Annotated in this window: 43 protein-coding genes; 20 read left to right on the top strand and 23 right to left on the bottom strand. The window is 44.4% G+C overall.

Annotated elements, in window-relative coordinates; translation table 11 throughout:
* The first annotated feature begins 58 nt into the window (after positions 1-58).
* On the top strand, positions 59-586 hold the full coding sequence (locus AAFM34_RS10155) for a Kiwa anti-phage protein KwaB-like domain-containing protein (RefSeq protein WP_114786858.1): 528 nt from the start codon (positions 59-61) through the stop codon (positions 584-586).
* Positions 587-813: 227 nt separating this feature from the next.
* Here AAFM34_RS10155 and nth read toward each other — a convergent pair whose 3' ends face one another.
* The 11 genes from nth to flgA all read right to left on the bottom strand — a co-directional run bounded on the left by nth (position 814) and on the right by flgA (position 10,184).
* Positions 814-1,464, bottom strand: coding sequence for an endonuclease III (nth, locus tag AAFM34_RS10150; protein WP_341662447.1), 651 nt, complete (start codon positions 1,462-1,464; stop codon positions 814-816).
* 33 nt (positions 1,465-1,497) lie between these two features.
* Positions 1,498-2,190 carry an electron transport complex subunit E gene (locus AAFM34_RS10145; RefSeq protein ID WP_341662445.1) on the bottom strand — a complete coding sequence of 231 codons (693 nt, stop codon included), beginning with the start codon at positions 2,188-2,190 and terminating at the stop codon, positions 1,498-1,500.
* Between the two features lies 1 nt (position 2,191).
* Positions 2,192-2,818 (bottom strand): electron transport complex subunit RsxG, encoded by a 627-nt coding sequence (rsxG, locus tag AAFM34_RS10140; protein WP_341662444.1) that lies wholly within the window; start codon positions 2,816-2,818, stop codon positions 2,192-2,194.
* A gap of 8 nt (positions 2,819-2,826) precedes the next feature.
* Positions 2,827-3,873, bottom strand: a complete 1,047-nt coding sequence (rsxD, locus tag AAFM34_RS10135) for an electron transport complex subunit RsxD (protein ID WP_341662442.1) — start codon at positions 3,871-3,873, stop codon at positions 2,827-2,829.
* Positions 3,873-6,380: an electron transport complex subunit RsxC gene (gene rsxC, locus AAFM34_RS10130; RefSeq protein ID WP_341662440.1), complete on the bottom strand. Its 2,508-nt coding sequence runs from the start codon at positions 6,378-6,380 to the stop codon at positions 3,873-3,875. Before rsxC ends, rsxD begins: the two co-directional genes overlap by 1 nt.
* Positions 6,381-6,388: 8 nt before the next feature.
* The gene (gene rsxB / locus AAFM34_RS10125) at positions 6,389-6,973 is read right to left on the bottom strand and encodes an electron transport complex subunit RsxB (protein WP_341662438.1); all 585 of its coding nucleotides are present in this window, start codon (positions 6,971-6,973) and stop codon (positions 6,389-6,391) included.
* Positions 6,973-7,554: an electron transport complex subunit RsxA gene (gene rsxA / locus AAFM34_RS10120; protein ID WP_114786865.1), complete on the bottom strand. Its 582-nt coding sequence runs from the start codon at positions 7,552-7,554 to the stop codon at positions 6,973-6,975. Before rsxA ends, rsxB begins: the two co-directional genes overlap by 1 nt.
* A 254-nt stretch (positions 7,555-7,808) precedes the next feature.
* On the bottom strand, positions 7,809-8,489 hold the full coding sequence (locus AAFM34_RS10115; RefSeq protein WP_341662436.1) for a lytic transglycosylase domain-containing protein: 681 nt from the start codon (positions 8,487-8,489) through the stop codon (positions 7,809-7,811).
* A gap of 7 nt (positions 8,490-8,496) precedes the next feature.
* Positions 8,497-8,937, bottom strand: coding sequence for a flagellar protein FlgN (locus AAFM34_RS10110; RefSeq protein ID WP_341662433.1), 441 nt, complete (start codon positions 8,935-8,937; stop codon positions 8,497-8,499).
* Positions 8,938-8,957: 20 nt separating this feature from the next.
* Positions 8,958-9,239, bottom strand: a complete 282-nt coding sequence (flgM, locus tag AAFM34_RS10105) for a flagellar biosynthesis anti-sigma factor FlgM (protein WP_341662431.1) — start codon at positions 9,237-9,239, stop codon at positions 8,958-8,960.
* A gap of 147 nt (positions 9,240-9,386) precedes the next feature.
* Positions 9,387-10,184, bottom strand: a complete 798-nt coding sequence (gene flgA, locus AAFM34_RS10100; RefSeq protein WP_341662430.1) for a flagellar basal body P-ring formation chaperone FlgA — start codon at positions 10,182-10,184, stop codon at positions 9,387-9,389.
* Positions 10,185-10,263: 79 nt separating this feature from the next.
* Here flgA and flgB point away from each other — a divergent pair, with 79 nt between their 5' ends.
* The 12 genes from flgB to AAFM34_RS10040 are packed head-to-tail and all read left to right on the top strand — an operon-like array spanning position 10,264 to position 20,270.
* Complete coding sequence (gene flgB / locus AAFM34_RS10095; RefSeq protein WP_341662428.1) at positions 10,264-10,626, top strand: flagellar basal body rod protein FlgB; 363 nt, start codon at positions 10,264-10,266, stop codon at positions 10,624-10,626.
* A gap of 2 nt (positions 10,627-10,628) precedes the next feature.
* Complete coding sequence (gene flgC / locus AAFM34_RS10090) at positions 10,629-11,063, top strand: flagellar basal body rod protein FlgC (RefSeq protein ID WP_341662426.1); 435 nt, start codon at positions 10,629-10,631, stop codon at positions 11,061-11,063.
* The gene (gene flgD / locus AAFM34_RS10085; protein ID WP_341662424.1) at positions 11,063-11,743 is read left to right on the top strand and encodes a flagellar hook assembly protein FlgD; all 681 of its coding nucleotides are present in this window, start codon (positions 11,063-11,065) and stop codon (positions 11,741-11,743) included. The genes flgC and flgD overlap by 1 nt, the downstream gene beginning before the upstream one ends.
* Before the next feature lie 25 nt (positions 11,744-11,768).
* Entirely contained in the window at positions 11,769-12,965 is a 1,197-nt protein-coding gene (flgE, locus tag AAFM34_RS10080; RefSeq protein ID WP_341662421.1) for a flagellar hook protein FlgE, read from the top strand.
* Positions 12,966-12,976: 11 nt separating this feature from the next.
* The gene (gene flgF, locus AAFM34_RS10075; RefSeq protein WP_341662419.1) at positions 12,977-13,708 is read left to right on the top strand and encodes a flagellar basal-body rod protein FlgF; all 732 of its coding nucleotides are present in this window, start codon (positions 12,977-12,979) and stop codon (positions 13,706-13,708) included.
* 21 nt (positions 13,709-13,729) lie between these two features.
* On the top strand, positions 13,730-14,515 hold the full coding sequence (gene flgG / locus AAFM34_RS10070; RefSeq protein WP_341662417.1) for a flagellar basal-body rod protein FlgG: 786 nt from the start codon (positions 13,730-13,732) through the stop codon (positions 14,513-14,515).
* Positions 14,516-14,543: 28 nt separating this feature from the next.
* The gene (flgH, locus tag AAFM34_RS10065; protein WP_341662415.1) at positions 14,544-15,212 is read left to right on the top strand and encodes a flagellar basal body L-ring protein FlgH; all 669 of its coding nucleotides are present in this window, start codon (positions 14,544-14,546) and stop codon (positions 15,210-15,212) included.
* A 47-nt stretch (positions 15,213-15,259) separates the two neighbouring features.
* Positions 15,260-16,372: a flagellar basal body P-ring protein FlgI gene (locus AAFM34_RS10060; protein WP_371833268.1), complete on the top strand. Its 1,113-nt coding sequence runs from the start codon at positions 15,260-15,262 to the stop codon at positions 16,370-16,372.
* A 9-nt stretch (positions 16,373-16,381) separates the two neighbouring features.
* A complete protein-coding gene (locus tag AAFM34_RS10055) occupies positions 16,382-16,927 on the top strand; it encodes a rod-binding protein (protein WP_341662414.1) in 546 nt (181 codons plus the stop codon).
* Positions 16,928-18,301: a flagellar hook-associated protein FlgK gene (flgK, locus tag AAFM34_RS10050; RefSeq protein ID WP_341662412.1), complete on the top strand. Its 1,374-nt coding sequence runs from the start codon at positions 16,928-16,930 to the stop codon at positions 18,299-18,301.
* A 15-nt stretch (positions 18,302-18,316) separates the two neighbouring features.
* Positions 18,317-19,213, top strand: coding sequence for a flagellar hook-associated protein FlgL (gene flgL / locus AAFM34_RS10045; protein ID WP_341662410.1), 897 nt, complete (start codon positions 18,317-18,319; stop codon positions 19,211-19,213).
* A 13-nt stretch (positions 19,214-19,226) separates the two neighbouring features.
* A complete protein-coding gene (locus AAFM34_RS10040; protein WP_341662408.1) occupies positions 19,227-20,270 on the top strand; it encodes a flagellin in 1,044 nt (347 codons plus the stop codon).
* Here AAFM34_RS10040 and AAFM34_RS10035 read toward each other — a convergent pair.
* Positions 20,267-21,268, bottom strand: a complete 1,002-nt coding sequence (locus AAFM34_RS10035) for a metal-dependent hydrolase (RefSeq protein WP_341662407.1) — start codon at positions 21,266-21,268, stop codon at positions 20,267-20,269. The genes AAFM34_RS10040 and AAFM34_RS10035 overlap by 4 nt on opposite strands.
* A 201-nt stretch (positions 21,269-21,469) precedes the next feature.
* Here AAFM34_RS10035 and AAFM34_RS10030 point away from each other — a divergent pair, with 201 nt between their 5' ends.
* Entirely contained in the window at positions 21,470-22,240 is a 771-nt protein-coding gene (locus tag AAFM34_RS10030; RefSeq protein WP_341662406.1) for a transporter substrate-binding domain-containing protein, read from the top strand.
* A 147-nt stretch (positions 22,241-22,387) separates the two neighbouring features.
* Here AAFM34_RS10030 and AAFM34_RS10025 read toward each other — a convergent pair whose 3' ends face one another.
* A complete protein-coding gene (locus AAFM34_RS10025) occupies positions 22,388-22,921 on the bottom strand; it encodes an Ail/Lom family outer membrane beta-barrel protein (protein WP_341662404.1) in 534 nt (177 codons plus the stop codon).
* Positions 22,922-23,327: 406 nt separating this feature from the next.
* On the opposite strand from AAFM34_RS10025, the gene AAFM34_RS10020 reads away from it, so the two are divergent.
* Positions 23,328-26,927, top strand: a complete 3,600-nt coding sequence (locus AAFM34_RS10020) for a hypothetical protein (RefSeq protein ID WP_341662402.1) — start codon at positions 23,328-23,330, stop codon at positions 26,925-26,927.
* A gap of 87 nt (positions 26,928-27,014) precedes the next feature.
* Here the strand turns inward: AAFM34_RS10020 and AAFM34_RS10015 are convergent, their stop codons facing one another.
* The 10 genes from AAFM34_RS10015 to fliD all read right to left on the bottom strand — a co-directional run bounded on the left by AAFM34_RS10015 (position 27,015) and on the right by fliD (position 34,639).
* Positions 27,015-27,968 (bottom strand): catalase, encoded by a 954-nt coding sequence (locus AAFM34_RS10015; RefSeq protein ID WP_341662400.1) that lies wholly within the window; start codon positions 27,966-27,968, stop codon positions 27,015-27,017.
* 156 nt (positions 27,969-28,124) lie between these two features.
* On the bottom strand, positions 28,125-28,412 hold the full coding sequence (locus tag AAFM34_RS10010; protein WP_114786884.1) for a hypothetical protein: 288 nt from the start codon (positions 28,410-28,412) through the stop codon (positions 28,125-28,127).
* Between the two features lie 50 nt (positions 28,413-28,462).
* Positions 28,463-29,458, bottom strand: a complete 996-nt coding sequence (locus AAFM34_RS10005) for a flagellar motor protein MotB (protein ID WP_341662398.1) — start codon at positions 29,456-29,458, stop codon at positions 28,463-28,465.
* Positions 29,459-29,460: 2 nt separating this feature from the next.
* Positions 29,461-30,315, bottom strand: coding sequence for a flagellar motor stator protein MotA (motA, locus tag AAFM34_RS10000; protein WP_152429902.1), 855 nt, complete (start codon positions 30,313-30,315; stop codon positions 29,461-29,463).
* Positions 30,316-30,324: 9 nt separating this feature from the next.
* On the bottom strand, positions 30,325-31,053 hold the full coding sequence (locus tag AAFM34_RS09995; protein WP_160926391.1) for a FliA/WhiG family RNA polymerase sigma factor: 729 nt from the start codon (positions 31,051-31,053) through the stop codon (positions 30,325-30,327).
* Positions 31,054-31,064: 11 nt separating this feature from the next.
* Positions 31,065-31,562, bottom strand: a complete 498-nt coding sequence (gene fliL / locus AAFM34_RS09990) for a flagellar basal body-associated protein FliL (RefSeq protein WP_160927759.1) — start codon at positions 31,560-31,562, stop codon at positions 31,065-31,067.
* Positions 31,563-31,582: 20 nt separating this feature from the next.
* Positions 31,583-32,596: a flagellar hook-length control protein FliK gene (locus AAFM34_RS09985; RefSeq protein ID WP_341662395.1), complete on the bottom strand. Its 1,014-nt coding sequence runs from the start codon at positions 32,594-32,596 to the stop codon at positions 31,583-31,585.
* A 2-nt stretch (positions 32,597-32,598) separates the two neighbouring features.
* A complete protein-coding gene (locus tag AAFM34_RS09980; RefSeq protein ID WP_114786889.1) occupies positions 32,599-32,913 on the bottom strand; it encodes a LafD in 315 nt (104 codons plus the stop codon).
* Positions 32,897-33,283 (bottom strand): flagellar export chaperone FliS, encoded by a 387-nt coding sequence (fliS, locus tag AAFM34_RS09975; RefSeq protein ID WP_341662392.1) that lies wholly within the window; start codon positions 33,281-33,283, stop codon positions 32,897-32,899. Before fliS ends, AAFM34_RS09980 begins: the two co-directional genes overlap by 17 nt.
* Positions 33,284-33,292: 9 nt before the next feature.
* Complete coding sequence (gene fliD, locus AAFM34_RS09970; RefSeq protein ID WP_341662390.1) at positions 33,293-34,639, bottom strand: flagellar filament capping protein FliD; 1,347 nt, start codon at positions 34,637-34,639, stop codon at positions 33,293-33,295.
* 613 nt (positions 34,640-35,252) lie between these two features.
* Here fliD and AAFM34_RS09965 point away from each other — a divergent pair.
* From AAFM34_RS09965 to AAFM34_RS09945, 5 genes are all read left to right on the top strand, one after another.
* Positions 35,253-35,708 (top strand): hypothetical protein, encoded by a 456-nt coding sequence (locus AAFM34_RS09965; RefSeq protein WP_341662388.1) that lies wholly within the window; start codon positions 35,253-35,255, stop codon positions 35,706-35,708.
* Positions 35,709-35,764: 56 nt separating this feature from the next.
* Positions 35,765-36,502: a DUF4150 domain-containing protein gene (locus AAFM34_RS09960; protein ID WP_341662386.1), complete on the top strand. Its 738-nt coding sequence runs from the start codon at positions 35,765-35,767 to the stop codon at positions 36,500-36,502.
* A 164-nt stretch (positions 36,503-36,666) separates the two neighbouring features.
* On the top strand, positions 36,667-40,101 hold the full coding sequence (locus AAFM34_RS09955) for a toxin VasX (RefSeq protein ID WP_341662384.1): 3,435 nt from the start codon (positions 36,667-36,669) through the stop codon (positions 40,099-40,101).
* 12 nt (positions 40,102-40,113) lie between these two features.
* A complete protein-coding gene (locus tag AAFM34_RS09950) occupies positions 40,114-41,046 on the top strand; it encodes a hypothetical protein (RefSeq protein WP_341662382.1) in 933 nt (310 codons plus the stop codon).
* Positions 41,047-41,075: 29 nt separating this feature from the next.
* Positions 41,076-41,939 (top strand): hypothetical protein, encoded by an 864-nt coding sequence (locus AAFM34_RS09945; protein ID WP_341662380.1) that lies wholly within the window; start codon positions 41,076-41,078, stop codon positions 41,937-41,939.
* Positions 41,940-41,987 lie beyond the last annotated feature (48 nt).

Below are 41,987 nucleotides of genomic sequence, written 5' to 3'. Positions count from 1 at the left end.
TTGATTAACATTGATTGTCTCTCAATTAAGTGTCCTGTTTCATTAGACCAGTACATACATTGCCACTCCAGGAAAGACGATTTTCCTTACCACACATGAGTCAAGGGTTGTAAGGCTGACACATGACGTTCTTCGTTTAGGCAATAGGTTCGTTTTTGCCAAAATTGGAGATGATTACTTAATTGAAAATGTAAACGTATTAGAAAAAGAATTCGGTTTTGACAAGATTATTCACAGCAAAGCCGTGCAATATTGTGCAACTATTGAAGAAAAATCTATTGTTAATGATTTAACCAAGTTTAAATCTCAACTGAACAATGATACGTCATTTGCCAGAAAGCTTGTGAAAGTATGTAAGGGATCTGCTGTTATTGAAAAAGAGATTGCCAACGATACAATTATTAAATTTGCAATGAGCAAGGTGTATTACCAAGAAAAACTGAAATTAACGGAAGACGAAAGCCAGTTTGATTTAGGTAGTATCAATCGTTGTCGACATTTTCTCACTCTACTTGATGATGAGTTTGTTAAGTCGGAATTGACTCAACAAGAATACATATCTAAAGCAAAGGATAGAGCTTCTTAGGTTAATACGCCAATTTGTGAGATCATTTGAAACTGAATAGATATGTAAGTTGCTAAAGATTCAATACCATTAAAACCCAGTGTTATATCGATCGTATTAGATCTAGTTGAGCTACTAGAACAAAACTAATACTGTTAAGATGAGCTAACAAGTTGTGTGGATACAGCTTGCAGCTCAAATGATAACTTAACCAGATAGATAGCTGTTTATGATTCTTACATTGACAACTATTTACCTTTTTTGCGCTTATCTGGAAAATCTTTAAACTCACATAAGTCTTCTATAATACAGCTCCCACAGCGAGGCTTTCTTGCCACACATGTGTATCTGCCATGAAGAATTAACCAGTGGTGTACGTCGAGTTTAAATTCTTTGGGCACAACCTTAAGTAGCTTTTCTTCTACTTGGTCAACGTTTTTTCCCATGGCAAACTTGGTGCGGTTTGATACGCGAAAAATATGAGTATCGACAGCGATGGTTGGCCAACCAAAGGCTGTGTTCAATACAACATTAGCGGTCTTACGTCCGACACCGGGTAGAGCTTCAAGAGCAGCGCGGTCTTCGGGGACTTGTCCATCATGCTTATCAAGCAGGATACGACATGTCTTAATCACGTTTTCAGCTTTTGAATTAAACAAACCTATGGTTTTGATGTATTCCTTTACGCCGTCAACGCCCAAGTCAAAAAGACCTTGCGGAGTATTGGCGACTGGGTACAGTTTATCGGTTGCCTTATTGACACTCACATCCGTCGCTTGGGCTGAGAGAAGTACGGCGATGAGAAGCTCAAATGGTGTACTCCAATTTAATTCAGTCTGCGGATTAGGGTTGTTTTCCCGTAAGCGCTCCAGTATTTGTACTCGTTTTTCTTTGTTCATTTTTGTGCTGTTTTCCAGTGTCTCAACCAGATCTTACTGGTTGGTAACGCGAGCTCGTTCTATTGTTGGTTTTTGTTCTTTTGGTTGACGAGCTTTTTGTTGTGCATCGATGACGTTTTTTAACGCGATAAGTAATCCCACCCCAATAAAGGCGCCGGGTGGCAGTAGGGCAAGTAAGAAACTGCTCTCAAAGTGGAAAATTTCAATTCTTAATACGGTCGCCCAGCTGCCAAGTAGTAAGTCTGCGCCGTCGAATAATGTGCCATTGCCGATTATCTCGCGCATGGCTCCCAACACAACCAGAACGCTAGTCATGCCTAGTCCCATCCAAAAACCATCTTGGGCCGCAGGAAGGACATCATTTTTCGATGCAAAAGCTTCAGCACGGCCAATAATAATACAGTTGGTCACAATCAAAGGAATGAAAATGCCAAGAGATAGGTAGAGTCCATAAGCGTAGGCGTTCATCAGTAACTGCACGCAAGTCACTAGCGCGGCAATAATCATAACAAATATAGGAATACGGACTTCGCTTGGCACGTGAGAGCGCACTAAAGAGACAATCACATTTGAGCCGACTAACACCAGCAAGGTGGCAATACCAAGGCCAAGTGCATTAGTCACAGTCGACGATACAGCAAGTAGAGGACATAAACCAAGCAACTGAACCAATGCTGGGTTGTTATCCCACATACCATTTTTGATTAATGTTTTATGATCGCTCATTCTAGTCTCCACAATTTCGTGGCTGGTTTTCAATCTCATCACTATGGGCGTTGACAAACTGAACAGCTTTTTTCACCGCTTTGACTACAGCTCTTGGCGTTATAGTTGCGCCTGTGAATTGATCAAATTGCCCGCCATCTTTGCGCACTTTCCATTGGCCTTCATTGTCCTCGGTAACACTTTTATCGCTAAAGCTTAGGATCCAGTCTGTAATGCGTAAATCAATCTTGTCTCCAAGCCCCGGTGTTTCCTGATGGTTTAACACCCGAGTACCTAAAATAGTACCGTTTTGGTCAATACCAACGATAATTTTGATCGCGCCGCTGTAGCCGTCGGGTGCAATAGCTTCAATGGCAACAGCGGTAGGTTTTCCATCCTTAGTTGCTATATAGACAGGCATATCCGTATCAGTGCCAAGGTCTGGATGATTAACTAAGGTACAGGATTGATACAGGCTGTTATCGTGCATGTCCTCAGGGATGACTTGGTTGAGCACGGACAGAAGCTGAGCCTGTTCTTGCTGGCTTATCTGATCTTTAGTCAAATAGTGGGTGAGGGCGACAACCCCAGTTGAGGCACAAGCAAAAAGAGCGAGTACGAGTCCATTTTTACGAATAGCGTTTAACATCTTGCTCCTCAGTGTCCGTAGGTTCGTGGCTTAGTGTAGTAGTCGATAAGCGGGACACACATGTTGCCAAGCAATACCGCGAAGGCAACGCCGTCTGGAAAACCACCCCAAGTTCGTATGATAAAGACCATGGCACCGATAAAAGCGCCGAAAATAAGACGACCTTTGACTGTGGTTGAGGCAGAGACAGGATCAGTGGCGATAAAAAATGCGCCTAACATGGTTGCGCCAGACAATATATGAATGCTTGGCGATGCGGTTTCTCCCGGAGTAAATAAGCTGAATAAGGTACTAATAATCAATAAGCTGGTTATAAAGCTTACTGGTATGTGCCAATTAATGACTCTCAGCTTTATCAGCAATAAACCGCCTGCTAAATAGGCGAGGTTAACCCACTCCCAGCCCAAGCCAGCTAAGCCACTAAACTGTGGCTGAGATAGAGCTTCTGCAGCAGTATTGCCTGAATGTAGTGCGGTTTTAAACGCATCTAGCGGAGTAGCCATGGTTAGGCCATCTATACCTGTACGCACTTGCTGAAGGGAGAGTCCATCCAGATTGAAACCAGTAAAAATAAGCGATAAAGCATCACTAAACGGAATGGGTGAAGGTTGCAATTCTGTTGGCGCTATCCAACTGGTCATTTGTACTGGAAAGGAGATCAGCAAAACTACATAGGCAACCATTGCTGGGTTGAATAAGTTCTGCCCAATCCCTCCATAGAGGTGCTTAGCAACCACGATCGCGAAGACAAGACCTATGGCGACAACCCACCAAGGTGAGAGTGGTGGGATTGCAATAGCAAGTAACCACGCTGTGACAATCGCGCTGTTATCACGCAGCGCTGACATAGGTGGACGCTTACGCAGCTTCATCACACCAGCTTCAAGTGCCAAGCCTAGCAAGATAGCAAAAACGAGTTGAATTATGGTGCCCCAGCCAAAGAAGTAGGTTTGAGCAAACAAGCCGGGCAAGGCGCACAAGGCGACCCATTGCATAAGATCGGGTGTGCTCCTACGGCTATGAGCATGGGGTGAGCTGGCAATAAAAAAGGCCACTACTCGTCCTCCTCAAGTTTGTTGTTCTGTTGGTTTTGTGCTTTGCGCGCTTTGGCTCTGGCAATCGCGGCAGCGACAGCAGCTTTTTTGGGATCGTCTTCAGAAGGTTCAGGTTCTGATTCAGATGGCTCAGCGGCTTTCGCTTGCTCAGCTTTGCGCGCTTTTGCTCTGGCGATGGCGGCAGCGACCGCAGCTTTTTTCGGATCGTCTTCAGAAGGTGCAGGTTCTGATTTAGATGGCTCAGCGGCTTTTGTTTGCTCTTCTTTACGCGCTTTTGCTCTGGCAATGGCGGCAGCGACAGCAGCTTTTTTCGGATCGTCTGCAGAAGGTGCTGATTCTGACTCGGATGGCTCTGCGTCTTTTGCTTGCTCGGCTTTGCGCGCTTTGGCTCTGGCGATGGCGGCAGCGACCGCGGCTTTTTTCGGATCGTCTGCAGAAGGTGCTGATTCTGACTCGGATGGCTCTGCGTCTTTTGCTTGCTCGGCTTTGCGCGCTTTGGCTCTGGCGATGGCGGCAGCGACCGCGGCTTTTTTCGGATCGTCTGCAGAAGGTGCTGATTCTGACTCGGATGACTCTGCGGCTTTTACTTGCTCAGCTTTGCGCGCTTTAGCTCTGGCAATGGCGGCCGCGACCGCGGCTTTTTTCGGATCGTCTTCAGACGATGCAGTTTCTGATTCGGATGGCTCAGCGGCTTTTACTTGCTCAGCTTTGCGCGCTTTAGCTCTGGCGATGGCGGCAGCGACCGCAGCTTTTTTCGGATCACTCTCGTCAGATTCGGAATTAACTTCCGTTTCTGCTGCTTTATTGGCTTTATTTTCACGGGCCAAACGCTTGCGCTCTTCACGAAGTTTACTCATTTCAGAGTTATCAGGCTCAGCAAGTCCCGCTTCTTTTGCGGCTGCTTGTTTTGCTTTCGCTTTGGCAATCGCTGCTGCTACAGCGGGTTTAACTTTTGGCTCATCCGATGCTGAATCTGATTTCTTTGCTTTGACGCGAGCAATCGCAGCGGTAATCGCATCTTCACCGTCAGGAGTCTTAACCTCTTTACGCCTGTTCTCTGCGGCTTTCTTAAATCGGTTCTCTCGTTCAATCTTATCGCGCTCTAAACGGCTCTTTCTTTCTTCAAAGCGAACTTTCGCCCGTTCAGCGGCTTGGGCCTCTTCTTTACGAGTGCGGATTTCTGCTTTGGATTGTCGATAATATTGCACTAGTGGAATTTCACTTGGACAGACAAACGCACAAGCACCACATTCAATACAGTCTTTAAGGTTGAGGTCTTCACACTTTTCATACTCTTCGGCTTTAGAGTGCCAATAGAGCTGTTGAGGCAATAAGGAGGCAGGGCAAGCTTCGGCACATTGACCACATCGAATGCATGACATTTCGTGTTGGTTTGGAGAAATCTCTTTCACCGTAGGAGCCAAAATACAGTTTGCCGTTTTGGTTATCGGCACATTCGCGTGAGGCAGAGTAAAACCCATCATAGGACCGCCCATAATAAGGCGAGGTAATTTTTTGTCTGCTTTATATCCAAACTCATCTAGCAGAGCTTGGACAGGAGTACCGATAAGCGCCTTAACATTTCTTGGTTGTTTGAAAGTATTGCCAGTCAAGGTAACAATGCGTTCAACCAAGGGTTCACCGTCACAGACGGCTCGTTTAATGGCTTGAAGCGACCCAACATTTTGTACTAACAAGCCAATATCAGCAGGAATGCCATTAGCGGGGACTTCTTTATTGGTGAGTAGTTTTATCAGCTGCTTTTCACCACCAGAAGGGTATTTGGTTGGCACAACGCGTATAACGATGTCTTTATGCTGGGCGGCTTTTTCAAGGGCTTTAATCGCGGCTGGCTTATTATCCTCAATGCCGATGATAGTGAGTTTAGGTTTGAGAATATGCTCAACAATATCGATGCCCTTGATGACTTCATCAGCATGAGTTTGCATTAGCATGTCATCGGCTGTGATATAAGGCTCACATTCGGCGGCATTGACGATAAGTATCTCTGTTCGGGCAAGTCCGGACTGAATTTTTTTCGCGGTTGGAAAACCCGCGCCGCCCATGCCTGAAATACCCGCTTGGCGGATTACTTCGATCAGTTCATCGGGTGTGCAATCGGTAAAATCCTTGGTCTTTTGTCGTTCGATCCAGCGGTCTTCACCATCAGGCTCAATCACGATGCACATTTCAGACAAACCTGAGGGATGAGCAATAGTGCGTGGCTCTATTACCGAGATAACACCTGAGGTTGGCGCGTGAACTGGCAGCATAAAGCTGGTGTCATATTTGGTGAGAGCTTGCCCTTTGAGGACTTTGTCCCCTTGACTGACGATCAGGTGGCCAGGCTTACCAATGTGCTGTTTAATCGGTAAGATGATTTCCTTTGGAATACTTGCTGGTGCAATGGACTCTTTTATCGATTGGGCTTTGTTTTCTGGTGGATGTATCCCACCGGGGAAGTCCCATAATGCACCAGATTTAATTTGTTTGATTAGTGACAACATACCAGCCCTTAATTCACACTATTCTGCGTGTTAGCAGAATCGGTAATATCGACAACAGGAATGGCGTTGAGTTGCCATTTCCAATTCGCTGTAGTGGTCTCTACAGGAATCATTTCAATACAATCTGTTGGGCAGGGAGCTACACAAAGATCACAGCCTGTACATTCATCTTTAATGACAGTATGCAGGGCTTTAGTACCACCAACGATGGCGTCCACTGGGCAGGCTTGGATGCACTTGGTGCAGCCAATACACATGTCTTCGTGAATAAAGGCGACGGTTTTTACGTTGTCTTCCAAGTCATGGGCAGAATCTGTGGCTTCTACACCCATCAGATCCGCCAACTTTTCAATCGTTGCTTGTCCTCCCGGTGGGCATTTGTTGATCGCATCACCGCCTGCAATGGCTTCAGCGTATGGACGGCACCCTGGGTAGCCACATTGACCACATTGAGTTTGAGGGAGTATCTCATCGATCTGATCGACAATAGGATCGGCATCCACTTTAAAGCGGATCGAAGCAAAGCCTAATATAGCACCAAAAACAGCGGCGAGTGCTGCAAGTACTAACACAGCAATCATGATAGCACTCATTATAATTTCACCAATCCAGTGAAGCCCATAAAGGCAAGAGACATAAGGCCTGCGGTGATCATAGCAATGGACGCACCTTTAAATGGCACTGGAACGTCAGCTGCTGTAATACGTTCACGCATAGAGGCAAAAAGTATCAAGACTAATGAAAAGCCAACCGCAGCGCCAAACCCATAGATAATAGACTCAATGAAATTATGATTTTCGTTGATGTTGAGTAGAGCAACACCTAGTACAGCGCAGTTTGTGGTAATAAGCGGCAGGAAAATGCCAAGTAAGCGATAGAGAGTTGGACTGGTTTTATGCACCACCATTTCGGTAAATTGCACCACAACCGCGATAACTAAAATAAAGCTCATGGTACGAAGATATTCAATGCCCAAAGGCATGAGAATATAGCTTTCTACGAGATAAGAGCATACGGACGCTAAGGTTAGGACAAAAGTTGTCGCTAGCCCCATGCCTATTGCTGTTTCCAGTTTCTTTGAGACGCCCATAAAAGGACATAGCCCCAAAAACTTTACCAGTACAAAATTGTTAACCAGCACAGTGCCGACCAACAACAAAACATATTCGGTCATAATTATATTTTAAGAGATTCCGATCCCGATATTATCCTGCTTTGCTGAGTCAATAACAACCAAGGAAAGCTAGGGTTTTGTATTGTTGAATAAAAATTATACGGGATCTTACTGGTTTTGGTGGCAAATTCTAGGTCAATGGCTCCTTCTTACCCCAAATCTCTTTTTTGAAAGAACCAAAGGATCTCAAAACACTATTTTTATATCGGTAGAGAATATTAAGAATAACGTCAATGTAATCAGGGGAGTCAGGTCTAGAGTTTCACGAGTGGTGGGAGAGGGGTAAGATCAATCAAAGGCAGAGAGCTTTGGTGGCCAAACAAATAAAAGCGCTTAGAGTTTTGCAATAATTTTTCCGCCGATATGAGCTTTTGCAGTGCATAAAAGCGATGTACGTAGCGACGGGTTTCTTCGGGTAACCTAAGTTTGGAAAACTCTCTACTCTTAGCCTTGCTAATCGCTCTTGCGACACGTCCTTCTCCTGAATTATAGGCTGCCAGTGTAAGAGCTAAATCATTAAATTTAAGATAAAGAAATTGCAGGTAAGAAATCGCAGCGTTTGTACTCGCCTCGACATCAAATCTCTGATCGTTTGAATCGCTGACGTGAAGTCCAAAACGCTTTGCCGTATCAGGCATCAACTGCCACAGTCCAGCTGCTTTCGCATGAGAGACTGCGAAAGGATCATAAGAAGACTCTAGCATTGGAATAAGAATAAACTCTTTGGGGAGTGAGCTTTGTGCCAATTTGGTAGCAATGTTATGTATTAGGTCTTGATTGCTTTTTAGACGCTTTTCTATTTGAGTTTGATAGGGCAATAATACTTGTGACTGAGCCGCAATGCCTGATGCTAATGATGAGGCCTTGGTATAATTTGGAGTAAAGTAACTTGTCACCAGCAATATAGCGAGCAATTGAATGCTAGCTCTTCCCATGTATGAGTTATCCTAATGGTTGCTCGGTATAGGTATGTTGCTGAGGGTTTGTCAGTGACGCTACCAGCTCATGAAAACTGGCACTTGTTTGACCATTTTCTTGGTTGAGTACTTGGCAGCGTTTGATTAATGTTTCTAGCTCTAGCCATAGAGCTTGTAGTTTTTCTGCCGCAGTAGGAGGGAGAGCAGAGAAAAATCGTTCCACTCCTTGTTTGTCCGTCGGTAGCTGGAAAGTCGCCATTATTTGGCTGCGCTGATGGGCGTGCTGACGCAGCAGGGTAAGTAAAGGTTGCTGCTGAGCGGTATTACGTTCAAGTTTGTCAGCATCAAAATGAAGGTAAAGAGACTTTTGCTGTTTGAGCAGTGTTTCGAGTTTTTGGTACGACTTGATGTCTTGGACTAATGTATTGAAAAAGCTCTGGATCAAGTGTGAAGTTTTTGATGACATCGTCCTTTCCTCAATCGTGATTAATCGTGGCCAGTATGGAATTCAAGTACGGCTTTGGATAGCGCTTGAGTGTCGAGAGCCAATTCCCCTTTTGCTAACGCATCGCGTACTTTTTCGACTTTAGCCATATCTACGTCGGCTAGTAACTGCATCTCTGCCTGTGCTTGTTCAATTGCCGTTACATTAATGTCTAACTGAGGCTGAGAATTTGGTTTTGCCTTAGTTGACTCTAGCGCTTTTTTTGGGGCTTGATCTAAGCGGCTTTGGGTGACATGCCCCCCTGAAACTTTGTCAATTTTCATCAATTGAATCCTTATTTGTCATGGTTACAGATACACTGCGACCATAGCACGCTGACAATTAAGCCTGATTGGTACTTTTTTATAACTACCTAAATCAGGGCATTTGGCGATAGGCAAACTCAAAAAATGATAACCTCAGTCCAAAAATTAAAACTGAGTTTCTACTTGGTTAAGCCCAACTACCACCGCTTTAATTTCTTTACCTGAAGAGAGGTTCTTAACATCGATTTGTTGCCCTAAGGTGCCTTCCTCTTGCGCGACCCCTTTGGTTGTTGCCATAAAGCCGTCTTTGCTAGCTTTAATGATCACCTGATTGCCTTTTTCGACCAATGGTGGGGATTTTAATTGGCGAGCATCTAATACTTGACCAGAACGGATGCGCCTGAGTGTCATTTTTCCTACCGCTTGCCCAGTATGGGTTAAAAAGTCTTGCTCTTTGCTTAGTGTGCGCCATTCAAGTTTTACATTGTTTGCTGCTATGGTTTGCTGGCGACCAATGCCGGTATTGGTCACCACCACATTGAGACCTAACTTTGATTTGATGGTGACATTGATTCGCCAGTCAGAAGTAGTTGATTGGCAACTTACCGAGCGCTTTAGAGTACCAACTGGAAGCGTTTTGCTATCTGAACCCGTAACAGTGAGGGGGACAGGGCAACTTGGCAAATGCTCAGCCGAAGCGGGTATGCGAATCTGATAGTTAACAATGTGCTTACCCCAATGACGAGCTAGGGCTTGATTATTAACTTGTGTTTTGAACTCTGTTTCTATTGCTTGATAAATCGCTTGATAACTCGGGCTGTGTTCAGTTGCCCAAGCAGCATTAGATAGCAGGGATAAACCCAGCCAAATTATTGGTGATAGAGGGGAAAAAATCCTATTTCCTCCGCTTTTTAACCCTTCCGTAATCCGGAAGTGACACTTCCTTTTTGTATTGTAAGTCATTGTTATTGCTTGTTTATTTTTATGGCACGCATTTTGTTTTAGTTAAGCCTATCTGAGCCGACAGCATAAGGAAACAGACATGGCTATTTCATTTGATAATGCGTTAGGAGTCCACCCTGATGCTCTGAACTTTCGAGTTCAGCGTACCAAAGTACTGGCCAGCAACCTAGCAAATGTTGATACACCGGGATATTTGTCTCGAGATCTTAGCTTTACCACTGTGATGGACAGTATGTCATCAACTGGAGTAAGCCCTAAGAGCCCTAAGTTACTGGTGTCTTCCATGTACTCAATCCCTTACCAAAACAGCAAAAATGGCAACACGGTTGAGCTGGGAGTTGAGCAAGGGAAATTCGCCCAAAACAACATGGATTTTCAGACCAGTCTGACATTTCTCAATATGAAATTCTCAGGACTCGCCAAAGCGATAGAAGGACGTTAATTATGTCATTTACCGATATTTATTCGATTGCTGGTTCGGCGATGAATGCTCAAACCGTGAGGTTGAATACGGTCGCCAGCAACCTCGCCAATGCAGATGCAGCCTCAGCGAACGCTGCTGATGCTTACAAAGCACTCAAGCCGGTTTTTGCGACGGTTTATAACAAGACTCAACTCAGTGCCAGCAAGGATGTGTACCCTAATGCAGAAGTACGCATTGTTGATGTCATTCAGAGCTCAGGCCAAGCCGAACAGCGCTTTGAACCAACTAACCCATTAGCCAATGAGCAAGGTTATGTGTATTACCCAGATATTGATGTTGTCGCTGAGATGGCTGACATGATGTCAGCAACGCGCAGTTTTGAAACCAATGTTGAAGTTCTGACCAATGTAAAAAGCATGCAGCAAGGGCTGCTCAAATTAGGGCAGGGCCGCTGATGACAATTGCACCCAATAACGCTTTAGCTTTTGATACGCCAATAGGCACAGCATCTGGTTCCAATGGGATATCAGGCAACCCAAAGGACGCTAACAGCGCGGCATCACTGGAGAATGAGTTTATAAGCTTGATGGTGGCGCAAATCCAAAATCAGGATCCGCTCAACCCACTTGATGGCACAGAGTATGTCAGCCAATTAGCGCAATTTTCTCAAGTTCAAAGCACTGAGAATATGGCATCAATGATGAAAAACAACATGGTATTGCTCGATAACATGCAAGTTTTGTCTACCGCAGGTTTGGTCGGGCAAACCGTCTATGTTTCATCTAATGAGTTTGAGCTATCGGATGGTCAGCAGAGAGGGAAAATTGAACTGCAACACCCGTCAAGTCAGGTTAACTTGGTCATTACTGATGAATTTGGCCAAGTTACTCCTCTGCCATTAGGAGCACGCCCGGCTGGGGATGTCGATTTCTCTATTGATCCGGCCAAGCTCGGACTTAAACCCGGAAAATATACAGTCTCAGTCCAAGTCCAAGATGGCCAATCTAAACCGAATTTGTTGTTAGCTGGTGAGGTTGAACAAGTGAGGATCCCCAGCTCTGGCGGATCTGCACAGGTCAATGTTCACGGTGTTGGCAGTGTACCTTTCTATCAAATCACTCAATTTGGTGCCTAACCAATAAGGAAAACAGAGGTTAATTATGAGTTTTAATATTGCCCTAAGCGGTCTTGATGCGACAAACACAGAGCTAAATACTATCAGCCACAATATCGCTAACGCATCGACTTACGGATTCAAAGGAGCACGCACTGAGTTTGCTGCCGTATACAATGGCATGCAACCTGGCGGGGTTGAAGTTGCAGCCATTTCGCAAAATTTTGATAAAAATGGCTCAGTAACAGGTACTGGCCGAGCCATGGATTTAGCCATTAACGGTGGCGGTTTTTTTGTCACCAAAGATAGTGCAGGCCAGACCCTTTATACGCGTTCAGGCGTATTCAATACCGACAAAGATAATTATGTAATGAGTAATACTGGCGCTAAGCTGCAAGGTTATAGTGTTGATGGCAATAACAACTTGCTCACTGGTGTAACTGGTGACATCAAAATCTCAACGTCATCACTGGCGGCACAAGCGACAAACAAAATGGAGTTCGTGGCTAATTTTGATGCAACCAATGAGGCTATCGATCCTAGTGTTGTTGCTTTTGACTCCGAAAACACCAATTCTTTTCATTCCTCTTATACGACTAAAGTCTTTGATTCTCAGGGTAAGCCACATACGGTAACTCAATACTTTACCAAAACGGGTGATAACTCATGGGAAGTCAATACGCTAGCAGACGGTAACAAGACCCCTATATCATCGATTCCTATGACATTCAGCTCAGATGGCTCGCTAGTTTCACCGGTCAATTCTTACAATGTCTCTTTCCCTGCTGCGGGCGCCAATCCAATCAATATAGAGATTGATTTATCTGGCAGTACTCAATTTGGTACGGAATTTAGCGTTAGTACTAATAACCCTAATGGTTATACCTCAGGAGAGCTTGCTGGTGTACGCGTTGAAGATAATGGCATGGTTTACGCCACCTACACCAATGGTCAATCACAGCTTCAAGGGCAATTAGTATTGGCCGATTTTGCTAACCCGCAAGGATTGTCCAAACTCAGCGGTACTGCTTGGACTCAAAGTTTTAGCTCTGGCGCCCCTGTGATTGGGGTTCCCGGATCAGGTACATTGGGCGATTTGACGCCAGGTGCTCTTGAAGGTTCTAACGTTGATCTAACCAGTGAACTGGTGAATCTGATGACAGCGCAACGTAACTATCAAGCCAATGCAAAGACAATTTCGACTAATGACAAGCTAACCCAAGCTCTATTTAACGCAGTGTAACGGAGTTCAATATGGATAGTTTGTTATTTACCGCCACTTCGGGGGCGAGCCGTGTACTCAAAGCACAACATGTTCGTTCAAATAACTTATCAAACGCGGATACGGCTGGATTTCGTGCAGATATGGAGCGTGTAGCCAGTGTTCCGCTGCAAGGCTCAGGCTTCGATGGCCGCACATTAGCCGTGACTAACTCTGCATCGACTCGATTTGATTCAGGTGATGTGATCAAAACCGGACGAGCTTTGGATGTCGCTGTGATGGGAGAGGGTTATTTAGCGGTACAAACACTACAAGGGCAGGAGGCATACACTCGGGCCGGTAATATCAGAGTGGATCAGGATGGCTCGCTCACTATTAACGGCTTTCCTGTCATTGGCGATGGTGGACCATTGGTACTTCCAGACTATCAAAAAGTTGAGATTAGCGAGCGTGGGCGTATTTCAGTCATTCCACCCGGAGGAGGTGCTGAGCTTGAAGTTGGCACCTTGAAACTGGTTAATCCAGATACCGCCCTGCTTGAAAAGCGCAGTGATAGCCTGCTTCACAGCGTTGATGGTAATCCGTTTGCTCAAGCGGAGACAGTTCAAGTTGCCTCTGAGCATCTAGAAGGAAGTAACGTATCTGCGATTGATGAGCTGCTTAATGTGATGTCATTGACACGCAATTTTGAAATGCAGGTGCGCATGATGAAAACCGCCGAGACACTTGCTCAGGCTGGAAACAAATTAATGTCGTCACGTTAGTGGCGAGACAAGGAGTAGACAATGCATTCAGCGTTATGGGTTAGTAAAACAGGCATGGCAGCGCAAGATACCAAAATGACTGCCATTTCAAATAACTTAGCCAATGTGAACACGGTCGGCTTTAAGCGCGACCGTGTGGTATTTGAAGACTTATTCTATAGCATTCAACGTCAGCCAGGAGCCCTTGTTGACCAAGTTAATCAACTACCAACGGGTGTTCAATTGGGTAGTGGTGTTCGCGTAGTGGGAACACAAAAAGTCTTTACTCAAGGAAATACACAAAACACTAACCAAGAACTGGACTTAGCCGTTATGGGTCAAGGTTTCTTTCAGATTGAAAACACAGATGGCCAAATTATGTATTCACGTAATGGCCAGTTTCATGTCAATTCAGAGGGATTAATGGTCAATAGCCAAGGATTACCTCTTGAGCCTCAGATTCAGATCCCAGAGAACGCATTATCAGTTTCTGTAGGCGTCGATGGCACGGTATCGGCGACCACGACAGATGGCAATGCTCCTGAAAACCTAGGGCAAATTACCTTGGCAAAATTTATCAATCCTGCAGGTCTTGAAGCCATTGGAGGGAACTTGTTCCGTGAGACAGAAGCTAGTGGTCAAGCTGATGAACTGATTGCTGGTGAAGACGGGGTTGGTCATATAAAGCAAGGAGCATTAGAAGGCGCCAATGTGCAGGTGGTCGAAGAGATGGTGGATATGATCACCACTCAGCGCGCCTATGAAATGAATGCCAAAGTCGTTTCTGCTGCTGACGATATGCTCAAGTTCGTTGCTCAGTCTTTGTAATGATTCATTGAAGAAAAAGGAACAAGGAATGCAGGTATTTTTGAGACTCTTGCCGCTTGTCATCCTACTTGCCGGATGTGCTGGTCGTCAGGAATTCACCCCTCCTAAACCCGATGAAGAGAAATATGCTCCTCCAGAGCTGGATTACTCCTTACCTGCTGCAAGTAAGGGCAGTCTTTATCGTCATCAGTACACCATGACCTTGTTTCAAGACAGAAGGGCATATCGAGTTGGCGACATGCTCACTGTCTTACTGTTTGAAGAAACAGAATCAAGCAAGAAAGCGGATACTAAGTACGGCAAGAGTTCCAGTGTAGGTTTTGCAGCACCTACGTTTGGTACTAAAGCGATTGATGAGTTAGCGGCCAGTATAGATGCCGATCGCGGCTTTGATGGCAGTGCTTCAAGCTCTCAAGGCAACAAGCTTGAAGGTGCCATAACCGTAACAGTTCATGAAGTGTTGCCAAATGGTGTGCTGCGTATCAGTGGTGAGAAATGGATTCGTCTTAACCAAGGAGACGAATTTATCCGCCTGACAGGGATGGTGCGTGTCGACGACATTAGCCGAAACAATCAGGTGTCTTCTGCGAGGATTGGTGATGCTCGCATTACCTATTCAGGGCGGGGAGCCTTATCAGACAGCAATGCCCCCGGATGGCTTAGACAGTTCTTTAACAGTCCATGGATGCCGTTTTAATGAAACAAATTATGATTCTATGCATTAATCGCTTGAGTTTACTCAGAATGAGTATGACATTCTCAAGCACTCTAGTGGTTGCACTGTTGGGGGCGATGCTCCCTGCACATGCCGAAGTCAAGATCCCAGTGATGGATTTGGTCGACATTCAGGGTGTTCGTCAAAACCAGCTCGTTGGCTACGGTTTAGTGGTGGGGCTTGATGGTCAAGGCGATCGCAATCAAGTTAAATTCACCTCTCAATCAATAACCAACATGTTACGTCAATTTGGGGTCCAGATTGATGATAATACCAACCCAAAGCTGCGTAATGTCGCCTCTGTCAGTGTGACTGCCACCGTTGAGCCAATGGCTGGGGTTGGACAAGCACTCAATGTTGTCGTGTCGTCGATTGGTGATGCAAAAAGTTTACGTGGCGGAACTTTGCTATTAACTCCACTGCGTGGTATCGATGGTGAAGTTTACGCAGTCGCGCAAGGCAATCTTGTAGTCGGAGGCGTATCTGCAGAAGGTAACAGTGGTTCTAAAGTGGTGGTGAATACACCCACATCAGGCCGTATTCCTGGCGGGGCGATCCTTGAGCGTGAAGTGCCAAGCGATTTTTCCGATAGCGATAATGTGGTTCTTAACCTAAGAAAGCCAAGCTTTACTACCGCTAAGAACATTAGCCGAGAAATTAATAATATATTTGGCCCCAAAGTGGCGGTGGCTGAAAATAATGTTCGTGTAACAGTTAAAGCGCCAAAAGATAGCCAACAGCGCGTGGTTATGATGTCGATGTTGGAAGAGCTCAGTGTCGCTCAGGGGCGTAAGCCTGCTCGAGTGGTGTTTAATTCTCGTACTGGTACCGTCGTGATTGGCAAAAATGTCAAAGTTGGTGAAGCTGCGGTTAGTCATGGCAATTTGACTGTGACGGTTGCTGAGTCTCAACAGGTAAGCCAGCCCAATGCGTTTGCACAAGGCGAGACCCAAGTTGTGGATAATTCACAGTTGGATATCAAAGAAGAACGCGCGCAAATGGTGATTTGGCCCCCTGGCACAGAGCTAAATACCATAGTTAATGCCGTGAACAGCTTGGGCGCTACTCCGACCGACCTTATGTCAATTTTGCAGGCATTACATGAAGCAGGTGCGTTAAACGCTGAGTTAGTAGTGATTTAAGGGGCAGTGATGAAAATAGACGAATTAAACCAAAAATCATCAGTGAGCTCTGTGCTTTATCACGACAACAGTGCCCTTGATCAGATAAAGCAAAACCCCCACTCCCAGCAAGCGTTAGAAAAAGTGGCTGGCCAATTTGAAGCCATGTTTTTGCAAATGGTGCTTCGCCAGATGCGCTCGAGTAGTGATGTATTGGCCGATGAAGACAGTCCTTTTTCTAGCCAACAGCAAGGTGTGTTTCGTGATATGTACGATGGTCAGCTGGCGATAGAAATGGCAAAGAAACAAGGTTCTGGGATTGCAGATATGTTGGTAAAACAGCTGAGTCCTTCTATGTCGGAAGTCGAATTTAAACTTTCGGCAGTTCAAGCACCAGCAAATGACAAAGCGTTAGGGTTGGAAGATAGGTCACAGCATAGACATCAATCAGACCCCCAGCCATCACAATCATTTCACTCTATTGGAGAGTCGGTCGCCTCAGTAAGGCAAGTCTTGAGTGAAGCTAGTGTGACGACAGCATTTGCTCAGCCACTAAATCGTAAGGGAGAACTGTAAATGAACTTGGTCAATATTGCCATGTCTGGTCTGAATTCCAATCGAGTAGCATTGGATGTTACAGCACAAAATGTCTCTAATATAAATACTCCCGGATACAGTCGCCAGCAAGCGTTAATGGCATCAGTAGCTGGTGCAAAGCATGATAATTTTAGTGCGGGTCAAGGTGTCGAAGTGACCAGTATTCGCCGAGTAACCGATGATTTTCTAATCAAACAGACTTGGGCGACGCAAAGCCAGTCAGCTTATGCTTCCCGTTATAGCACTAACATGAGCCAGCTAGAAAATACTCTGGGCGCTGATGGCTTTAGTCTTTCGGCGGGATTAGATACCTTGTTTTCTGCCCTTAATGATGCCACGGTCAAACCTGAGTCTGTTCCTTATCGTCAGCAAATAATTAATGAAGCCGAAGCTCTAGCAAGACGTTTTAACACCCTAACCGAATCTTTGTCTCATCAGCATAAAGACATGAATGATCAGCGCAATGCGGGTATTGCTCATGCGAACAGCTTGATGAGCAATATTGCTGATATCAACAAACAGATTGTTGAAACCAAAGGGACGGGGGGAAATCCTGCCCAATTACTGGATACTCGCGATAACTTAATTGGTGAGCTGTCCAAAGTGGTCACCATAAAAACTACCAATCAAGCCGATGGTAGCCTTCAAGTGACTTTGTCCTCTGGTCAGCCTTTGGTTATGGGAGCGGATGCCGCACAGCTTAAAGCAATGCCTGATCCTAGCGACCCTTATCTAGCTACAGTTCAAGTCGAGTTTGGCGAGCAAAGCTTTGCCACCACAGGGGCGTTAGGTGGTCAAATCGGTGCGCTTTCTGATTATCAAACCGAAGTGCTTAAACCCTATCTTGGCGCGATTGATGATATGGCTAGGTCTTTGGCTGACGAATTTAACGATTTGCTTGTCACGGGCCAAGATCTTAACCGAGATAACGGAAAGCCTTTATTTACTTATGACTCAGCTAATCCAGCGGCAAGCTTAAATATTACTGAGCTTAAACCTGAACAACTTGCTTTATCTGCTGATGGAAATCCAGGCAATGCAGATGTACTCGATAGTCTTATTGCTGTGAGTAATAAAAATGTACCAATAAGTGGCTTTGGTTCAGTTAGCCTCAATGATGCATTTTCTGCCATCGTAGGCGAAACAGCCATTCAAGCTCGTCAGGCGAATGCAGATGATCAAGCCAAACTGGCGATGAAGCAACAAGCTGTTGCTGCACGGGATAATGTCAGTGCAGTAAACAGTGATGAAGAAGCGGCGAATTTGATGACCTTTTCTCATGCTCACCAAGCCAACATGAAAGTGATCAGTACAGCGAATCAGTTGTTTGAAGTAACCCTTAACTTATTTTAATTGCAGGGAATTAAGATGCGAATCAGTGATACTCAATTTAGCCAGATGATGCTGCAAAGTCTGCAACTTAATAATGCAGGTTTGGGCAAGGTAATGCAGCAAATGTCGACTGGCGACCGACTAACTAAGTTGTCCGATGACCCAATGGCCTCAGTTAAACTGCTGAATCTCGATCGTGAAGGTTCTGCGATTAATCAGTACAAAAGCAATATTGCCAATGTCAAAACCGCGCTGACCAGTCAGGAAGTACATTTAGAGTCAGTGAATGAGAGTTTAAAGAGAATGAACGAGCTTGTTCTATGGGGTGCGAATGGTACGCTAACGGACACCGAGCGCACGGGGATGATCACTGAACTAGAAAGTTTGCGCGCATCGGTTGTTTCTTCTTTCAATGCTCAAGATGAAGAGGGGCGTTATCTTTTTTCTGGAACTAAGACGGACATCCCTGCGCTGGCCAATGTTGGCGGAAGTTACTCCATAGAAGGCAACAGTGACAAGCGAGTAGTTACGGTTGCAAAAGGGGTGACGATGGAAGCGAATATGACAGCAGCAGAAATTCTCGATCTCGGCGGTAATCATGTTCTCAATGAGTTGGATGCAGTGATTGCAGAATTCAAGTCACCAAGTGCTGCATTTCGAAGCACGGTTGAGGACGCGTTAATCACGATTGAAAACACGTCAAGTCAGGTTTTAGCAGCGATCACCGAAATGGGTGGTCGTCATAATAATCTTGATCTTATGAATAGTGCGCATGGTGAAAACCAGCTGTTTGTTGATAAGGTAAAAGGGGATTTATCTATGCTCGATTACGGAGAAGCATCTGTGCGTTTGAGTCGTTACATGACGGCACTGCAAGCGACCCAAGCGAGCTATGTAAAAATCGATGGCTTGAACCTTTTTGATCGTATCTAGCGAGAATACCAATATGGCAATGAGTACAGTAGAGGTTCGCACTCACAATGTGGCCTTGGCCGCGCATGATAGGACCTCGATTTCTCCTCCGCGATCGTCACAGCCTCAAAGCGATTTGAATCGTCCTCAAGCGTTAGCCCATCAGTTTACACCCGCATCGTATTCTGTCTCAGGGATGATGCTGACTCAAGGGCAGCAAAACGCAACCTCGGTGCAAATCGCTACGCGTTCTTATCAGGTAATAGGTGTTGAGCTCAGCAAAATAAAGCAAGGGCTGACACGTGCCATGCAAATGGGGAATGCGCAATCATCATCTTTGCAGCAAGGCTTATCGGGAGCGAAGAAAACCATTGAACAAACCCTTGAGCTGGCTCGCTTTGATGGTCAAAAAGTGATTGATAACCAATTAGAGCTGAAATTGAATCGGGCAGATATACGCCGCTTTTCTATTCCGGGGCTTGATGTTAATCGTTTAAGCGGAAAGGCTGAGCAGATTCGATTGGATTTTCCTCATGGTCAATCGGTAATGGTCGATTTTGATGGCCAAGCCAATGGCGAACAAGTGGTGAAAATGCTCGATCGCAGTTTGATTCCACTGGGCTTACGCGCGTCTCTTTCTGAGCAAGGAAGCATTATTTTTGAAGCGCCTGAAAAAGCATACGGTCAGATGCAAAAACAGGTACGAGTCACTGGCCAAGGTCACCGCTTTCCTGCAGGACAATCGAATGTGATGACTTTGCAAGCAGAGCCGGAAGGCATTGCGGAGCTGAGTTTTGACCTTGGATCGCGTGAAGGCCTCAAACGCAGTATTGCAAAGGTGAATAAGCTCTTGTGGCAAACGCGCACTGGACTTGAGCAGGCAAATGCGATCAAGGCTGAGCTCAATGGTCAAATACAAACTTTGTACCAACAGGCCTCTGTAATTTCGCCAGATCAAGTCGAAGAAAAATTTAAAGCTCTTAATTTACAAAGTGGCAGTTTTTCTTCAGCCTTGATGGCGCTTGGTGCACAAGCCAATGTTAAGCGCCACTCTGTAGTGGCTCTGCTACGAAACTAGCTGCCCAATAACATCTTGATAAAGGTTTCCCTTGTCGCCGGATTATTGTCTCTATGAGTGTTGAACTTAACATGTTCATCGGCATTTGCAGATGGTGATAATGTTATACTCCACAGCGCTTTTAATTGGTTGGGCAGCATAGAATAGCGTACGTCAATGATCCGCAGTGGGTTGTTGGGATCTTGTGCAACAAACCCTTGTGAGAACCAACGGAAGCGCTCAATATCTTTAGCCTGTTGGGATTGGAGGCTAAGCCAAGGAAAGTCTCTTTCTATGTTGAGCTTGGGCGTTGATTCGCCGGGGTACACTTGCGTTGATGTGCCAACCCGAACCGCATCGACAAAATACTCTTCATTGGTTTCATAAACGATCTTCCACACGAGGATATTGGCAAAGCTGGGTTTTGCTTCCAATCTTAATGGCTCATGCCCTCTCTGCTTTGCGACTTGCCAGCCAACGTCTTCAGCCCTCTCTTTTTGTATTAAGCCAAATACTGGGTAAAGCAGAGCCCAAAACAACGCGAGTCTTGCAAACCACGAGCTTGTTTTGACTAGTGTGAGTATAAGCAAAGCAAGGATAGGTAATGTGAAAGCAGGATCTATTATAGAGATGGTATTCCAAGCATAACGTTCACTCGACAATGGCCAAAATAATTGGGTGCCATAAGACGTGCAAAAATCAAGTAAGCCATGTGTGCCGTAGCCAAGGGCGCAATACAGCCAAGTTTGTTGAAACGATAGTCCACGTTTTTTGGCGATTAGAGGGTGTAAAACCAGTGCACAAGTAAGGCTTCCTATGGGAATAAACAGCAATGAATGGGTAAATTGGCGATGAAATTCTAAATACAATAGGGCGTCTTGTGATGATCGAATAAGCGTATCGAGGTCGGGAGCCATGCCAGAGAGTAAGCCTAATAGCCCAGCAACAACTAAGTGCTGTTTTTTACCGACTGCTTGTGGCAATGACGCGCCAAGTAACCCCTGTGTTAACGGATCCATCTCTTCTCCCAATCATGAGTTATCGATACTGACATCATATCCTGCAGGTTATGACTAAAGTACCTGGTGTGCCAGTAAGAAATCCACAACTTCAAATGATTCATGATGTTAAAACCTTAAGCTTTCGCTGATCTCGTGCTCTGAATTTGATTTATAGACTAGACTTTACTGGAATACCTGATGAGACCATAGGGGAAGGCAGTGAAGCCAAGAGTCTTGAGTTTGATTTTATTTTTTGTCGTGATGATCGCACCTGTAAAAAGTAACGAAGTGATATTAAGTGCTGATTTGTGGTGTCCGTATACTTGCGAACCATCTGCATACGATAAAGGTATTTTGGTCGATGCGATTGAGAGTATTCTGCGACAGTCTGGCCATCAACTTGATTATCAGTTAGTCAACTGGGCCAGAGCGATTAAGATGACACGCAGTGGAAAGTATGACGGCATAGTTGGTGCATACATAAACGATGCGCCAGATTTTGTTTTTCATCAAGAGCCGATTCAAATATCTAAAATGTGCTTTTTCGTCAAAAAAGATGACCCGTGGAAATATTTTGGGAAGGATACCTTAAAAAAACGAAAAATATCCGTGGTTAATGCTTACTCATATGGTGAGTACTTTGATAATTATATAGTGAAAAATCATAAACAAGGGGACAAGTCGATTGTTGAAATATCAGGGATGGATATTACTAAAACACGAGTCGAGCAACTCAAGAGTAATCAAATTGATACTGTGTTAGAGGATTGGCGCGTATTTCCCTACAATGTAGCTAATTATAAAAAGAATAATGATCCCCAGTGGAAAGCTGAGTTTAGAAATGCAGGGTGCTTACCTGGTGAGGGGCTGTTTATTGCTTTATCTCCAAACAGAGATATGTCTAAAGATTATGCTGAGATTATCAATAAAGGCCTTAAGCAGTTGGTAGATTCCGGCAAGCTAGATGAGATCATCAGTCGTTACGAATGATGTGTTCCATTGTTAATTCCTGCATATCACCTCAAATAAGTGAAAATCCGATACCACAATATTGATATCGGATTTTTTATCGCTTACTAATCAAGATCATGCAGTTGATAATCCATTTAGCTTGGCTGCGAGAGTCATCTTAGATAATTAGAAACGGTAGCCAAGAGAGACAGAGTAAGTCAGTGCTCTAGAGTCACTAAGGTGCTCACTTAACTCAACGCCTGTGTTGATAGCAAAACTTCTAGAAAGGTTGAATTCAAAGCCACCACCGGCTGCAAAACTGTCATCTTCAAGTTTTGATGTTGTGCGACCTAATTGCTTATTTTCTACTTCAAAGCGAGCGTAACCAACGGTTGCATAAGCGCTAACTACTTCATTAATGCGGTATGTTGGGCCGATATGGAAGCTTCCATAGCTGCGTGTTGTTTCTGAAACAGTAGTAATAGTTGGTCCAGGATCAAGGCGAGACTGAGTGTCACTGTCAGCAGTTCCTGTAAGGCTTGCAATAAAGCCTACAGGGCCATTTGCTTCATAGCGATATTTTAGTGTTAGGCCATGCAGCGCTTCGTTAACATGTTTAATATCGGTTTGAGCATAACCAAGGCTAACTGTATGGTCTGCTGCTTGAGCATTGATAGCTGCAGCGCTAAGCAGTGCAGCAATAGTGATGGTCTTTTTCATATATTTCTCTTAAGTAATAGGCATCCGATCATTCGGACGAATAGTTAAATAACTACTGATAATCATATTAATATCGTGTATTGCCAATACCAATACCTAAGTGGTGGGAATATTGTAATAATTCTTTAATATATGTTTCATTTTTTACATTAAAACTTATAGTGAAATGTTATAACTTTGTTTTTTATTGATTTTTGTTTTATAGGTTAGGAAGGTATTATATATTATTTGATTATAATTAATATCGTATAAAATTAATATAATAAAGCTTGTTTTTCATATTATATTATTTCACCACATATTAAAGTTGTCCTTATAGTTATTAAGATTTTCTGTTTACTAAGTGAATAGTATTTTTATTGTTTTATTTTTTTGATGAAGTAAACCACATTTATAAGGAATTAATATGTCCACCACACCATTAATAATACCACAAAATAATTTGAATCCATTGACCCGTGCAATTAGAGGAAATACAGATAACTGGTCAACTATGGTTTCGCTTTTGGTTGGTGACAAAATGCGAGCGATGGACTCAGTGAGAAATATTTTCGAGTGTTTTAAGCTTAACAACTTTATGCCTCGGTTTTACCAGACTCTGTTTCAAAACCAAGATAATGTGGAGCTCCAAAAAAATGGGATTGGTCTTAGTTCAGGATTTGAGGCTACCCGTCACTATAGTGGGCCACAGATAGCAGCCAAATTACATGAAGAAGTGATGGCATTTGCTGGTTTACTGTGCGCTGAGGGTATTGAACACCAAAATGGTGAAATAATCAGTAATCGACGTATTGATTATAGAGACACTAACCTCATTTATTCCGATAACGAAAAGTTTAGGCCTCACGCTGGCAGTTTATATTTTACTAACCCAAATGGTGATGACTACCTATATTTTATGCACTTTTCGGAAATGGTTCGTCTTGTTGATGGTCGAGTTACAGATGAAGACCGTAAGCATGTTTTAGAAAGGTTAAGGTACTATTATTACTCATTTCATTGGCCCTATAAGCTGCGTGGTGATAGTCAGTCTAAATCTGAGCTAGATGATAGATTGAGTACTTGGAGCGTGCCTCTACGAGAGAAAGTTAAAATTCCAACCACTGATGTTTTAAAGCAAAGGTATGAAGGTGATGTAGTACCAAAGCCTAATAAAACTTTTCGCTTACTTGAGCAGGCGGATATGCCTTCTGTGCATTCCAATGCCTTAGATGAAATGGCGGATGCTTTGGGTGAAGAACTTAAGCTCGAATATCAACGTAAAGTCAACGCTCTCGTTCTTGCTCGACAAGAACACTGTAAAAAACAAATACCTGTAGGGGTTATGCCCCGAGGGCTGCAAAAGGAATTCGAGATATTGGCCGAGACCTTTTCTGGTCAAAAGGAGGCTTTTGTTATGTGGGATACTTGGGGGAAATGGGACTGGGATCTAATGGTCACAGATTGTTTCTATTTAGATTATTCCTACAAGCAGCATCCTGAATGGCTGGGTGTCTTGTTTGATGTAGTCACTGGCAAAACATTCGAAATCCCCAAAGATACTGGGCAATTCATTGAATTTATTTCCAGTAATGAAGATTACCAGAAAGTGATTCAGCGAGGGTTATCAGCTTCAGCCATACCAGATTTAAATAAACCAAAATCGGAGTTACCCATTAGTGCTGAAGGTAAGGAGCATTTTGCCAGCACGATCACTGTTAGACCTAGCCCTCCTAAGACCCGTTACCCAAATATTCACTGGGGCGTACAGACCACTCTGCTTTCTGTTTCTATGGGGTTACTGACCCTGACAGACGATGAAAAACGTTACTTACAATCTGTTATCGATTCACCTTTGATTAACCGATCAGATAATTTCTTTGAGCGTCTTGGCGGGACATTTCGCAGCTCAAATGAGCGCTTTATTGCTAATCTTGGCCTTGGCTTAAAAGATATGCTAATTAAGCGACTTGAGTTGGATATGGACTATCAAACGACTAGCAATAGTGAGAAAAAGGCTAATGCTGTACTCGATGTGATCATTGATATTGGTAAAGTTTTGGTTCCCCTCATTAGTATTATTGCGGGGATCATTTTCCCTGGATTTTGGATTGGAGCAATGATAGGTATGGTTGCGACGATTGCTTTGGCAGTTGTACCAAAAATCATCAAAGGTGCCACCGGTGATGACCCCAATAAAGTATCCAGTGCTATTACCGAATCTGTTATTGATATCGTTGTTGAAGCGGGTGGCAACCTTGTTGGCCCTGCACTTGAGAAACTGAAATCTCTGATGACAAAAGTCTTCACGAAAATAAGTCGTAAGTTAGTAAAAGCAGGAGTGATTAGTGATACTTTCTTTAGTCGCTTGCGGCCACCTACAGATTGGCAAACGCCGTACCTAAGAAAAATGAAATTGGCCTCTGAAAATAGTGCGGGACCTTATGAAGGTAGGATTGGCAGTCGTTTGGAAGATGACTTTGATTTTGCAGCTGATTTTGTATACGGATTAGGTCCTTCTCGAGCTAAATATATCAGAGAGATACAAAGGGTAAGGCCTCATGTGGCTAACTATAACCCCATAATAGATCACTTCAACAATCACTTTAATAAAGAGGTCGTTGATATTATGGGGGCAGCAGCATGGAATGATGCCATCATTGCAGCTCACAGTAGGAACCTACCTTTGTTTAAGAAGAACTTTTCCGATCTTTCATTTTTTAGAACTCATAGGTCTATTAAGCAGGTACTCAAAGAAAACATATTTGAAGACGCTAAAAAGGCGCTGATGTACAGTGCTGATCAGTCGATAAATCCTGCCGGAAGAAATAATGAGTTGCTGTGGCGCTCCTATTTTGAGTTGGGTGAGCGGGACGCTAGATTTAAGGTGATAAACATCTATAAAGAGGTGCTGGAAAGTAAACGATTTAACGCAGTGAATAAGGGCTATCACTCTGTTGCAAATAATGTTGAGCCCTTTGCACCAAACAAGTTGTTTTTACGAGGGTCGTTAAATGGCATCATAAATGCTGAAAAATCTGGCGCAAAAATTCGCTTTATCCTTGATGACATTGATATTGAAAAAGTATTGACCGGTGCTCGTGGTTCCAATGGTATGGCAGTCACTAATGAAGAGTTAATCACTTCATTTGCCTATCGTGGCTTCGATAATGTGAAGTTTTACCGCGATGGACGACTGGTTGCACCGCCATGGAAAGGAAATATAGCTAAATGGAATGAAGCTTTGACCAAATACACGCGTCGCGATGCGATAGAATCGCTTAATGTGTCTGAAGGAACGCTGGATGTTGCGACAAAACTTGGTGATTTTGTCGCAAGTCGTCCAACTCCGACACTCTGGTACTTTACCAAAAAAGGGGTAAACATTGCGGCCAAAGTGAATGTAAAGCCACCATTGAAACATATGCTGATTTACGATAATCCTACAGAGCCAATCCAACTAAGTAACATGATGTTTGACGAGCAAATCAAATCAGGTGATACGGTACGCAATCAGGTCTTGGTCAAAGCTCAGCGCTTTTTACACACTCATGCGGCGTTAAGCGACTTCCGAGAGAGGTTATTTGACAGACATACTGGTGTGATGAGTGAAAACTTAGTCTGCTTTTCAATGGATTACTTAGATGCTTATAACGACAGGAATAGTGCTTCGATTGTTTTGTCAGATGGAGAGCGCACTTACGCCGAACACTTGAAGGGGGGTGAAGAAACACAAGTACTTTCGCAACGCCCATCGACCCCCACTGAGACTATGTCGACCATACTGTCTTTGCTTGATGTTTTGCGTAATGAGTTAAGGAGTCGTTACCCTTTACCTCCAGAAAACTGGCAGTTTATACGTCGTTATCCCGTTGCCTTTGAATATGCTTTTTCAGCAGGAGGACAACGTGCGGATATCAATAGAATATTTGTCGATGTTCGTGGAAGGCGAGAGTTTGAAAAAGCAAAACGAACATTTTCTAATGTGTTGAGCTTTTTGGATAATATCAACACCCTTTATATATAGATGGATGGTTTATACCTAAATTCTGTGTACTTATTTTGAAGTGTTCATAGTGGTGGTAGTTATAGGGAGGGAAACCCCTCCCTTCTATTACTGCTCAGAAAGTCTTCTTCCAAGTCCAACAGCATAGACTGCTGAGCGCGCAGCCAGCATAGGATCTTCTGATGGAGCAAAGCCCTGACTGATCGCCATTGGATCAAAGTTCATATTGGCGCACGTTCCCTCACTTTCAGCAACCGCTTTATTTACCGTCAGTTTTGCAACTGTGATCTTCTCATTGTCATCACTCCATTTGATATGCGGGTTTAAGATATCGTCATCTTGATTGGCGAGAGTTAACACCATATCCCAAGATACGCCACCATTTTTGATATTGGCTTGCATATTCTCCAAGAAAAAATCAGTCTGTGGTGTTTTGACAATGCCATGTTCTCCGGAAGGGACAAATGACCAACGCACTGGGGTTTTCTTTCCTTGCTCGTTCACTAAGTAAAAAGTGTTAATACTATTGTAGGTTGCCCCTTCATAGGGATGCAGTTCACTACTCAGCGCTGAGTGGTATTTTTTATATTCTTGAATTTCTGGATGAGATTGTACGAAAGCTTTGGTTGCTTCTGGGCCCTCTGATTGGGCAGCGAGAAAGGCCATAAAGTCAGCCACGGTTGAGGTTGGAAAGAAATGTTCCGTATTCATACTCATCATATGGATCTGGTTATCAGCGGTGGTGATTTGAAATGCTAGACCGTAGTGACCGGGCTGATTATCAGCAGGGTTCGCTTTACCGCCTTTGTGAGAGACACGGCCATACACTTTGGAGGTGCCAGAAAAAATTGGGCTGTTGGATAACTGGCTCACAGCACTATCGGTTGGCATGAACTCACCTTCAAAGCAAAAACCTTTGGTGTGATTTCTGCGTTTTCCTTCGGTAACGCCAAACAGTTTTTCAAATGTATCCAGATTTTGCGCTGGGCTTCTCTGTTCTTGAGCTAAGTTCGGTGTGCTCAGAATCGCTAGGCTTGTGGCTAAGGCAACTTTATTCAACATAATTCCATTCCTATTTCGGGCAATTTAATTGTGTGCAATGTATTTTCTATCAGAAAAGAATCGTTATGTATAGAAAATAATGACAATTAAGTAACTAAATTTTACAGAGTGTGGGAAATCCTTAGCAGAAGGAAGCCCCAAGAATGGTTTTAAATATCAGACAAGAAAGAAAAAATACAGGAAACAGACAAAGGCTAATAAGGTAGCCGACAAGGTAGGATAAATAATATAGGCGTCACGTTGATCGGTGCGCTGAAAGCACAGAAAGCTCAGCAGCACATTGTAGATGACCAGTAAGGTACTGATGGCCGTGCCACCGTTAAGTGTCAGTTCGTACAACTGGAAGAGAAATAAAGACAACAATCCATAGTCAATAACGATAAGCCATAAAAAGGCTTTACGCAGTGGATCTTTTTTCACGGGCTGATGAACAAATTGAGGCATGTGGATAATTACACTTGAGTTATCAGGCGCCAGTAGGGCGCCTGTTGAGGTTAAAGTTGTTGAAGAGGCGGTGGTGTAGCTTTCGAAGGTGCTTGGCGAGCATCAATCACCTTTTGACGAACCACAGGTTGGTTCTCTTTAGCTTGTTGCTTTGCCTGTTCGATTGGATTATTCGGTCTATCAGAAAAAAGCGTTTCTAAGACTTTGGCGGCTGGTGTGGTTAGCACAAAGAGTTCAATGCGGCGATTCTCGCTCGATTCAGGGTCGGCTTCATTGAGCAAAGCTTTGTCCGACATTCCCGTCACTTGCAATACGCGCTCATCTGGCATGCCGCCGACGACCAAAGTATGTCTGGCAACATTGGCTCGTGAGGCTGATAAATCCCAGTTTGAACGGCGATCTAAGTGTCCAATGTAACGTGTTGAATCTGTGTGGCCACTGATAATAATAGGGTTTTCAACTCTTTTAAAAATAGGCGCTAAAGCCAACAACAGGTCTTCAAAAAACGGCGTCAGTTTTGATGCACCACGACGAAACATAAAATGCTGCTCATCATCTTGCAAAACAATTCTCAGGCCCTGGGGTGTCACCGATATATGAACATTGCCTTGGGCATTAATTTGCTTGACCACGTCTTCAATTACCTTAGCCAGTGCGGTCAATCGCTCTTGAGTGTCGAACTTGCCTGGAATGAGAGAATCGGTTTCCGGTCCATCGCCATCGCCTTGAAAAAAGGAGCTGACAACATGGTTTGAATCATGTCGACTCGGCACCGAAGAATCGGTCGCCAAATCAATCGGCGAAATACTTTTAAGAGTATCAAATGGATTGCCGCTGCTTTTATCAAACACACTTGCGCTTTGAAGGTGAGCCATAATTGCTCGGCGATCTTCCTTATCGACGATTTGCATCACCCATAGCACCAAAAATAAGGCCATTAGGGCGATCATAAAGTCTGCAAATGCGACCTTCCACGCTCCGCCGCGATAGTCATCGTGCTCGAGCACCTTGCTTCGCTTGAACACAACCTGTTGTTGTCTTTGCATGTTTACTCCTGCTCAGCGAGCCATTTCTCCATTTGGTTAAATGTTGGTTTGATGTCTAGCTGAATGTGTTTACGACCCGCATCGATGGCCAATAGCGTAGGCTTTTTCGCCGCATAAGCGACCAGAGTTGCTCTGACACACTCAAATGCTGTCATGTTACGTCTCACTCGCTGAGCCATAGCATTGCTCAGTGGATCAAGACAGCAATAACAACCAAAGATACCGATAAAGGTACCGACCAGCGCAGCGGCGACATGGTAGCCGACCAGTGCGATCGATCCATCGATGGCTTGCATTGTGATAATAATGCCTCCAACAGCGGCAAGAATACCAAAGCCGGGTAGGGCTTCTGCGGTTCTGTGCATAGAGCGCGAAGGTAGCAGCATTTCCGTTTGGATAGCTTCTATTTCTTGCTCTAGAAGGCCTTCTAATTCATGAGGCGACATTTGTCCCATCGCCATTAAGCGCAAATTGTCGGTAATAAAAGAAATCAGCCGATAATCTTCTCCCACTTTGGGGTAGGCGAGAAAAATCGAGCTATGGTGAGGCGCTTCGATGTGCGAATCGAGGAACTTAAACCCTCGGCTACGTCCGATTTCAAGTAAATGGTTAAGTAGCGCCATAAGCTCCATATAATACTGGTATTCCTCTTTTGGCGCTGACATGGTCGCTTTGACTTGGCGACGCATTTCTTTTAATACCTGAGGTGGGTTTCCTATGATCAGCGAGCCTGCTGCGGCGCCGATAATAATTAAAAATTCTGCAGGCTGCCAAATGGCGCCAAGCTGGCCGCCTGCCCACATATATCCGCCAAAGACACAGAGTAAGACGGTGATGGCTCCAAAAAACTTTTGCATGTGTGACTCCTAGGAGGATAAGTAGTAATTGAGTTGTTTGAGTGCTTTTTTATGTAGCTGACAAATTCTTGGTGGCGTTAAATCCAGCACCAAAGCGATTTCATTAAGATTGAGTTCGTGCTGATAAAACAAGGTCATCAAAAGCTGGTCTCGCTGGGGCAATTTAGCTAATGCAGCTTCAAGGCTGCGGCGCGTATGCTCATGAGCCATGCCATCGTAAATGGCGTTGGACTGAGTATCGACGCCGTTTTCAATCAGCTGATCCAAACTTTGCATTTCACCCGCTAGTGCAGCGTTTTGCCTTGTCAGTAAATCCTTTTTGTCTGTGCCGAGCGCTTGAATGATTTCCGCGTCCGAGGGTTGGCGTCCAAGCTGGCGCATTAAATCTCTTGTCACATCATTGAGTTCATGGGCTTGCTGACGGGTTTGACGAGAGCGCCAATCAAGGCGGCGCAACTCATCTAAAATAGAGCCTCGAATCCGGCAAACGGCAAAGGCTGGGAAGTGGTCATCGTCAACATCGCCATAGCGCCTTCCAGCTTCAAGCAGGCCAATTAATCCGATTTGCTGCATGTCCTCCACACTGCAATGTGGGCTGACATGAACCCTAAGCTGATTGACGATCCGGTTCACTAGTACAGTATGTTTTTTTAGTAGCGCGGCTTCATCGATTGAGCTGTGATCAGCAAGCGATTGGCTTTGCATGACATAGTCTTGTTCAACGTTCATATCCAACATGACGTCACTCCTTACTGCACGACATATTTGGTCAGCAGTACATCATCGATATCGCGCACTATGTCGGTTTTTTGAAAGGCAAGTAACACGGTTTGTTTGATTTCGTTTTGCAGCTGTTCAATGGCTCCATCTTGGCGTAAATCTTCATACGTTTTATCGCTAAAGAGTTTAAGCAGCGCATTACGCACTACTGGCATGTAGTCATTAATGTTGGTGATGCGTTGTGGCCGACGGGTTTCCACGGCTAAGCCCAACATCACAAAGTGCGACTGTCGCTTGCCTTTGATACTTAGCACCACTTTTTCTAATGGATGAAAACTGGGCTGAAACGCTTGGTCAGGATCGTCAGTTAAAAAGGCGAGTGGCGAATCCTCCACCCAAGAGTCGGCGTTGGCTTGCTCGTGAGATTGCTTTACCAACCAAATACCACCAAAAACGGTAGCAGCAGAAACCAGAGCACTGGTGAGGATCATGGCGGCAAATACCGCGATCAGTTGTTTTTTTGTCATAGTCATTGCGCTATTCCTAATTAAGCGTGAGTACTGAGCCAATGCTCCGATGGGCTAAGAGAAAGTTGGTGGTCTGAATGCTCATTGCTGTCAATAATCATTGCCTGTTGCTCGTTGGAATGATTGGACGGATCCCGCGGGGTATCCCCAGAGCCGACATTGACATCGACATGCAAAAAGTTGTGATTTTGTAGCTCGGCTCTAAGCCTGTCTGAGACTTGCATCAGAGCTTCCCGCGTTGCTGTGGTACTGGCATTAATTTGCACGCTTAGCTTGTCACCCTCAACGCGTACCAATAAGTCCATCTTGCCAAGGTCAGGTGGGTCGAGCCGTATTTGTGCTTGCTGCAAATTTTGTTGAGCTTGAACCGAGACTCTGTCATGCAGCACTTGCATCATTTGCTCGCCCCATTTTGCTGAATTTGTATCTACCTTGATTGCAGCCCATTGTGCTGTAGGTGCTGCGCTTTCAACCCCTATACTGGCCTGCGCCGGAGCGGCTGGAGCACTTGGCGCAGCGTTTAACCCAGTGGTTAGGTTCGTCATAGTTAACGATGAAGGGCTATCTATGGGGACACTAGTGACAGAAGCGACTTTGCTCAAAGCAGCGAGGTGATTGCTTGCCTGAGCCGAGTTAGCCTGTACCGATTGATGAAAACCCTCTTGCAGGGCAGTGACGGTTGGCCCTGCCGCTGTCATAGGTTTGTTCGATGCAAAACTTTTAAGAGTAATTGGCTCATTGTGCCCTTTTACATTTTGCGCATAAGTTAACGCGAGCGTTGAATGAATGTCCGGTGCATTAGGCATGTCTACCAAAGGCTGCGCAGCGTCCGCTTGGTTTGTCGCTTCTTTGTCACTCTCTTGCGTAGCCTGAGCGGATTTGACAGAATGTCGGGACTTGCTCGAATTGGCCGCTTTAAGCGAAAACGAGTCACTGGGCGTCTTGTTATCGCTGGCTGGGTTGGCCTTTTTAACCAAGCCTTGCACATTGGGTGCTTTTGCCGCCTGCGGGGCGTCAAGTGATAGCGTTTGCATGGCTAATACTCCAGATTCATGGCCAAATGATAGGCTTGCGCTCTTTCGTGTTGAGCGTTCACCACATTCATGTCGGTTTGCAGCTCACCCATGGCTTTTTCAAGTGCCTCAATCGCGGCCTTATGCTCGGCTTTGACATCGGCAATTACTCCTACAAAGTTGGGTTCTTTAAGATAGGGTTTATGAACCTTGAGCAGCTCCCTTAACTGCAGGTCATAACGTTTTAGCGAGTGCCAGTCTTGAGTCTTGGTTGCAATGTGAATCAATTGAGCAAGATGGCGAAATCGCTCGGGGGAGACTTTATGCTTGCTGACCAAAACTCATCCATCCTTCACGTATGTTGTTCATCACATGCTCAACGCTAGTCAGTTTGTCGATATTGTTATTGACGCTGGCGTGGTAAAGCTCGATTTGGCAAAAGTCATAAAGCTGGTGGAGGCTTTGCGCAATTTCACCGCCGTTATCACTATCAAGTGCGCTATCAAGGCCAACCAAAATATTCATGCACTTATTGATGCCTGCGCCTTTTTCAGCCAATCGGCCTGAGGCAATGTGTCCGCGCACGCGTTCAATTTCGTTGAGTAAACCATCGATAAGCATCACCACCAATTGATGAGGGTTAGCCGCAGCAGCTTGTGCGTCGAGATCAACCTGTTGATAAGAGCTGTAACCTGAATCCATTAACATAAAAATCTCCTAGAGTGGTTGCCCAAACAATGATTTGGTTTGATTCATTTGGGTCATGATGGCGTTCATTTGGGTAAACTGTTTGAGGTAGCGGTCGTATGACATGTCGTACTTGCGATCGAGCGAGACCTTTTTGTCTTCAATCCGGTCAATGTTTTGCTTGAGTGCGTCTTTGCGTGATTTAAACAGGCCATCGGAAAATTGCAGGTAAGGCTTAACCAAGGTATCAAGCGAGTCGAGCAAGTTGTCATCGCCGTTGAACATATCTTCAAGCGCCGCGCTGTTGTTGGTTTGCGCTTTCTCGAAGCTGTCGGTGTCGAGTTTCATTTTTCCATCTCGACCGATTTCTATACCAATTTGGCTAAGCCTCATACCAGCAAATTCGCCGCGAACGGCGGATTTGACCTGGCTTTCAATTGACCGTAGGGTGGGGTCGCTTGCTAATGCGGCGCGAGTATTGGTTTCAACGTCGACTTTGCTGTATTTATCGAGCGTTGACATCAAAGCGTTGTAGGCATCAATAAACTGAGTGACTTGCTCCTTGGTGCCTTCTTTATCACCTTTAACATTCATGGTGAGCGGCGCGTCGCCTGCATCTTGCGCTTTGGTGACAGTGAGTTCAACACCATCGATGGCATCACTAAAAGTATTGCTGCTGTTTTCAAGCTTGAGCCCATCGCCCTGTTCCCCAAGCCAAATGATGGCATTCTGAGCTGGGCTGAGCTCCTTGAGACGGGTAAACGCGTCTTCAAACCAGCTTTCACCTGTGCCAGAGGCAGAAACCTCAACGGCGTTGTTTTTGCCCGTTTCTTCACTAGAGAGCATAAAGTGGGTTTTACCGCCAGATCGCACTAAGGTTGCGTTGACGCCGGGGTTATCTTCATGGTGGTTAATCGCAGAAACGAGGTCAGCAATGCTGGCTTGGCCATCGCCATCACTGTCTAAGCTGGCTAAATCAAGCAGCAGTTCTTTTCCATTGACTTTCAATGTCAGTGTGCCCGTTAGCGGTACTTGGGTGCTTGGTTCTAAGGTCTCCGGCATTCCAACTGAAACTTGATGAGAGGTTGCCACCCTTTCGACAAAAATCTGGTAGCTTCCTGTCAGTGCATTCGATTCCGCGCTGGCGGTTAACACGCCTTCGCTTGACACCTTGGCGCTGTTTTTGATGATCCCAGAGCTGCTATTGTTCATCTCATTGACGGCGGTACGAAACTCACGCAGCGCTGACTCCACCTTACCCAGTGCATCAAGCTTTGATTGGTATTGAGAAGCTTGCTTGGTATAACGCTGCTTAAATGGCTGCACATCAAAGGTTGCTAGTTGTTGCGCCATGGTGGCTGGATCGATTGAACTCATTTGAATACTCCTTTGCTGTTTGCGCTCCGCCTTTTGGGGATACACCAGACTTGATCCATTGATTTACACAATTCGAAACTAGGAGTTTTGCAAGACAAGTGCCAGCTATTAAATCTATATAAATCAGCACTTTGTTTCTAAAATTAGGCGGTTGCGGAAGTGACTTTTCCCATTTAGGTATTCCGCTATTTCCTGCTGTCTTTGCTCCGCTTCCTAGTAGGATTGCCCCAATCGATTGAGGCGACCTGTGGCTATGTTTGATTAAATTGAAAAACAGGCTTTGGCATTGTGATTGGTGAGTGAAACGCGCGGCTGATGGCCGTGGAAGGCGATCTGATGATGGGGGATGAACAGAAGAAATCTATTGGCTGTCAGATCAAGTTGAAAAAATGTGTGAATTAGTACGGTATTTTAAATTAATTTCATAACCCAAAAATGCTTTTTGTCTGGCTGGTTTGTGGTCTATCAACGAGTGGCGGCGTAAATCTTGGTTTTAATATGCAGGTTTTACTAGTGAAAAGCACATTTTTGACTGTTATTTGGACACTTTTCATTTGGCACATGTGGTGGTAGATTCGCCCTCACATTTGATTATTTTGTGAGTATGATGGCCATGACTACGACTACGTTTGGTTCTAACCCCGCCTTTCGCGCTGCACGTTTTGGATTAATAAAACAGATCCACCCTGACAGCCAACAAGTCAGCGTTGACTTTGAAGACAACCCAGCAGGTGAACCTATTTGGGCCTCGATTGGCCGACCATTTAGCCGCGCGCAGATTAATTTAGCGATCGATAATCAGCTCGAATGCAAGATCACATTTATGAACAGCGATCCTTCATTACCTATTTTGCGAGACATTTATTTCTCTTATCTTGATAAAAGAGAGCTAGTGATCAAAGCAGAAAAAGTGGTGTTGGAAGGCTCCAAGTCCGTCACCTTGCAAAGTAATAAAGCCTCAACGCATTATGATGGTCACAGCGGCCGAGTGACGACTAAAGCTCAGTACATCACCTCACAGGCGGAAAAGACGCAAAAAATTAAAGCCAGAAAAATCGACCTTAACTAGCTTTTTACGCCTTTAAAACACGAACCAATCAATCGCTCCCACGACGAGAATAGATTATGCCAGTTACTATCAATGCCAATGGATTAAGTATCGTTCACAAAGGGTCAGGCGGTGAAGCTAATGCGACCTCTCCTGATGTATGTTTAACGACTGTTGGTCCCGCAGTTGTGCCGATTCCTTATGGTAATAATGCGAAATCGGCCGATCTTGTTGATGGTACCACGACAGTCTGCGCTGATGGTGGCAATAGCATTGCTATCAAAGGCAGTAAATTTGCGGTCAGTACTGGCGATGCCGATGGTGACCAAAAAGGCATTTCGTCGGGAACGATTGAAGATGAAGCGGAATTTATTTCTGCCTCAGCCAATGTGCTTATGGAAGGTAAAGGCGTAGCACGTCTAAGCGATCAAATGACCATGAACAAGGGCAACACCACGTGCATGGGCGGGGTACAAAACCCCTGTGTGACGGTTTCCCCTGAGCTTGATATTCCCTCAACGTGCGAGATATGTGTGCGTTATCCCAACGGCAAGCGTCTGACCAATGCCCCTTACGCATTAACCGATGAAGGGATTACGCCACTTGGCGCTGGCGCGTTAGATGGCTCAGGTAAGTCTTTTGTTTCTAGTTTAATGCCGGGTAAAGTTAAACTAGTGATGCAAGAGAGCCAAGATGCTTTTTGTCTCTCTCCAGTTCGGCGCACCAATCCACATTGCATTGAAGAAATCAGTGACGACGACTTTTTGATAAGGCGCGCAAACGTAATCAAGGCTTTTGGCAACCGACAAGGGTAGAAACTGGGCTGGCGCCATGGGGCGCAATTGGCCATGAGCTTACCACCGACCGCTATTTTCAAGATATTGTTGGCCTAGAAACACGCCTGCATTATACCCACTTGCACCCTGCGACCGAGTTCAGCTTAGAAAAATCCTGTGAAACTTTAGTTGGCAATCTAAATATGCCACTGCCACACACCACAGAAGCCATGCTCGCCTATACCATGCCGATGATACTGGAAGAGGGTGAAATACTCTCGGCCATACTGCGTCTTGCGCCGTATGAAACCACAGATCGTTTGCTGGCTTTCATTCGCGCCCGTGGTGAGGGTAACCCGCAATCTTACCTTAACGATTATGATTGGGCAGCAGCGAAAAAAGCCGTGAATGAAAGCTTCGACAGCTTGCTGAAAAAGCTTCAATCTAGGTTGGAGTTTTTGCGCGACCAAGCCAGCAAACTTAAATACGCCTATTTATCCGATGAGCTATTTAAAAAACACATCAACACCATTAAGACCTACGGCAAGGGGTTAACTGAGCTTATCGCAGGCGTGTTTGCCAAAATGCAGCTTAGGGTGTCTACGTTAATGAGCAATACCGCTAATGTTAAGGTAATTAAAGCCGCTGACAACGTCTATTCTGCTGAAGCGGGAGTAATTGAAACCGTAGTCAACACCACACAAACCATCGACTTGGTCGAGCCCTTTATGAACGAAGTGGCGGGTAAAATAGCCGACGTGTTGCCAATTTACCCAGTGCGCTATGGCTATGCCAACTTCTTTGACACCATTATGCCCGCCCAAGCGCCGCCCACTCTGCCAGAAATGGCCAGCGCTTCTGGCCTTAATGAAACCGGCGGCTATATCTTGCGCCTGTTGCGTGAAGGTTGGATTTACATCAAAGAGGAAGAAGGAAAAGCCGATAATCAGCAGATCCATATCTTCCGCTACGCGCAAACCGAAACCGCGACTGGCGTGATTGAAAAGTTTGAGAAATACTATTTCACCAATGAAGAAAATGCCCAAGACGGCTTAACGCTGGATATCTCATCCGGCGCGACTTTCTACCCGTTTGCTTTTGTCACCAATGGCACACAAAAAATCTCGATTGCTTACTCAGAGCACGAATGGGCCGCCGACATCATAGACAAGATGAACAGCGACCAAGAATGGCGCACCAAAGCCATGCAGCAAGTTGACATGGCTGCCAGCGATGACTTTAGCGATACCGCTACCCAAGATACCTTAAGTCGTTTGGTCGAAGATTACCGCAGCCATGATGTGAAATGGCTAGCGGATAAAAACAAAGACAAGCCCAGCAAATACGGCTTGGATGTGTTCACCACGGCGAAAAACTACTACCTTGCTGCTGATGAGCTGGTTGAAACCATGCAAAAAAGCCACAGTGAACAAAAAGACGGCTCGCTTGTCGCCTTGTTTGATCCTGTCGGGCGGCAGGCGGATATAGCATTTGCATTAACAGTGATGACAGTTTGGGAAGAAAAAGATCGATCAAACAAACGTTATCCTAGAGAGATTGCTAAATTTCTTAATCAATCATTCCTGAATGAAAAAGCGCACCCTGAAGTGAGAGAAGCCGCGCTAGAGCATCTTAATATGGAAGCTTTGAATGCTTTCAACAAAGAAACGACAGAACTACAAACGGCTTTTAGCGAATTTAGGGCTAAGGTAGTGGATCTATACGCAAGCTACGCCTATCAAGAATTATCAGATGGAGGTTTAGGGTCTTTAGATACTTACTTGAAAATGTACTTTGACATTAAATCTGATGCGCTTTCACACCCTGAAGTGGAAGCAATGAAAATTGCGGGTTTAACAGAGAGCATTTTTGAAGGTGTGAGTTCTTCAAAAGAAGGACAAGAAATCTTAGTTGAGATGATTGATGCTGCGTATGAAAATGACGAAGATTTGCAAAACTCAAACAACACTTACTATTTACTTATAGAGCAGCTTAAGAAGACCCTTACTCAATGTAGAGCTGGCACAGAATGGAGTGAAGTCATCCAGCGCACTCCAGAAGTGTTTGGCAACCTTTGGGCTAATGCTCGTGCCACAAAAATATATGGCGAGCAGTTGGCAAAAGAGTTTAGAACTAAGCTTTCGGCTAAAGCGATAAATGAAATAGCTGAGTCCTTGCTACCCACTTTTTACCACAAAGTCGCGGGTATCACTATTACGGGCAACTCGGTTAATGTTACGCAAGAGAAGCTTGCAGAAATTCTTGCAGGTCACATTGATTCTGGTGGTAAAAATACATTTAATATATCTATTGCTCAAAAGCACTTAACTTGGGCTAAAAAGCTAACAAAATCGTTGAATGCGAAACAAGAAAATTACCAGTCCAAAGTATTCAGCTTACCGGAAATATCAGTAGAGCTTGTACCTTTATTGAATGGTAAGCCGAAAGTTGGCCCTGTTTCTGACTGGTTAGGGCTTGGTGGAGGCGGTGCTCTGACAGTTTGGTCATGGTTTGTAAACCAAGAGACGCTTTACTCAGTTCTTGCTCAAAGCAATCATCAAACCGCAGATCCACTTGTAAGGTCGAAATTAGCCTATGATACCTTTAACCTAATTTCTGCGTTGGCTGCGATTACTGTTGACTCAGCCTCTGTTGGTAAGACGGCGCTGGATATTTCTGCTCGAGTGACTAAAGCATTGGGTAGCGATGCACTGGCTGCCAAAGTATTGCCGAAAATTAACACTGGTCAGTTGAGGCTAGGAACATTTCTGGCTGCGAAGCTTACTGCAAGCCTAATTATTGGAGCTAATTTAGCCATGGCCGTTATATCAGGGTTAGATAGCAGAAATGATTGGCAGAAGGGGAATATTGGTGGGGCGATTGGTAACGCGGCTTTTTCTGCTTCAGCGGTATCATTTGGTGTTGGGGCGGCAGGATCTATCTTGGGTATATCAACGACGGGTATAGCCATATGTACTGGTATTGGCTTTGCGCTGCTAGCATTAGGTGGTTTAATTACATGGATTTACAGTCGAAGCCAAATTGAAAACTTACTTGCTAGCTGCTTTTGGGGTAAAGATGAATTTTATTCATTTTGGTATTTTGAAAAAGGAGGTAGTTTGGATATTGCTACAAGAATTAATGTAGCCAGTACTATTTCTAAGCGGAAAGACATCCAAACTGCTTTTGCTATAGAGGTTCAGGAATTTGCTAACCTTTTACTAAATCCTTCGGTTGAAGTTCAGAAGGAAGGTGATTTTCTTAGTTCGAATCAAAACGTTGTTTACCAATTCAAACTACCAGCTTATGTAGATAGGGTATCTGAAATTTTTGGCTCTATACAGAAGCTAAAAGTAGATACTAGACAGCCTATTCAGAGTATGGGTCAAGTAGAGTTGGATGAAAACGCAACTCAAGCTTTCTCAAATGCCCTAAGTCTAGCACTAAAAGATCCTAGTAAACATAAACTTGAAGATGGTATGTTACATTTGACTGTAGAAGTTGAGCAACCCAAGGACTCATATTTGTATTGGTATTACCAGCCAGAGCCAAGTGTTATGGTTCCAAAGCGCATGCTCACCTACGATGGTCTTGCCAAGCAAGCATTTATTGGAATGAAAGACGATAAATTCCTATAGGAAAAAAAGACAATGAGACGCGGAAAATTTAAACCATTTTGGAAGTTAGAGCACGCTCGGCCATTTAATGAGCTGCGCACTTGGTTTGGTGAAAAAGTCACACTTGATACTTATCAAGATCCTCTTAACTCTATTATGTATGTGGATGACCAAGTCTTATCTGTAGGTACTCCGTATAACAATTTCCGCCTCGCTTTTTTTATTCCTTGGGTCGTAGCGTTCTGGATTTTGTTATTTATGATGGTTAGTGACTTTGGCCCTAATACAGGTGAAATATCATCAGCCAATGCTATGGTTCAAGCTAAACGAGAGTTAGATATTAGAGGCGAGTCGTACGATCCAAGGGACTATATTTACTATGAAATGCTTGTGGGTGATGATGGTAAAAGCTCATTGGGTGAATACCTAAATGCCGTAAGTAAATACGGTGGAAAACTTTATATCAAGAGAGTTTATACAGACATTGTCATTATATGCGTTCTTTTTGTTATATCGCTGATGAGTACTTTGGCTCTGCTTAGATTCCCTCGTATGGCTGATATCTATTTTGACCGCCGTAGAAGAATTGTTTACACGTGGCGCTTGGGTAAGGTGGCCGCGTGTCACTTTGATAACCTTGGTTTTCGTGAAACCGCGCATGGTCTTAATTTGTTACTTATGAGTGAAAACAAAAAGCGCCAATACTGGCCAGCGAACTTTACTGTTCAACCAACTGGCAGGCCACACTTAAACACTGAGAATGATAACACCGAGTTTATCGCACAAGTTTTTGCTTTTATGGATAAAGGAAAAAAGGCGGTTATTACAGGGGAGCGATTTGAGCGCGCTTACCCTAAATCGTACTTATTTGTGGATAAAAAACCAGACAATTTTGACCATAGAGTAGAAGAAATTCTAAAAAGAGATAGTGAGCTACCAGATCTCTATGCTAAGCATTTATTTTAGTTTTATTTACTCAAAAAAAGTGTGATGCAATGAGAAATAAAAGTGGTATCAACAAACTCATTGATATCAAAGACGAGTGCTTAGATGAAATTGAATTAGTTGCGCTAGATGATCCGCGAGAGCCAATTATGTCGGTTAATGATCGTATTCTGGCGATTCGAAATGGTGTGCATAATTATCGTTCACACTACATTCTCCCTATGGCTATTGGGTTCTGGTGCTTTCTATTTTTTGTAGTTTCTGATCTTGGTCCAAGTTCATCTGAAATTAAGTTTGCGCGCAGTATTTTGGTAAAATATGAAACAAACTCGTCTTTACTTAGTGAAAGAAATTATAACTATTACAAAACAATGTTAGGGGAGGATCAAAATAGTGGCATACTTGACTATATCAAGGCTGCGCATTTATATGGGGGAGAAACGCATCAACGTCGTCAAAACGAACGCTTATTAATCATTTTGGTACTGTTTACTATATCGGTAGCGCTAACTTATTGGTACTTGCGCTTTCGTATTATGGCGTATCTCTTTTTCGATAGAAAAAAGCAGATTGTTTACACATGGCGTAAAGGGCGTGTGGCGGCTTGTCGTTTTGAGAATATAGGCTTTCGTGAAGAAACGCTTGGTTTACGGCTATTCCTATATGGTGAAAAGAAAAAGACGGAGGATGGCTATACGTATAAAGAAGTGGAGTTTCTTATTCAGCCTTCAGAGTCCATGTTTTTTAACAGTAAGCAAGACAACAACCTTCTTCTAGCCCAGTTGTTTGCTTTTATGGGAACAGGGAAACATGCCGTGATTAAAGATGCTCACTTTGAAAGAGAAATGCCGAGAACATGGCAAGCTAAAGACAAACAGCCAGAAGACTTTGATGCTAGGCTCGATGAAATGTAAGCTGGCGGTAAACCCCATCTAATCATTTCCTTTTAAATTCGGTATTGT

This window comes from Vibrio sp. (assembly GCF_038138445.1).
In the GTDB taxonomy this organism is placed as follows: Bacteria; Pseudomonadota; Gammaproteobacteria; order Enterobacterales; family Vibrionaceae; genus Vibrio.
This window is presented reverse-complemented; position numbering and strand designations above follow the sequence as displayed.

Bases quoted from the DNA above. Each gene is read 5' to 3' on its own strand.
- AAFM34_RS09960 (WP_341662386.1), top strand. From the start codon at position 35,765: ATGCCAGTTACTATCAATGCCAATGGATTAAGTATCGTTCACAAAGGG.
- AAFM34_RS10035 (WP_341662407.1), bottom strand. From the start codon at position 21,268: ATGGATCCGTTAACACAGGGGTTACTTGGCGCGTCATTGCCACAAGCA.
- nth (WP_341662447.1), bottom strand. From the start codon at position 1,464: ATGAACAAAGAAAAACGAGTACAAATACTGGAGCGCTTACGGGAAAAC.
- flgA (WP_341662430.1), bottom strand. From the start codon at position 10,184: ATGACTTACAATACAAAAAGGAAGTGTCACTTCCGGATTACGGAAGGG.
- AAFM34_RS10055 (WP_341662414.1), top strand. From the start codon at position 16,382: ATGAAAATAGACGAATTAAACCAAAAATCATCAGTGAGCTCTGTGCTT.
- AAFM34_RS09950 (WP_341662382.1), top strand. From the start codon at position 40,114: ATGAGACGCGGAAAATTTAAACCATTTTGGAAGTTAGAGCACGCTCGG.
- AAFM34_RS10110 (WP_341662433.1), bottom strand. From the start codon at position 8,937: ATGTCATCAAAAACTTCACACTTGATCCAGAGCTTTTTCAATACATTA.
- flgM (WP_341662431.1), bottom strand. From the start codon at position 9,239: ATGAAAATTGACAAAGTTTCAGGGGGGCATGTCACCCAAAGCCGCTTA.
- flgH (WP_341662415.1), top strand. From the start codon at position 14,544: ATGCAGGTATTTTTGAGACTCTTGCCGCTTGTCATCCTACTTGCCGGA.
- rsxB (WP_341662438.1), bottom strand. From the start codon at position 6,973: ATGAGTGCTATCATGATTGCTGTGTTAGTACTTGCAGCACTCGCCGCT.
- AAFM34_RS09985 (WP_341662395.1), bottom strand. From the start codon at position 32,596: ATGCAAACGCTATCACTTGACGCCCCGCAGGCGGCAAAAGCACCCAAT.
- flgF (WP_341662419.1), top strand. From the start codon at position 12,977: ATGGATAGTTTGTTATTTACCGCCACTTCGGGGGCGAGCCGTGTACTC.
- AAFM34_RS10005 (WP_341662398.1), bottom strand. From the start codon at position 29,458: ATGCAAAGACAACAACAGGTTGTGTTCAAGCGAAGCAAGGTGCTCGAG.
- rsxC (WP_341662440.1), bottom strand. From the start codon at position 6,380: ATGTTGTCACTAATCAAACAAATTAAATCTGGTGCATTATGGGACTTC.
- AAFM34_RS09965 (WP_341662388.1), top strand. From the start codon at position 35,253: ATGACTACGACTACGTTTGGTTCTAACCCCGCCTTTCGCGCTGCACGT.
- flgE (WP_341662421.1), top strand. From the start codon at position 11,769: ATGAGTTTTAATATTGCCCTAAGCGGTCTTGATGCGACAAACACAGAG.
- AAFM34_RS09955 (WP_341662384.1), top strand. From the start codon at position 36,667: ATGCCACTGCCACACACCACAGAAGCCATGCTCGCCTATACCATGCCG.
- rsxA (WP_114786865.1), bottom strand. From the start codon at position 7,554: ATGACCGAATATGTTTTGTTGTTGGTCGGCACTGTGCTGGTTAACAAT.
- fliL (WP_160927759.1), bottom strand. From the start codon at position 31,562: ATGACAAAAAAACAACTGATCGCGGTATTTGCCGCCATGATCCTCACC.
- fliS (WP_341662392.1), bottom strand. From the start codon at position 33,283: ATGTTAATGGATTCAGGTTACAGCTCTTATCAACAGGTTGATCTCGAC.
- AAFM34_RS10040 (WP_341662408.1), top strand. From the start codon at position 19,227: ATGGCAATGAGTACAGTAGAGGTTCGCACTCACAATGTGGCCTTGGCC.
- flgB (WP_341662428.1), top strand. From the start codon at position 10,264: ATGGCTATTTCATTTGATAATGCGTTAGGAGTCCACCCTGATGCTCTG.
- flgC (WP_341662426.1), top strand. From the start codon at position 10,629: ATGTCATTTACCGATATTTATTCGATTGCTGGTTCGGCGATGAATGCT.
- AAFM34_RS09995 (WP_160926391.1), bottom strand. From the start codon at position 31,053: ATGTTGGATATGAACGTTGAACAAGACTATGTCATGCAAAGCCAATCG.
- AAFM34_RS10115 (WP_341662436.1), bottom strand. From the start codon at position 8,489: ATGGGAAGAGCTAGCATTCAATTGCTCGCTATATTGCTGGTGACAAGT.
- AAFM34_RS10010 (WP_114786884.1), bottom strand. From the start codon at position 28,412: ATGCCTCAATTTGTTCATCAGCCCGTGAAAAAAGATCCACTGCGTAAA.
- AAFM34_RS10060 (WP_371833268.1), top strand. From the start codon at position 15,260: ATGAGTATGACATTCTCAAGCACTCTAGTGGTTGCACTGTTGGGGGCG.
- flgD (WP_341662424.1), top strand. From the start codon at position 11,063: ATGACAATTGCACCCAATAACGCTTTAGCTTTTGATACGCCAATAGGC.
- flgL (WP_341662410.1), top strand. From the start codon at position 18,317: ATGCGAATCAGTGATACTCAATTTAGCCAGATGATGCTGCAAAGTCTG.
- AAFM34_RS10145 (WP_341662445.1), bottom strand. From the start codon at position 2,190: ATGAGCGATCATAAAACATTAATCAAAAATGGTATGTGGGATAACAAC.
- AAFM34_RS10020 (WP_341662402.1), top strand. From the start codon at position 23,328: ATGTCCACCACACCATTAATAATACCACAAAATAATTTGAATCCATTG.
- fliD (WP_341662390.1), bottom strand. From the start codon at position 34,639: ATGAGTTCAATCGATCCAGCCACCATGGCGCAACAACTAGCAACCTTT.
- AAFM34_RS10025 (WP_341662404.1), bottom strand. From the start codon at position 22,921: ATGAAAAAGACCATCACTATTGCTGCACTGCTTAGCGCTGCAGCTATC.
- flgK (WP_341662412.1), top strand. From the start codon at position 16,928: ATGAACTTGGTCAATATTGCCATGTCTGGTCTGAATTCCAATCGAGTA.
- motA (WP_152429902.1), bottom strand. From the start codon at position 30,315: ATGCAAAAGTTTTTTGGAGCCATCACCGTCTTACTCTGTGTCTTTGGC.
- AAFM34_RS10015 (WP_341662400.1), bottom strand. From the start codon at position 27,968: ATGTTGAATAAAGTTGCCTTAGCCACAAGCCTAGCGATTCTGAGCACA.
- AAFM34_RS09945 (WP_341662380.1), top strand. From the start codon at position 41,076: ATGAGAAATAAAAGTGGTATCAACAAACTCATTGATATCAAAGACGAG.
- flgG (WP_341662417.1), top strand. From the start codon at position 13,730: ATGCATTCAGCGTTATGGGTTAGTAAAACAGGCATGGCAGCGCAAGAT.
- rsxG (WP_341662444.1), bottom strand. From the start codon at position 2,818: ATGTTAAACGCTATTCGTAAAAATGGACTCGTACTCGCTCTTTTTGCT.